This is a genomic window from Fictibacillus enclensis (assembly GCF_001457035.1).
Taxonomy (GTDB): domain Bacteria; phylum Bacillota; class Bacilli; order Bacillales; family Fictibacillaceae; genus Fictibacillus_C; species Fictibacillus_C enclensis.
Map to the genome: position 1 here is coordinate 1770036 of NZ_KQ758617.1, position 56468 is coordinate 1826503.

General features: G+C 46.3%; 64 protein-coding genes and 1 riboswitch (2 of these 65 cut by a window edge). Of the genes, 12 read left to right on the forward strand and 52 right to left on the reverse strand.

The window, feature by feature from the left end; translation table 11 throughout:
- Window positions 1-370: the 3' portion of a DUF309 domain-containing protein gene (locus AS030_RS09100; protein ID WP_061970787.1), read on the forward strand. The gene continues 149 nt to the left of window position 1, outside the view; 370 of the gene's 519 nt are visible here — the last part of the coding sequence; its start codon lies off the left edge, out of view; its stop codon occupies window positions 368-370.
- 51 nt (window positions 371-421) lie between these two features.
- On the opposite strand, the gene AS030_RS09105 is transcribed toward AS030_RS09100, so the two are convergent.
- From AS030_RS09105 to AS030_RS09215, 23 genes are all read right to left on the reverse strand, one after another.
- On the reverse strand, window positions 422-856 hold the full coding sequence (locus AS030_RS09105; protein ID WP_061970789.1) for a peptidylprolyl isomerase: 435 nt from the start codon (window positions 854-856) through the stop codon (window positions 422-424).
- A 72-nt stretch (window positions 857-928) separates the two neighbouring features.
- Entirely contained in the window at window positions 929-2254 is a 1326-nt protein-coding gene (lysA, locus tag AS030_RS09110) for a diaminopimelate decarboxylase (protein ID WP_061970790.1), read from the reverse strand.
- Window positions 2255-2357: 103 nt separating this feature from the next.
- A riboswitch (Lysine riboswitch) is annotated at window positions 2358-2536 on the reverse strand.
- A 69-nt stretch (window positions 2537-2605) separates the two neighbouring features.
- Complete coding sequence (locus AS030_RS09115; protein WP_061970792.1) at window positions 2606-4087, reverse strand: spore germination protein; 1482 nt, start codon at window positions 4085-4087, stop codon at window positions 2606-2608.
- Complete coding sequence (gene spoVAEA / locus AS030_RS09120; protein WP_074440493.1) at window positions 4047-4646, reverse strand: stage V sporulation protein SpoVABEA; 600 nt, start codon at window positions 4644-4646, stop codon at window positions 4047-4049. Before spoVAEA ends, AS030_RS09115 begins: the two co-directional genes overlap by 41 nt.
- Window positions 4647-4651: 5 nt before the next feature.
- A complete protein-coding gene (spoVAE, locus tag AS030_RS09125; protein WP_061970794.1) occupies window positions 4652-5002 on the reverse strand; it encodes a stage V sporulation protein AE in 351 nt (116 codons plus the stop codon).
- Entirely contained in the window at window positions 5002-6021 is a 1020-nt protein-coding gene (gene spoVAD / locus AS030_RS09130) for a stage V sporulation protein AD (protein WP_061970796.1), read from the reverse strand. The genes spoVAE and spoVAD overlap by 1 nt, the downstream gene beginning before the upstream one ends.
- Window positions 6022-6034: 13 nt before the next feature.
- Window positions 6035-6490 carry a stage V sporulation protein AC gene (spoVAC, locus tag AS030_RS09135; RefSeq protein WP_061970798.1) on the reverse strand — a complete coding sequence of 152 codons (456 nt, stop codon included), beginning with the start codon at window positions 6488-6490 and terminating at the stop codon, window positions 6035-6037.
- Between the two features lie 20 nt (window positions 6491-6510).
- Window positions 6511-6933: a stage V sporulation protein AB gene (locus tag AS030_RS09140; protein ID WP_061970800.1), complete on the reverse strand. Its 423-nt coding sequence runs from the start codon at window positions 6931-6933 to the stop codon at window positions 6511-6513.
- A complete protein-coding gene (locus tag AS030_RS09145) occupies window positions 6923-7546 on the reverse strand; it encodes a stage V sporulation protein AA (protein ID WP_061970802.1) in 624 nt (207 codons plus the stop codon). Before AS030_RS09145 ends, AS030_RS09140 begins: the two co-directional genes overlap by 11 nt.
- Before the next feature lie 144 nt (window positions 7547-7690).
- A complete protein-coding gene (gene sigF, locus AS030_RS09150) occupies window positions 7691-8449 on the reverse strand; it encodes an RNA polymerase sporulation sigma factor SigF (protein WP_061970804.1) in 759 nt (252 codons plus the stop codon).
- 12 nt (window positions 8450-8461) lie between these two features.
- A complete protein-coding gene (gene spoIIAB, locus AS030_RS09155; RefSeq protein ID WP_061970806.1) occupies window positions 8462-8902 on the reverse strand; it encodes an anti-sigma F factor in 441 nt (146 codons plus the stop codon).
- Window positions 8903-8904: 2 nt separating this feature from the next.
- Window positions 8905-9255: an anti-sigma F factor antagonist gene (gene spoIIAA / locus AS030_RS09160; RefSeq protein WP_061970808.1), complete on the reverse strand. Its 351-nt coding sequence runs from the start codon at window positions 9253-9255 to the stop codon at window positions 8905-8907.
- Between the two features lie 110 nt (window positions 9256-9365).
- On the reverse strand, window positions 9366-10529 hold the full coding sequence (locus tag AS030_RS09165) for a D-alanyl-D-alanine carboxypeptidase family protein (RefSeq protein ID WP_061970810.1): 1164 nt from the start codon (window positions 10527-10529) through the stop codon (window positions 9366-9368).
- Between the two features lie 139 nt (window positions 10530-10668).
- Window positions 10669-11970, reverse strand: a complete 1302-nt coding sequence (locus AS030_RS09170; protein WP_061970812.1) for a pyrimidine-nucleoside phosphorylase — start codon at window positions 11968-11970, stop codon at window positions 10669-10671.
- An 80-nt stretch (window positions 11971-12050) separates the two neighbouring features.
- Window positions 12051-12881, reverse strand: coding sequence for a purine-nucleoside phosphorylase (locus AS030_RS09175; protein WP_061970814.1), 831 nt, complete (start codon window positions 12879-12881; stop codon window positions 12051-12053).
- A gap of 14 nt (window positions 12882-12895) precedes the next feature.
- On the reverse strand, window positions 12896-13714 hold the full coding sequence (locus AS030_RS09180) for a purine-nucleoside phosphorylase (protein WP_061970816.1): 819 nt from the start codon (window positions 13712-13714) through the stop codon (window positions 12896-12898).
- An 11-nt stretch (window positions 13715-13725) separates the two neighbouring features.
- Window positions 13726-14910, reverse strand: coding sequence for a phosphopentomutase (deoB, locus tag AS030_RS09185; RefSeq protein WP_061970819.1), 1185 nt, complete (start codon window positions 14908-14910; stop codon window positions 13726-13728).
- 115 nt (window positions 14911-15025) lie between these two features.
- Complete coding sequence (xerD, locus tag AS030_RS09190) at window positions 15026-15916, reverse strand: site-specific tyrosine recombinase XerD (protein WP_061970821.1); 891 nt, start codon at window positions 15914-15916, stop codon at window positions 15026-15028.
- A gap of 11 nt (window positions 15917-15927) precedes the next feature.
- Entirely contained in the window at window positions 15928-16167 is a 240-nt protein-coding gene (locus AS030_RS09195) for a YqzK family protein (RefSeq protein ID WP_061970823.1), read from the reverse strand.
- Window positions 16168-16309: 142 nt separating this feature from the next.
- A complete protein-coding gene (fur, locus tag AS030_RS09200) occupies window positions 16310-16774 on the reverse strand; it encodes a ferric iron uptake transcriptional regulator (RefSeq protein WP_061970825.1) in 465 nt (154 codons plus the stop codon).
- Window positions 16775-16892: 118 nt separating this feature from the next.
- Window positions 16893-17531, reverse strand: a complete 639-nt coding sequence (gene spoIIM / locus AS030_RS09205; protein WP_061970827.1) for a stage II sporulation protein M — start codon at window positions 17529-17531, stop codon at window positions 16893-16895.
- A gap of 70 nt (window positions 17532-17601) precedes the next feature.
- Window positions 17602-18789, reverse strand: coding sequence for an endonuclease Q family protein (locus AS030_RS09210; protein WP_061970829.1), 1188 nt, complete (start codon window positions 18787-18789; stop codon window positions 17602-17604).
- Entirely contained in the window at window positions 18782-19336 is a 555-nt protein-coding gene (locus AS030_RS09215) for an NUDIX hydrolase (protein WP_061970831.1), read from the reverse strand. The genes AS030_RS09210 and AS030_RS09215 overlap by 8 nt, the downstream gene beginning before the upstream one ends.
- Window positions 19337-19426: 90 nt before the next feature.
- Between AS030_RS09215 and mciZ the strand changes: the two genes are divergently transcribed.
- Together mciZ and AS030_RS09220 are read left to right on the forward strand one after the other, a co-directional pair.
- Window positions 19427-19564, forward strand: a complete 138-nt coding sequence (gene mciZ / locus AS030_RS22985) for a Z-ring formation inhibitor MciZ (RefSeq protein ID WP_074440495.1) — start codon at window positions 19427-19429, stop codon at window positions 19562-19564.
- 82 nt (window positions 19565-19646) lie between these two features.
- Complete coding sequence (locus tag AS030_RS09220; RefSeq protein WP_061970833.1) at window positions 19647-20564, forward strand: aldo/keto reductase; 918 nt, start codon at window positions 19647-19649, stop codon at window positions 20562-20564.
- Window positions 20565-20758: 194 nt separating this feature from the next.
- On the opposite strand, the gene AS030_RS09225 is transcribed toward AS030_RS09220, so the two are convergent.
- From AS030_RS09225 to AS030_RS09240, 4 genes are read right to left on the reverse strand one after another with little or no spacing between them, the layout of a single operon-like run.
- Window positions 20759-21943 carry a thiolase family protein gene (locus tag AS030_RS09225; RefSeq protein WP_061970835.1) on the reverse strand — a complete coding sequence of 395 codons (1185 nt, stop codon included), beginning with the start codon at window positions 21941-21943 and terminating at the stop codon, window positions 20759-20761.
- A 24-nt stretch (window positions 21944-21967) separates the two neighbouring features.
- Complete coding sequence (locus AS030_RS09230) at window positions 21968-22618, reverse strand: CoA transferase subunit B (protein ID WP_061970837.1); 651 nt, start codon at window positions 22616-22618, stop codon at window positions 21968-21970.
- A 22-nt stretch (window positions 22619-22640) separates the two neighbouring features.
- Window positions 22641-23330 carry a CoA transferase subunit A gene (locus AS030_RS09235; protein ID WP_061970839.1) on the reverse strand — a complete coding sequence of 230 codons (690 nt, stop codon included), beginning with the start codon at window positions 23328-23330 and terminating at the stop codon, window positions 22641-22643.
- A gap of 15 nt (window positions 23331-23345) precedes the next feature.
- Window positions 23346-24542 (reverse strand): acetyl-CoA C-acetyltransferase, encoded by a 1197-nt coding sequence (locus AS030_RS09240; RefSeq protein WP_061970841.1) that lies wholly within the window; start codon window positions 24540-24542, stop codon window positions 23346-23348.
- Window positions 24543-24680: 138 nt separating this feature from the next.
- On the opposite strand from AS030_RS09240, the gene AS030_RS09245 reads away from it, so the two are divergent.
- On the forward strand, window positions 24681-25595 hold the full coding sequence (locus AS030_RS09245) for a hydroxymethylglutaryl-CoA lyase (RefSeq protein WP_061970843.1): 915 nt from the start codon (window positions 24681-24683) through the stop codon (window positions 25593-25595).
- Here the strand turns inward: AS030_RS09245 and AS030_RS09250 are convergent.
- Together AS030_RS09250 and AS030_RS09255 are read right to left on the reverse strand one after the other, a co-directional pair.
- On the reverse strand, window positions 25592-25927 hold the full coding sequence (locus AS030_RS09250) for an iron-sulfur cluster biosynthesis family protein (RefSeq protein WP_061970845.1): 336 nt from the start codon (window positions 25925-25927) through the stop codon (window positions 25592-25594). The genes AS030_RS09245 and AS030_RS09250 overlap by 4 nt on opposite strands.
- Window positions 25924-26484 carry a PadR family transcriptional regulator gene (locus AS030_RS09255; RefSeq protein WP_061970847.1) on the reverse strand — a complete coding sequence of 187 codons (561 nt, stop codon included), beginning with the start codon at window positions 26482-26484 and terminating at the stop codon, window positions 25924-25926. The genes AS030_RS09250 and AS030_RS09255 overlap by 4 nt, the downstream gene beginning before the upstream one ends.
- Before the next feature lie 153 nt (window positions 26485-26637).
- Between AS030_RS09255 and AS030_RS09260 the strand changes: the two genes are divergently transcribed.
- Window positions 26638-29841 carry an efflux RND transporter permease subunit gene (locus AS030_RS09260; protein WP_061970849.1) on the forward strand — a complete coding sequence of 1068 codons (3204 nt, stop codon included), beginning with the start codon at window positions 26638-26640 and terminating at the stop codon, window positions 29839-29841.
- A gap of 109 nt (window positions 29842-29950) precedes the next feature.
- On the opposite strand, the gene AS030_RS09265 is transcribed toward AS030_RS09260, so the two are convergent.
- The gene (locus AS030_RS09265; protein ID WP_240482245.1) at window positions 29951-30535 is read right to left on the reverse strand and encodes a DedA family protein; all 585 of its coding nucleotides are present in this window, start codon (window positions 30533-30535) and stop codon (window positions 29951-29953) included.
- A gap of 145 nt (window positions 30536-30680) precedes the next feature.
- Between AS030_RS09265 and AS030_RS09270 the strand changes: the two genes are divergently transcribed.
- The gene (locus AS030_RS09270; RefSeq protein ID WP_061970853.1) at window positions 30681-30965 is read left to right on the forward strand and encodes an HPr family phosphocarrier protein; all 285 of its coding nucleotides are present in this window, start codon (window positions 30681-30683) and stop codon (window positions 30963-30965) included.
- 47 nt (window positions 30966-31012) lie between these two features.
- Here the strand turns inward: AS030_RS09270 and AS030_RS09275 are convergent, their stop codons facing one another.
- Window positions 31013-31663: a TVP38/TMEM64 family protein gene (locus AS030_RS09275; RefSeq protein WP_082635749.1), complete on the reverse strand. Its 651-nt coding sequence runs from the start codon at window positions 31661-31663 to the stop codon at window positions 31013-31015.
- 147 nt (window positions 31664-31810) lie between these two features.
- On the opposite strand from AS030_RS09275, the gene AS030_RS23935 reads away from it, so the two are divergent.
- On the forward strand, window positions 31811-32056 hold the full coding sequence (locus AS030_RS23935; protein ID WP_061970856.1) for an HPr family phosphocarrier protein: 246 nt from the start codon (window positions 31811-31813) through the stop codon (window positions 32054-32056).
- A gap of 67 nt (window positions 32057-32123) precedes the next feature.
- On the opposite strand, the gene AS030_RS09285 is transcribed toward AS030_RS23935, so the two are convergent.
- Both AS030_RS09285 and AS030_RS09290 read right to left on the reverse strand, forming a co-directional pair.
- Window positions 32124-32459 carry a YolD-like family protein gene (locus AS030_RS09285; RefSeq protein WP_061970858.1) on the reverse strand — a complete coding sequence of 112 codons (336 nt, stop codon included), beginning with the start codon at window positions 32457-32459 and terminating at the stop codon, window positions 32124-32126.
- A gap of 21 nt (window positions 32460-32480) precedes the next feature.
- Window positions 32481-33740, reverse strand: coding sequence for a Y-family DNA polymerase (locus AS030_RS09290; RefSeq protein WP_061970860.1), 1260 nt, complete (start codon window positions 33738-33740; stop codon window positions 32481-32483).
- Window positions 33741-33889: 149 nt separating this feature from the next.
- Here AS030_RS09290 and AS030_RS09295 point away from each other — a divergent pair, with 149 nt between their 5' ends.
- Window positions 33890-34099 (forward strand): YqzH family protein, encoded by a 210-nt coding sequence (locus tag AS030_RS09295; protein WP_162264543.1) that lies wholly within the window; start codon window positions 33890-33892, stop codon window positions 34097-34099.
- A 33-nt stretch (window positions 34100-34132) separates the two neighbouring features.
- Here AS030_RS09295 and AS030_RS09300 read toward each other — a convergent pair whose 3' ends face one another.
- The 4 genes from AS030_RS09300 to AS030_RS09315 form a co-directional block, all read right to left on the reverse strand.
- The gene (locus AS030_RS09300; protein ID WP_061970865.1) at window positions 34133-34879 is read right to left on the reverse strand and encodes an HAD-IIB family hydrolase; all 747 of its coding nucleotides are present in this window, start codon (window positions 34877-34879) and stop codon (window positions 34133-34135) included.
- Complete coding sequence (locus tag AS030_RS09305) at window positions 34842-36086, reverse strand: glycosyltransferase (protein ID WP_061970867.1); 1245 nt, start codon at window positions 36084-36086, stop codon at window positions 34842-34844. Before AS030_RS09305 ends, AS030_RS09300 begins: the two co-directional genes overlap by 38 nt.
- A 209-nt stretch (window positions 36087-36295) precedes the next feature.
- Window positions 36296-37084 carry an SDR family NAD(P)-dependent oxidoreductase gene (locus AS030_RS09310; protein WP_061970870.1) on the reverse strand — a complete coding sequence of 263 codons (789 nt, stop codon included), beginning with the start codon at window positions 37082-37084 and terminating at the stop codon, window positions 36296-36298.
- 11 nt (window positions 37085-37095) lie between these two features.
- On the reverse strand, window positions 37096-38052 hold the full coding sequence (locus tag AS030_RS09315) for an MBL fold metallo-hydrolase (RefSeq protein WP_061970872.1): 957 nt from the start codon (window positions 38050-38052) through the stop codon (window positions 37096-37098).
- Between the two features lie 407 nt (window positions 38053-38459).
- On the opposite strand from AS030_RS09315, the gene proC reads away from it, so the two are divergent.
- From proC to AS030_RS09325, 3 genes are all read left to right on the forward strand, one after another.
- Window positions 38460-39308 carry a pyrroline-5-carboxylate reductase gene (gene proC, locus AS030_RS09320; protein ID WP_141687045.1) on the forward strand — a complete coding sequence of 283 codons (849 nt, stop codon included), beginning with the start codon at window positions 38460-38462 and terminating at the stop codon, window positions 39306-39308.
- A gap of 58 nt (window positions 39309-39366) precedes the next feature.
- The gene (locus AS030_RS23550) at window positions 39367-39525 is read left to right on the forward strand and encodes a hypothetical protein (RefSeq protein ID WP_156412564.1); all 159 of its coding nucleotides are present in this window, start codon (window positions 39367-39369) and stop codon (window positions 39523-39525) included.
- 98 nt (window positions 39526-39623) lie between these two features.
- Complete coding sequence (locus AS030_RS09325; protein WP_061970875.1) at window positions 39624-40382, forward strand: glycerophosphodiester phosphodiesterase; 759 nt, start codon at window positions 39624-39626, stop codon at window positions 40380-40382.
- A 40-nt stretch (window positions 40383-40422) separates the two neighbouring features.
- On the opposite strand, the gene rnz is transcribed toward AS030_RS09325, so the two are convergent.
- From rnz to AS030_RS09365, 8 genes are all read right to left on the reverse strand, one after another.
- A complete protein-coding gene (gene rnz / locus AS030_RS09330) occupies window positions 40423-41373 on the reverse strand; it encodes a ribonuclease Z (protein WP_061970877.1) in 951 nt (316 codons plus the stop codon).
- A 3-nt stretch (window positions 41374-41376) separates the two neighbouring features.
- Window positions 41377-42030 carry a phosphatase PAP2 family protein gene (locus tag AS030_RS09335; RefSeq protein ID WP_061970880.1) on the reverse strand — a complete coding sequence of 218 codons (654 nt, stop codon included), beginning with the start codon at window positions 42028-42030 and terminating at the stop codon, window positions 41377-41379.
- 44 nt (window positions 42031-42074) lie between these two features.
- On the reverse strand, window positions 42075-43265 hold the full coding sequence (locus AS030_RS09340) for a DNA polymerase IV (RefSeq protein WP_061970883.1): 1191 nt from the start codon (window positions 43263-43265) through the stop codon (window positions 42075-42077).
- A 111-nt stretch (window positions 43266-43376) separates the two neighbouring features.
- Window positions 43377-43883 (reverse strand): winged helix DNA-binding protein, encoded by a 507-nt coding sequence (locus tag AS030_RS09345; RefSeq protein WP_061970885.1) that lies wholly within the window; start codon window positions 43881-43883, stop codon window positions 43377-43379.
- 156 nt (window positions 43884-44039) lie between these two features.
- On the reverse strand, window positions 44040-45161 hold the full coding sequence (locus AS030_RS09350) for a tripeptidase T (protein ID WP_061970887.1): 1122 nt from the start codon (window positions 45159-45161) through the stop codon (window positions 44040-44042).
- A 15-nt stretch (window positions 45162-45176) separates the two neighbouring features.
- The gene (locus AS030_RS09355; RefSeq protein ID WP_061970890.1) at window positions 45177-46727 is read right to left on the reverse strand and encodes an acyl-CoA carboxylase subunit beta; all 1551 of its coding nucleotides are present in this window, start codon (window positions 46725-46727) and stop codon (window positions 45177-45179) included.
- Window positions 46728-47576, reverse strand: a complete 849-nt coding sequence (gene mce / locus AS030_RS09360) for a methylmalonyl-CoA epimerase (protein ID WP_061970891.1) — start codon at window positions 47574-47576, stop codon at window positions 46728-46730.
- Window positions 47577-47597: 21 nt separating this feature from the next.
- Window positions 47598-49187 carry an acyl-CoA mutase large subunit family protein gene (locus tag AS030_RS09365; RefSeq protein WP_420889648.1) on the reverse strand — a complete coding sequence of 530 codons (1590 nt, stop codon included), beginning with the start codon at window positions 49185-49187 and terminating at the stop codon, window positions 47598-47600.
- 219 nt (window positions 49188-49406) lie between these two features.
- On the opposite strand from AS030_RS09365, the gene prli42 reads away from it, so the two are divergent.
- Window positions 49407-49499, forward strand: coding sequence for a stressosome-associated protein Prli42 (prli42, locus tag AS030_RS23555; RefSeq protein ID WP_156412565.1), 93 nt, complete (start codon window positions 49407-49409; stop codon window positions 49497-49499).
- 45 nt (window positions 49500-49544) lie between these two features.
- Here prli42 and AS030_RS09370 read toward each other — a convergent pair whose 3' ends face one another.
- The 7 genes from AS030_RS09370 to AS030_RS09400 all read right to left on the reverse strand — a co-directional run.
- On the reverse strand, window positions 49545-50504 hold the full coding sequence (locus AS030_RS09370; protein ID WP_061970893.1) for an aromatic acid exporter family protein: 960 nt from the start codon (window positions 50502-50504) through the stop codon (window positions 49545-49547).
- A 120-nt stretch (window positions 50505-50624) separates the two neighbouring features.
- Window positions 50625-51347, reverse strand: a complete 723-nt coding sequence (locus AS030_RS09375; RefSeq protein WP_061970895.1) for an amino acid ABC transporter ATP-binding protein — start codon at window positions 51345-51347, stop codon at window positions 50625-50627.
- Window positions 51340-52806, reverse strand: a complete 1467-nt coding sequence (locus AS030_RS24550; RefSeq protein ID WP_061970898.1) for an ABC transporter substrate-binding protein/permease — start codon at window positions 52804-52806, stop codon at window positions 51340-51342. The genes AS030_RS09375 and AS030_RS24550 overlap by 8 nt, the downstream gene beginning before the upstream one ends.
- A 221-nt stretch (window positions 52807-53027) precedes the next feature.
- On the reverse strand, window positions 53028-53459 hold the full coding sequence (locus tag AS030_RS09385) for a BrxA/BrxB family bacilliredoxin (protein ID WP_061970900.1): 432 nt from the start codon (window positions 53457-53459) through the stop codon (window positions 53028-53030).
- A 154-nt stretch (window positions 53460-53613) separates the two neighbouring features.
- On the reverse strand, window positions 53614-54945 hold the full coding sequence (locus AS030_RS09390) for a dihydrolipoamide acetyltransferase family protein (protein WP_061970903.1): 1332 nt from the start codon (window positions 54943-54945) through the stop codon (window positions 53614-53616).
- Between the two features lie 26 nt (window positions 54946-54971).
- Window positions 54972-55955, reverse strand: coding sequence for an alpha-ketoacid dehydrogenase subunit beta (locus tag AS030_RS09395; protein ID WP_061970906.1), 984 nt, complete (start codon window positions 55953-55955; stop codon window positions 54972-54974).
- Window positions 55956-55967: 12 nt separating this feature from the next.
- A protein-coding gene (locus AS030_RS09400; RefSeq protein WP_061970908.1) for a thiamine pyrophosphate-dependent dehydrogenase E1 component subunit alpha crosses the window boundary here: on the reverse strand, window positions 55968-56468 show its 3' portion. Its footprint extends 492 nt past the window's final position; the window shows 501 of its 993 coding nt (coding positions 493-993); its start codon lies beyond the right edge, outside the window; it ends in the stop codon at window positions 55968-55970.

The window sequence follows — 56468 nt, forward strand, 5'->3', positions numbered from 1 at the left end:
TTATCATCAACGAAGGAGCAACTATGAAGGGGCGCGCAGAATGATGGAAAGTGCTATTAAACACCTTAACGGCCAAAAAGATAACCTTACAGAACTGGGTCTTGATCATTCCCTGTTGCTTGATCAGTTAAAAAAACGGCTCAGTGATATCTCCACCCGCAGCCCCTACACCGACATGAATCTTCCTGTTACAGACGAGGGTCTTCTTGATGTGTGCTGCCAATCCATAATGAAACATGGTTCCTTATGGGGAGCTGTGAGCGATATGGATAATGACCAGATTATCCACAAACACCGGACCCGGGACCGCAGCGAAATCATTCGTGAGCGGGAAGCACAAAAAAAACGAAAAAACAAAACAGCGGAATAAGAAAATGGAAACAAATAAAAAAGCCTCCTAAAATGGAGGCTTTTTCTGCTATTATTCTTCCCAGACTTTGACTTCTTTCATGACATCGCCTTGCTTGATGCGAAGCACGGTATCCATGCCTTCTGTCACTTGTCCGAAAACGGTATGAACACCGTTCAAATGAGGCTGCGGCTCATGTACAATGAAGAACTGGCTTCCGCCTGTGTCTTTTCCTGCGTGCGCCATGGATAATGAACCAGCGACATGCTTGTGAGGGTTTCCTTCGGTTTCACATTTAATGGTATACCCAGGGCCGCCTGCCCCTGTTCCCGTAGGATCTCCGCCTTGTGCTACAAAGCCGGGAATAACACGGTGGAAAGTTACCCCATTATAAAACCCTTCGTTTGCAAGCTTTTCAAAGTTTGCTACCGTTCCGGGTGCTTCTTCCGGAAACAGCTCGATTGATATTTTTTCTCCGTTTTCAAATTCAATTGAACCTTTTTTCATGTATATTACCTCCTGAATTCAGCATACTTCCTTATTTTATGCTTTTTTTGGCCGAGCGTCCAGTGAGCTTGATTAATTACCGGCCAATACGCCGTTTTTTAACGGCAGGTCCAGCCTTAGCAGGTCTTCATAGGTTTCTCTTTTGACGACGAGCTGTTCTTCTCCATTTTCCGCAAATACAACCGCAGGCCTTGGAATACGATTGTAGTTGTTGGACATGGAATAGCCATAGGCCCCTGTACAGAATACAGCAAGGTAATCACCGGTTTGCGCTTCGGGCAGAAGAATATCCCATATGAGCATATCCCCGGATTCGCAGCATTTCCCTGCAATAGACACCTTTTTTGTTCCTTTTTCTCGCGCCCGGTTGGCAAGTGCCGCTTCATATTGGGCCTGATATAGTGCAGGTCTGATATTATCGCTCATCCCTCCGTCTACTGCCACATAATGCCTGACCGAAGGAATATCCTTTTGTGAGCCGACCGAATAGATGGTGGTTCCTGCGTCACCAACGAGCGAACGGCCGGGTTCAATCCAGATTTCAGGTACTGAAACTGAATTTGAAGCAGATAGTCGTGTCACTTCACCGATCATCGCTTCAATGTATTCTTTGGGCTCGAGCGGTTCATCTGCCTCTGTATAACGAATCCCAAATCCACCACCAAGATTTAACACTTTGGGAAAAAAGGACAATTCATTGTTCCATTTGGCAAGGTAATCATACAGTTTCTGAATGGCCAGAATGAAACCCGCTGTTTCAAAAATTTGCGAACCGATATGAAAATGAACCCCAAGAAGGGTAATCGCATCTGAATCCAGTGCTTCAATCACTGCTTTTTCCGCCTGGCCATTCTGAAGGTCGAAACCAAACTTTGAATCTTCCTGTCCCGTTAGAATATATTCATGCGTATGAGCCTCGATACCAGGAGTGATTCTAAGAAGAATGGACGTTTGTGTATTCATTTTGTCACAGAGCTCATTAAGCATGCGCAGCTCATGAAAATTATCCACAACAAAGCATCCGATTCCGGACTTCAAGGCATATTGTAGCTCATCATAGCTTTTATTGTTGCCATGAAAATGGATGCGTTCTGCAGGAAATCCAGCAGCAAGAGCTGTATAAAGCTCTCCCCCGGAAACAACATCCAGGCTTAAGCCTTCCTCTGCCACCAGCTGGACCTGCGCAAGGCAGGAAAATGCTTTGCTCGCATAAGCCACTTGGGCTTTTATGCCTTGTTCCTCAAACGCTTTTTTAAACGATCTTGCGCGTTGCCTGATCAATTCCACATCGTAAATATAAAGCGGTGTTCCGTATTTTTGTGCCAGCTGAACCGTGTCCAGCCCGCCGATCGTCAAATGATTGTCTTCATTAATCGAGCTTGTGCCATGTAAGTACATCATAATCTCCCCTTTTCTATCCTGCAGAGATTCTTTTCCGACGAAAAAAACAAAGACAGCCCATGTATAAGGTACACTGGCTGTCTACTACCGTACCCCCATTTGCCGGAATAGTTCTCCACTGCAAGCATTGCAGTGACAGTCCGCTGTCTGTTCGGCAGCGGCCCAGCATGAGAATGGATGGATCATTCCCACACTTCGGCAAATTGGCCTTTAAAATGATTTCATCATGTCCATTCACTCCATCATCCTACTCATCCGCTTTGCGCCTCTACCCCATTATTTATAAATGAGGCATATCCAATTGTTATGAACAAATTTATCACAAATTTTGATAATCGGCAACACTTCTTAAGAAGTTGGCTGCTTTTTGCTGTTTTGCGGATGAACGATGCTCGGCCGGACTTTCGATAGAGGCACAGCGAGCCGGATCATGATCTGCACAAACGCCTTGGCGTTGAATGGGATAAAAGGCCACAGATAGGGCGTATTTAAATTTTTCACAAAAGCAAGATACAGAAGCAGCAGAGTGGCGCCTACGACAAGCCCGGGCACATGGAAGATGGCCGTTAGCACCAGAAGGACGAGCCGGAGCATTTTGTTGGCAACACTGAGTTCATAGCTTGGGGTAGAAAACCCTCCGATCGCTGAGACTGATACATATAATATGACTTCCGGAACAAACAGTCCCACATCGATGGCGATCTGGCCAATGAGCACCGCTGCGATCAAGCCCATCGCCGTCGAAAGCGGGCTGGGGGTATGTATCGCGGCTACTCGCAGGATTTCAATCCCGATTTCCGCAAAGACAATTTGCAGGAACAAAGGGATATTCGTCGTTTTGTTTGGTCCGATAAAATCGATATTCGATGGCAGCAGTCCTTCCTGTGTAGCATAAAGGTACCAGAGCGGCAGGAGGAGAAGCGAGGCAATGATGCCGGTAAACCGGACCCAGCGGATAAAAGCCCCGACCATCGGCGTCTGACGGAATTCCTCTGCATGCTGTACATGGTGAAAATAGGTTGTCGGTGTAATGATAACACTTGGGCTCGTATCGGTGATTACGAGAACATGGCCTTCCATTAAATGCTGGGCCGCAACATCCGGCCGTTCGGTATACCGGACAAGCGGAAAAGGATCCCAGCCTTGTTTCACAAGAAATTCTTCAATGGTTTTATCGGCCATGGGGATACCATCGATATCAATACTCTGAAGTTCTTGTTTAACAAGATCGACAAGCCCTGGATCAGCTATATCCTCAATATAAGATATACAAATATCCGTTTTGGAACGCTTTCCGACTTGCATTATTTCATGACGCAGCCGCTCGTCGCGGATACGCCGGCGGGTGAGAGCTGTATTAATGATGATGTTCTCGGTATATCCGTCCCTTGAGCCACGGACCACTTTCTCTGTGTCCGGTTCTTCCGGCTGACGGCCAGGATAGCTTCTTACATCAACGATGAATGCCTGGTCTTCGCCTTCCAAAAATACAGAAATCAGTCCGGAAAGCATTCTGTCTATGGCAATCTCCAGGTTATCCGTCAACTCCACCTGCTGATGGGAAAGGTGATCGTGCAAAATTTCTTTGACATTGGAAGGCGCACGGTGCCCATGATCCATGTCCATGATCTCCCGCATAATTTCAATGATAAAGAGACTGTCGCATAGCCCCGTGCAATAGTAGATCTGAACTTCCTTTTTCAAGACATGAAGCTTTCTGACTCCTACATCAAAACTGACACCAATCCCGAGCCTCGATTTCAGCTCATGTTCGTTTTCCTGGATTTTTTTACTGATTGGTGTCTTCTGTCTTTCCTTTGATTCCTGCATTAAATCCGCTCCTTTCCAGGATGGTCGCCACCGCCAGGCTGGTGACGGGTGCCCCCTTTTCCACCGCATCATGTCCAGCCATTTTTCCGATATCACCGATCCCAATGACGATCGGCAGGTTTAATTCATCAAGAATGTAAACCGTGTCACCGTTAATCCTCCCTGTTTCAAGATCAGGGAGCCCGCTCTTATCAATGCCAAATTCCGTAAAGTTTCCATAGCGGTCAATGGAGAAGTGGACTTTTGTCCATTCGGAATGACGTGTTTTTGAAGCAACTGCTATGGCCCCGAGAACTTCAATTCCCGGATGTCCGCATACTGCGCGCATAGCCAGTTCCCCCGGTCCTTCCCCACGGAATCCGCAGTCATCAAACATGACGAGCACGGGATCATATGGCGTTTTTAAGATCAGGGATACAAGCTGTTGGCCGGTTAACCTTGAAGGATTGCCCCATGAGTGGGAAATACAGCGTCCTCCAATTTCGCGGGCGACATGCTCTACCGCACGCAGTGCATAAAGATCCCCGTCTGTTATCAGAATGACGCGTTTTTTTCCCACCAGATTCACCCCTTCGGCTTAAATATCAAGGCCACAAGAAAACCGAACAAAATCGCGGATGAAATCCCTGCTGAAGTGAGCTCGAATATTCCCATGGCAATTCCGATAAAACCATGATCCTCCGCTGAAGCCATCGCTCCATGAAGGAGGTTATGTCCGAAGCTTGTAATGGGGACAGTTGCCCCGGCTCCGGCAAACTTGATCAAATTATCATAAATGCCAAATGCATCAAGCAATGCACCAAGAACAACAAAGGAGGTTGTTACGTGGGCAGGGGTCAGTTTAAAAATGTCGATCAGCAGCTGGCCCACCACACAAATAGCACCACCCACAAGGAATGCCCATAAATAATCCATCAGTTGCTTCCCCCCTTGGTTCCTTCAAGAGCCACCGCATGAGCAATGGTAGGGATGGATTCTTTTTGCTGGATCATCGTCGGGTTTAAGAGGGCTCCGGTTGCCACTACAAGAATCCGCTTCAGGCTGCCGGAATTCAGTTCTTTTATCAAATGGCCATACGTGACCACCGCTGAGCATCCGCAGCCGCTTCCCCCTGCAAATACTTCCTGGTCCGGTCGGTATACCATCAATCCGCAGTCTCTGTGATTACCCGAGACATCAATTCCTTTTTCCTTCAAGAGCATCTTTACAATGGGGGCTCCCACCCCTGACAGGTCACCCGTCACAATCAGATCATACTCTTCGGGGGCCATGCCGGTCTCTTTCAAATGCGCCATAATTGTGTCTGCTGCCGCTGGAGCCATGGCCGAGCCCATATCAAATGGATCTTTTATGCCAAGATCATGAACCTTTCCGATCGTGGCAGATGTGATTCTGACCGATGAGGGTTCACTGCTGATCAGTGCAGCCCCGGCCCCTGTGACCGTAAATGTGGCGGTATCCGGTTTCTGACCGCCGTATTCCGTCGGATAACGGAATTGCCGCTCAGCCGTTGCATTATGAGAGCTGACAGCCGCCACAACCCTTTGGGCAAACCCGCCATCTACCAATGCCGCACCCACGGCCAGGGATTCCATTGATGTGGAGCAGGCGCCAAAAACGCCCAGAAATGGAATCTCATTGCCGCGCGCCACATAGTTTGCCGTAACTACCTGATTCAAAAGATCACCGGCGAGAAAAAAGTTAATGTCGTCATTCGTCAGTTTGGCCTTGTTAAGGCAACTTGCGATGGAGTCTTCCATCAAACGCCGTTCCGCAAGTTCCCAGTTTTTTTCATTACAGTGCAAATCATTGTATCTTACATCAAATAAAGAACCGAGCGGCCCTTCACTTTCCATCGGGCCAACTGCTGTCCCTGTGGAATTCAGGAAAACCTTATCTCCAAATTTCCACGTCTGTCTTCCTTGCAGCTTCATGTTCCTCACTCCTTTACATTAGCGTTTTGAACGCATATCGTATCATTCCGAAAATATAAGCAGACACAGCTCCGAAGACGATAACAGCACCTGCCAATTTAAATAAGTTGGTTGCGATCCCAAGCACAATGCCTTCACTTTTATGCTCCAGTGCAGCACTAGTTATGGCATTGGCAAAACCGGTGACGGGTACGGCTGATCCCGCTCCTCCAAACTGTCCGATCTTGTCATATACCCCAATGCCCGTCAACAGGGCAGCAATTAAAATCAGTGTGGCCGCGGTCGGATTACCGGCAGTTTCTTCATTAAAATTAAAATAGGTCATGTAAAATTTCATAAGTGCCTCGCCAATGACACAAATCAGCCCGCCGACCAAATACGCCTTCAGGCAATTGATAAAGTATGGGGGTTTAGGCTGAAGAGGTTTGATTTTCTTTGCATATTCTTGTTGTTGTTCTTTATTTGACATTACCTGTTACTCCTTCTTTTTTATTGGTTAACGTAAACCATCCAGTGGAACAAAGAGCCCAGCACTTTTCCTAAAACAATCGCCATGAGGATGACCAGCAGCCTTTCGCCCATTCCAATCCGTTTCGCAAGAATCGGCATGACATTCAAGACCTCAGTCAGCGCTGCTGCCAGCATACCGACAAAGACTCCGCAGAAGGCACCTATCGGCACGAGCAGCAACGGGGAAAGGTGAAAGGATATATCCTTTAAATTTACCCATCCGCCAAGGACAGCACCGAGGATGACACTCCATTCGTACGCCCTGATATAACAAAAGGTTTTACTGAGCTGCATCAGGCGGGGAATAATGCCAAGCACCGTAAGAAAAGCCACAAACCCCGATCCTACCGCAATTCCCCCGCCAAAACCGATAAAGGCCAAAAACACGCTCTTAATCACCATGAATTTTTTTCTCGGTTTCCTTATTTTCATGAATGACGACGTACTGATCCAAATCCTGCTGGTATTTAAACATCTCTACTTCAAGCGGGCTAGGTTCTTCATTCAGTCTCTTCTTAAAGACATGGTTAAAAAAAAGAACCATTCCAATCCCAAGTCCCAAGGAATAGGGGATTTGCAAAATCAACGGCTGGTTATCATAAGTGCCCGTCACCATGTAATAAATTTTTTGGTGGACCACCTGCATACTTACATCCTCATGAAAGTTCATGATGGCCAGTGCGGACCCAATAAATAATAGCAGCCAGACCAGCACAAAATAGACAGGCGCAAGCTTCTTTTTTTGGTACTGGATCTCCAGAATCGATTGAGCGGGACCTACTGTTTGGATTTCAATGCCCGGACATACGTGCTGAATATGCTGAACAGCTTTCATCACATCAAGGACGATTAAATGCTTATCGGCTGGCTTTACCTGGTAAATGACCAGCATTTGCAGCTTTTTTTGCAGGGCCGGAGGAGCCACTATCTGGGCAACCGTTCCAAGTGTCACGGGCTGCTCAAGCACAACCTGAACCTTTTGTCTCATCCTTATGTAAACAGCAGATTCTTTCATGGCTGCACCTCCTGATATTCAACATTCTTGTTTAGTATGGATTTGATAAAGTTATATCATTCTTCTTCCAAGAATTATCCATCAATTACCATAGCAAAAACCTGCATTCACATTTAAGCTTCCACACAAAAAAGCCAGATGGATTCATTCATCCATCTGGCTTTTCATCTGAGCTAAAATTTTCTTTTCAAGCCGGGATACCTGCACCTGCGAGATTCCCAGCCGCTCAGCGACTTCCGATTGTGTCTGGTCCTTATAATAGCGAAGGTAAACAATAAGGCGTTCTCGTTCATCCAACGATTCAATGGCTTCCTGCAAGGTAATTTTGTCAAACCACTTATTTTCGGTGCTGTCTGCAATCTGATCAAGCAGAGTAATCGGGTCTCCGTCATTTTCATATACGGTTTCATGGATGGAAGTCGGTGCCCGTACGGCCTCCTGTGCCAGCACAACATCTTCCACACTGATCTCCAGCTTCTTAGCGACTTCGTTGACCGTCGGGGTTCGACCAAGTACTTTGGACAATTCATCCTTCGCTTTTCTGACTTTGTTTCCCATTTCTTTCAACGACCGGCTGACCTTTACTGTTCCATCATCCCGAATGAATCGCTGGATTTCTCCTATGATCATCGGAACGGCATACGTGGAAAAACGAACATCATAGCTTAAATCGAATTTATCGACCGACTTTAAAAGCCCAATGCTTCCGATTTGGAAGAGGTCATCCGGTTCATAACCGCGGTTGATAAACCGCTGCACGACCGACCAGACCAAACGCATATTTTTTTCTATGATCAAGTCCCGGGCCGACTGATCGCCTTCCTGGCTTCGTTTAATCAAAAGCTTGATTTCCTCATCCTTAAAGTACGATTCGTTTTTACCGCCTTTAACCTCGACATCCATAAGGCATACCCCTTAATTGATAACCGCTTTATTTTTTGCCAAAAATTTTGTCAAGTGGATCGTGGTGCCATAGGAGGGTTCGGAAATCACTTCAACCTCATCCATAAAATTCTCCATAATCGTAAAGCCCATCCCGGACCTTTCGAGCTCCGGCTTTGAGGTGAAGAGAGGCTGCCTTGCTTCATTCAAATCAGATATGCCAACGCCTTTGTCCCGGATGGTCAGCTTTACAGTATCCTCATCAAGCAAGACTTCAATGTAAACAATGCCATCGGACGAGTTTTCATAGCCATGGATAATAGAGTTGGTCACAGCCTCTGAAACCACCGTTTTAATTTCGGTCAATTCATCCACGGTAGGGTCCAGCTGTGCAATAAAGGCTGCAACCGTAACCCGCGCAAATGATTCATTCTGGCTTAGTGCTGAAAACTGAATTTTCATTTCGTTTTTCATGATTAAGCCACCCCCAGGGTTTGTAGGGCATATTCTTCATTTTCTTCCAGTCTGATAATCTTAAACAGACCGGACATGTCGAATAACCTTTTTACTGCAGGAGAAATGGCGCACACCACCATTTCGCCGTTATTGCTCTTGATTTGTTTATACCTCCCAAGGATTACGCCGAGGCCCGAGCTGTCCATGAAGTCCAGCCCTTCAAGGTTCAGCATGATATGTTCAATTTTCTTATTCTTTAAAATATCATCTACCTTTGACCTCAATTCATCAGCCGTGTGATGGTCAAGTTCCCCATCCAGGCGAATACATAATACTGTATGCTTGATCTCCAGCCCGATGTTAAGACTCAAACGTCTCTCCTCCTTCTTCTTGATACGCAACTGTTTCGATAATAAAAGGACGAATTCCTCCACTATTACAAAACTAGTGCGGATTCGTCCCATTTAGTCAAAACATGAGGTTATGACGATTTCGCCATATGTCCAAGCGTACGTTTAAACAAACTCCACCAAGACGCGTTCTTTACATTCTCTGAAGCAAGAAGCGGACTTTTTGTTACGGTCTTTCCGCCTTTCATAATGCTCAGCGTTCCAACTTGCTGCCCTTTTTTAATCGGCATTTTCAAATCGGGATTCACCTGAATGAGCGGTTTCACGTTGTTTTCTTTTTCTCCTCGTTTAGAAAGCAGGGAAATGCTTTCGGATGTCACAACGGCCAGCTGCTGCTTGTTTCCTTTTTGAATCTTTACCTGCTTTACAATCTGATGGCGGTCATATAATTTTTTGGTTGCATATTGAGAAAAGGCATAATCAAACATTTGCGTGACTTGTTGATTGCGCTGTTTTGGGTTGGGTGCACCCATCACCACAGCAATTACCCGCATATCATGTTTTTTGGCAGTAGCAGTAAGACAATACTTGGCTTCTTGTGTAAAGCCGGTTTTCAGGCCATCTGTACCTGGATAAAACTTCACAAGACGGTTGGTATTCACCAGCCAAAATTTATTCGGCGTATTTTGACGGAGATATTCCTCATACAGGCCGGTATATTTAGTGATTTCTTCGTGCTTTAACAGTTCTTTCCCCATAATGGCCATATCATTAGCGGAAGAGTAATGTCCCGCAGCAGGAAGCCCGGTAGGATTTTTAAAAAATGTGTCCTTTAATCCCAGCTGTTTCGCTTTCTTGTTCATCATATCCACAAAGGATGCTTCAGAGCCTCCGATTTTTTCTGCCATCGCCATAGAAGCATCATTTGCGCTTCCAATCGCAATTCCCTTCATCATGTCGTGAACGCTCATTTCTTCACCGGGTTCTAGGAAAATTTGAGATCCTCCCATAGAAGCAGCATATTCACTGACTCTTACAGGATCGGTCAGTTTGATCTTTCCTGTATCAAGGGCTTCCATGATCAGAATCATGGTCATAATTTTGGTCATACTCGCCGGCGGCAATTTTTTATGGCTTTTTTTATCAAAAAGAACAGTTCCCGTATCACGCTCAATCAAAATAGCTGAGGATGCATTTGGAGCAAGACTTTGTGTTTTTTCAGAAGCAAATGTCCGGCCTCCGCCCGTAGTCAGCAGAAGCGCGAGCGCAACAGCAGCCACTATGTATCGTTTCATTCCATTTCCCTCCAATCATGATACCCCTATTTTTTCCATTAATTTTTGGTTTATACAGGAATATCAGCGGGAGAGAAAAAAAGGGAGCTTCTCGCTAAAGAAGCTCCCTTTACGTCATGCTTTTATTCAATTATTTCTTTTATTTAATAATATCGTGAATTAGTTTAGGTGCTTCCACGGATTGATTTGTAAATGTGTAAGCGTTCTTCAATGTTTTCTCTGCTTCACCAATATCCTCAAAATTAGCATGGAATACAGCAAGTGTTTCTCCTTTGGCAACTATATCCCCTACTTTTTTCTTCAAGGTAATACCAACTGCATAATCAATGTTGTCTTCTTTCGTCTTTCTTCCTGCGCCTAATAGCATCGCAGCAATTCCAACCGATTCAGCATCAATGGTTTGAACATTGCCTTCTTCATCTGACTTGATTTCCATGTGATATTTAGCTTGAGGCAATGTTTCAGGATTTGTAATTTGATTACCGTTTCCACCTTGGGATTCAACAAATTCTCTCATCTTTTCTACAGCTTTGCCACTTTCCAATATCTTCTGCAACTCACGTTTTGCTTCATCAAAGTCAGAATAAGCCCCGCCTAATACAGCCATATTACCTGCGAGTGTCAAGCAAACCTCTGTTAAATCCTTATCACCTTTACCACTTAAAACGGCAATTGCCTCTTGAACTTCATTTGCATTCCCAATTTCATGTCCTAAAGGCTGGTCCATATCTGTAATAATGGCAACTGTTTGACGGCCTAGTTCGTTACCGATTCCAACCATCGCACTTGCCAAAGCTTTGGCATCTTCCAACGTCTTCATGAACGCACCGGAACCAAACTTAACATCCAATACAATAGCGTTGGATCCTGAAGCAATCTTCTTGGACATGATGGATGATGCAATCAACGGAATAGAGTCCACGGTGCCTGTAACGTCTCTTAACGCATAAAGTTTTTTATCCGCAGGAGTTAAGTTGCCACTTTGGCCAACAACCGCAATCTTGTGTCTATTAACATTCTCAATAAATTGCTGAGTCGTTAATTCTACCTGAAAGCCTTCGATGGATTCTAATTTGTCAACAGTACCTCCAGTATGACCTAAGCCCCGCCCGCTCATTTTCGCCACAGGAACGCCTACTGAAGCAACAAGAGGAGCAATAATCAGGCTTGTCTTATCGCCCACTCCTCCAGTAGAGTGTTTATCGACTTTAATACCTTCAATTTTGGAGAGATCAATCTCGTCTCCAGACTTAACCATAGCGTTAGTTAAGTGAGCCGTTTCTTCTTTTGTCATGCCTTTAAAGTACACGGCCATTAGGAAAGCGGATACCTGGTAATCAGGAATGTCACCGTTTGTATAGCCTTTGATGAAGGTATCAATTTCTTCTTTTGTTAATTCTTTTCCGTGTCGTTTCTTTAAGATAATATCGACAGCCCTCATTTATGTCCACCTCATTGAGCTTTCTATTTCTTTATTTTGTTCAAGTAACCAGAAGCGGTCTACTTCTGAAAATCTGTCCATTACAGAGTTACATTTTTTACGATTTCTTTTACCAGGTTGATGAATTTTGGCTTTGTGCGGTTCGCCACTGCCACTACTTGTTCGTGAGTAAGCGGCTCAAGCTCGTCCGCGATCGCCATGTCTGTGATACAGGAAATTCCGATCACTTTCAGGCTCATATGGCTTGCCACGATAACTTCCGGCACAGTTGACATCCCGATTGCATCTCCGCCTACTGTACGAAGCATGCGAAGCTCTGCTTTCGTCATATAGGTTGGCCCGGTAATACCTGCGTATACACCCTCTTGAACATTAATTCCCAGAGAAGCTGCTGTTTCTTTTGTAAATTGAACAAGTTCTGGTGTATAAGCTGTGCTCATATCAGGAAAACGCGGCCCGAGTTCTGCATCGTTCGGTCCGATCAGCGGATTGGCACCCGTCATATTCAGGTGATCGTTAATAATCATAAGGTCTCCCGCTGAAAATCCCGGGTTCATTCCACCGCATGCGTTAGTCACAACCAGCAGCTTAACTCCCAGACCTTTCATGACACGCACGGGAAACGTTACATCCTGCATGCTGTAACCTTCGTAATAATGAAAACGGCCCTGCATGGCTAAAACGGTCTTTCCGTTCAATGTGCCAATGACCAGTTTACCTGCATGTCCTTCTACCGTTGAGACGGGGAAATGTGGGATCTCACTGTAATCGATTTGAACGGCATTTTCAATTTCATCAGCCAGTTCACCAAGGCCTGAGCCAAGGATTAAACCAATTTCAGGTTGAATTCCTTCTATTTTGGATTGAATCAGCGTTGCTGCTTCATTCATATTTGATAAAAGTGTAGCCATCTTTTCTTCCTCCCTTAAATGGTTTTAACAATGCCTTTGACCAGGCCAAGAAAATTCGATTTTACCCGTTCAGTGGTTTCCATCACTTCATCATGGGTTAGCGGCTGATCCAGAATCCCTGCAGCCATATTTGAGATGCACGACAATCCCAGCACCTTCATACCGGAATGACGCGCCACAATGACTTCGGGAACAGTGGACATGCCAACTGCATCTCCGCCAAGAATACGGAGCATGCGGATCTCAGCCGGCGTTTCATAACTTGGGCCAGAGTTCGCCACATAGACTCCTTCTTTGAGGGAAATACCGATCGAGGATGCAGCCTGGCGGGCTGTCTCCTGCAGCTCTGGCGTGTATGCATCCGACATATCCGGGAAACGTACGCCGAACGAGCTGTCGTTTGGCCCGATGAGCGGATTGTCACCCAAGTTGTTGATATGGTCGGTAAGCAACATAAGGTCCCCTGCCTGAAACGACGTGTTAATTCCGCCTGCAGCATTCGTTACGATAACACTGCTTACGCCTAGTTCCTTCATCACGCGCACCGGAAAAGTAACCTTCTCCAAAGAATATCCTTCATAATAATGAAAGCGTCCCTGCATCGCGATCACTTGCTTGCCCTCAAGTTCCCCGATGACAAGCTGTCCGGCATGACCCTCAACCGTTGAGACCGGAAATTCAGGAATATCACTGTACGGAAGAACCACAGCGTTTTGAATTTCATCGGCAAGAATTCCAAGACCAGAGCCCAAAATCAAACCGATTTCAGGTTGGGAAGAAAGTTTGTTTTGTATAAAATTTGCAGCCGTTTGAATCGGTTTCAATTCTCCCATTTCATTTCCCCCTAGTTTAATTGATCTAAAAAGCTTTCGCCGTGCTCCGGCAGCTTCACATGATAATTATCGGCTACTGTAGCTCCGATGTCAGCAAAAGTTTTGCTCACTTTCAGCGGTTTTCCTGATTCGATGCCCTTGTAATAAACAAGAAGAGGCACGTATTCGCGTGTATGGTCAGTACCATGGTGAACCGGATCGTTTCCATGGTCAGCAGTGATGATTAAAACGTCATCGTCATTTAGCTTTTCAAACACTTCCGGTAGCCGGGCATCAAACTCCTGAAGGGCTTCTCCATAACCTTTTGGATCGCGTCGGTGTCCAAATAACGCATCGAAATCAACCAGATTTAAGAAGTTAAGCCCTGTAAACGACTGGTCCATGGACTTTACAAGCTGATCCATGCCATCCATATTGGATTTCGTACGGATCGCCTGAGTCACTCCCTCACCATCATAGATATCAGAAATTTTCCCCAGCGCAATCACATCATAGCCACCGTCCTTCAGCTCGTTCATCACAGTTCTACCAAACGGTTTAAGCGCATAATCATGGCGGTTTGAAGTCCGCTGGAAATCTCCAGGTTTACCGACGAATGGGCGGGCAATTATCCGGCCGATCATGTATTTGTCGTTCATCGTCATTTTTCTGGCCATTTCACAGATGTTGTACAACTCTTCAAGCGGAACAACGTCTTCATGGGCAGCAATCTGAAGAACAGAGTCAGCGGATGTATAAACAATAAGCGCACCGGTGTTCACATGTTCCTCGCCAAGCTCTTTCATAATTTCCGTTCCTGATGCCGGCTTGTTTCCGATGATTTTGCGGCCAGATTTCTCCTCAAGCTGCTGAATCAGGTCGTCCGGAAATCCTTCCGGGAACGTCTGAAAGGGCTGGTCAATAAAGAGACCCATGATTTCCCAGTGGCCGGTCATCGTGTCTTTTCCGTTCGACGCTTCCTGAAGCTTTGCATAATGGGCTTTCGGCGCTTTTGCCGCTTGAACTCCCTGGATTTCACGAATGTTGCCAAGACCCAGTGCTTCCATGTTCGGCATTTGAAGTCCATTCATTTCCCGTGCGATATGGCCAAGCGTATCTGAACCTTTATCGTCAAATTTTTCGGCATCAGGTGCTTCCCCGATCCCGACGGAATCCATCACAATTAAAAATGTGCGTTTGAACCGTTTATATTCCATTCCTAATGACCTCCAGTACAAAATAATTCATCTTTAGATACTATATCCTACCATCACTGACAGCAAACTAAGATTGAATGATGTCAGAAGTCAGACCTCTCAATTTAAAAAAGGCTTACGCCCTTGGATGATAGGCAGCATAAATATCTTTCAATCTCGTTTTTGACACATGGGTATAAATCTGTGTGGTTGAAATATCCGCATGGCCCAACATTTCCTGAACCGCCCTTAAATCTGCTCCATTCTCCAACAAGTGAGTGGCGAATGAATGCCTCAAAGTATGAGGTGTCAGTTCTTTTTCAATATTTGCTTTTTGCGCAAGGTGTTTCAGGATTTTCCAGAATCCCTGCCGTGACAAACGGTTGCCATGATGGTTCAAGAACAGAGCATTGCCGCTTTTCCCTTTTTGGAGAGCCGGTCTGCCGGACTCCAAATACACCTGAATGGCACTTGCCGCCATCTTGCCGAGAGGAATGATCCGTTCTTTGTTTCCCTTTCCGAGGCAGCGCAAAAATCCCATGGACAGATGAACATCGGACTGATCCAGGCTCACCAGTTCTGTCACCCTGATTCCAGTAGCATACAGAAGTTCAAGCATAGCCTTGTCCCTCATACCAAAAGGATGGTATGAATCCGGAACATCTAAAAGCGCTTCCACTTCCTTCATCGAGAGGACCTTGGGCAGCTTGCGTTCGGTTTTTGGTGTTTCGATATGTACTGACGGATCGGCGTCGCTGATCTTTTCCCGAAGCAGGTACTGATGGAACGACCGGATCGATGCAATGTTTCTGGCTATGGTGGTCGCCGCTTTCCCATTTTCCTTCAAATGGAGCAGATAGCCTACAATGTTGGCACGCTGAATCTTGCCGATCGCATCGATACGTTCGACCTTTTCCATATACAGCGCATACTGTTCAAGATCGCGGCGGTAAGAATCAACGGTATTTTTCGAGAGACCACGTTCGACGATCAAGTAATGTATAAAATCCTGGACATGATCTTTCATATCTGCACTCCTTATTCACTGGATTCGTAAAAAAACAGCAGTCGGATGAGCCAATTGCTCTCGTCCACACTTTCAGCGGCAGAATCGTTTTGGAATACCTTCACTGCTTTTCCTTTTGGCACGTCGTATCTATGATAATTCTGATATTCCTGATTGATCCAAAGCAAGCCAAAATAGAATAATAATGTGCAGGCCGTAAATGAAAAAAATATTTTGAATGCACTCCAGCATAATTTTAGCCAAGATCCCATGTCTTTAAGCCTCCCCGTACACTTATTAGTACAGGTTATGCCAAAGAATTAAAGGATTATACACATTTTCTATTTTCACTGTAACTTTACGTTAACTTATTCCTTTGAATTTGTAAATAAATAAAAAAATGATGAGCATCATTCATTCGGATGTCTCATCATTTTTTTCCTTTACGTGACAGCGGTGGCAGATCCCGTGAAAGGTCAGGCGATGGTCTTTAATTTTAAAATTCCATCCTTCTTCCACTACTTTTTCTACATCTTCCAGAAGATCCTCCTGAATTTCATCAACGGCTCCGCATTCGAGGCAGACGAGGTGATGATGAAAGTGAGCGGCTCCTTCTGTTCGGAGATCATAGCGGGAAACCCCATCTCCAAAATTTATTTTATCGACCACTTTCAATTCGGTTAATAATTCCAATGTACGGTATACGGTTGCGAGACCTATCTCCGGCGCTTTTTCCTTCACGAGCAAATATACGTCTTCTGCACTTAAATGATCTTCCTCATTCTCCAGGAGGACTCTAACGGTTGCTTCTCGCTGGGGAGTAAGCTTGTAGCTCTGGGAATGCAGCTGTTTTTTGATACGGTCAATACGGCTTTCCATACCTGATCCTCCCTTATGTTTCACATCCATATTATAAGTCATGAGAAGAAAAGGTGTCAATTTAAAATGATTATAATATACAGTTTAAAATAATTATTATCTGATAATTTATAGGGGTTTATTTTTTGGTCAAACTCATCACGCCTTCCATTAAATGGGGAGAGAGATACGCTTCAAACAAAGACGCAAGCCCCAGAAACAACCCCACAGCAAGAATAAGCGCCGAGTACTTGAAGAACTTTGGAAAAAAAGGATCGCTCGATTTTTTTAGAAACTGCTGCCTGATCATTTTGATTGAAAATAGAATGGAAGCGGCAGCGGCAATAATGATGCCGGGAACCAAAATAATGTTTTGTGGCAGCACCGATACAAAAGCAAGCAGAAACCCATGCCATCCCATTTGGTTCACCAGGAATCCGACCGTAAACCCAATCACCACACCTTTAATAAACAGCATGATCAAAATGACCGGCAGACCGATGACGGACAGGCCTAGAATCCACATGAGCATAATGTATTTAATATAGTGGCTGTAGCTTTGCGAAAACATATCCTGTGAATTGGCAAAACTTCCATTGGAGACTTCACCAAAGAACCGCGACAGGTAATTCAGCAGATCTTGTTTTTGCCCAAGGGTCAGACTGTTTACAATTACAGCGCCAAAAATGACTCCCATCAGCAGCAGGACGGAAACAAATACATAAAGCGAATAGTGTTCCTGCAAATGGAACCAAACAAATCTTTTAATTGAAGCCATCTCTTTTTCCTCCCTTACTCTCTTAATTCATTCTATGAATCAAAAAGGGAGGTATGTCTATTTTTATATACTAGATTTGCTGTTGGGCAACCTTTCCGTATGTTCCTCCCCCTCCGGCCTTTAGAGACAGTTTCCCCTCTCTTGCCAGAAGGATATGGCGGACGACAGCTTGCGGAGCTACGGTTCTTAAATCCTTTTCTTCAATATCATGAAGCACCGCCATGTCCGTCCCAAAATGATCCCTAAGTTTCTGCAGCGTTTTCGGGCCCAGAGCCGGAATAAATTCCAGCGGCACTTGATGGATATAAGGCGGTCTTTCTCCCCTGTCAGTCGGAGTCACCGGTTTGGCTGACAGTTCGTTGATTCTGTTTCGTACACCACGGATGACTGCGGTGCTCTTGCACTCGGCACATTTCATTCCTTTTTCTTCATAAATAAATGCAGAGCATTTGGCACAGGTGGTTTCGTAATATTTTCCAAGCCTCGGATCGAGCCCGTAATTGGCTGTTATCCTTCGTCCTTCTTTATTTATCAGCGCCAGTTTAAACTCTGCAAATGTCGGTTTTTCCATTTGTATCGTCTGGTATTCCCGCCCGATTTTCTCCAGTGAATGGGCATCCGAATTCGAGAGGAACGGAAATTGCCGAAGCTCCTCGATCCCGTCCGCCATATTCGTATCCGAGCTTAAACCAAGCTCGATTGCATCGATGAGTTCAGGCAGGAATATTTCAGAAAGCGAGCTCTTTACACCTTTTCCGTACACACTTTTATGAGGCGTAAACACATGGGCAGGGATGAACAGGCCACCCAGCTCTTTGGTGACACGCTGCAGGTTGTGTGCCGATTCATAGATTCGCTGGGAGCTCAATGTCACGTTTTTCATTCTTCCGCGCAAATACAGGCTGAAATGCTTCATCTTTTCCACGGTAGGAAAAAATGAAAGAACATGTACGGGTCCCTTGCAGTTTTCATCGTAAATTTCGATTTCGGACCCGGGAAGAAGACAAACATTCTGATACCACAATCCGCCTTCCGGATGTTCTATCATTTCGCCCGCCGCCAGCATTTCTTCCATCTCATCAATGACTTCCGGCACATGGCAATCTATGATTCCCAGAAGATTGATGCCCTTAACCGAGGACGCCATCTCGAGAATATTGGATAAAGTCAGCGTTCTTGCTCCAGTAATTTTCACCGGTTTCCCTGAACGGGATCTGCCGATATGTACGTGAAGATCGGCATAATAGGTGTTAAGCATGATTCTCCATCTTCCTTTTTAGTTGTTCATATTGCACCGCATAGGCTGTTTTTGCATCATGAATCTGCTGGTCGTTTACAAGCTCAAGCGCTTCTTCAAGCGTTACTTCCATCACATCCAGAAATTCATCTTCATCCGGCTGCTGTTCTCTGCATTCTTTCAGAGAGTCTGTATAAAACAAATGAATCAATTCATCAGCAAATCCCGGTGACGTGTAAAACGAGGTGAGGTATTCCAAGTTTTCACACTCATATCCGGTTTCTTCAAGCAGCTCACGCTCTGCACACTTTTTCGGATCCTCATCTTTTTCAAGCTTTCCTGCGGGAATTTCCACAATAATTTTATCCAGCGCTTTGCGGAACTGCCGGACAAAGAGAAGTTTATTTTCCGGGGTGATGGCAATAATAGCTACTGCACCCGGATGTCTGATGATTTCGCGCTTGCTTTTATTTCCGTTTGGGAGCTCTACTTCCTGAATTTCCAAATCTATAATTTTCCCTTCATAGACGGATTCAGTAGAAAGGGTCTTTTCATTTAAATGTTCCATACTGATCTCACTCCTGGTTCTAAATCTTGTTTGGCTACATAAGTCTACCATAAGGAAAAGCGTAACACACATTTAAAAGGAGCTGTTCAAGTGAAGATCTATATTAAGCCCAAAAGCGTGACCCTGGTGGGAAAAGCGTGGCAAATTCGGTACATGCTCAAGCGTTATATGAAAGAACATACCACAGTGCAAGAGTGGATCTCTTCCGCCCCGGGGCCAAAACAGTGACCCTGCAGGCTGGAAGTTTTTTTTTTGCCCGTTTTCATGCTACCCTTTTTTTAAACCTATCAAATAAAGGAGCTGGTACGTAATGAAGCGCAACCAACTTGGATCGTCAGAGCTGCGAGTCAGTGAAATTGGACTGGGCTGCATGTCCCTTGTGCCGGAAAATGAGGCGGAAGGAAAAGAAATTTTAAAGCGTGCGTATGAAGAAGGCATTACTTACTTTGACACAGCCGATCTCTATCAATTCGGTTGGAATGAGAAATTCGTAGGAAAAAGCATTCGTCCCTTCAGAGATAAAGTCGTTCTGGCCACGAAGGTTGGAAATCGCTGGACAGCAGATAAAAAAAGCTGGGACTGGGATCCTTCGAAAACATACATAAAACAAGCCATAAAGGACAGCCTGCACCGATTGGGAACCGATTATATCGATCTATACCAGCTTCACGGAGGAACGATTGAAGACAACATGGATGAAACGATTTCAGCGTTCAACGAATTAAAACAGGAGGGCTTGGTTCGTGAATATGGCATTTCGTCCATCCGGCCAAACGTGATTTCATATTACGCTGAGCATTCAGAGATTGTCAGCGTCATGATGCAGTACAGCATCCTTGACCGGCGACCGGAAGAAGAAATGCTTGACTTCCTTCATAACAAAAAGATCAGCGTGATTGCCCGTGGGCCTGTTGCCAAAGGCTGGCTTTCCGAGCGGGCGTTGAATCGCAGCGAAAGTGATCAGTATCTTGAATATGAAGGAAAAGAAATCCATGAACTTGTGAAAGGGCTGCAGGACAAATTGGCCAGTGAACGGACATTGAGCCAGACGGCCATCCGTTATTGCCTGCATCATCCTGCGGTCGCAGCCGTTATTCCAGGAGCAAGCTCCGTTGATCAGCTGCTGTCGAATGTAGGAGCTGCTCACACACCTGAACTTTCGGCAGATGAAGTTGCCGTGATCCAGTCCCTTTCAAAAGCTTCTGTCTACAATCAGCACCGGCGTTAAGATAAGCTTTGTTGCTCTGGAGTGGTTGATTTCCGTTCCAGGTTGCTCGCTTTTACCGGCGTAAACGCCTCCTTAGTCTCACCTGTCACGCACCTTGCACTTCAATCAACGTTTCTTCCGAAGCCACAACTTCCAGAAAGAACTAAGTTAAAAAAGCTGCCATCGCCTGAAAATGGCGTTTGGCAGCTTTTTGGTTATGAAGTTGCATTTTCGATAATCATGGCAATCCCCTGGCCGCCACCGATGCAAAGGCTGGCCAATCCATAGCGCAAGCCTCTGTTTCGGAGTTCGTACGCAAGGGTAAGGAGCAAACGGGATCCGCTGGCACCGACCGGATGGCCGAGCGCGATGGCACCCCCGTTCACGTTCGTCTTTTCACGATCCAGACTCAATTCTTTTTCAACCGCCAGGTATTGGGAGGCAAACGCTTCGTTAATTTCTACAAGATCCATGTCTTCAATGGAAAGGGTCGCTTTAGCAAGGGCTTTTTGGGAAGCTGGAACCGGCCCGATTCCCATGATATTAGGATCAACGCCGCTGATTCCCCAGGATACGATCCGTGCCAGCGGTTTGACTTGCTTGCTTTTAACGGAGTCCTCACCTGCGAGCACCAAAGATACCGCACCATCATTAATTCCGCTTGCATTTCCCGCCGTTACGGTTCCGTCTTTTTTGAAGGACGGGCGCAGGGCGGAAAGCTGCTGAAGGGTGGATTCAGGCTTTACCAGTTCATCCACCGTGAAGGTAAGGCTCTTTTTTTCCTCAATGACAACTGGTATTGTTTCCTGTGTGAATCTTCCTTCACGATTCGCTTTAGCCGCTCTTTGATGGCTAAGAAGGGCGTATTCATCTTGTTCTTCCCGTTTGATACTGTACTTCTCTGCAAGATTTTCTGCGGTAATTCCCATTCCGCAGCCGATATACTGATCGGTCAGCGTATGAAGAAGCATATCCTCGAACTCAAGGTTCCCAAACTTTTGGCCTTGAAACCGCTGATTAAAGGTAGAATGCGGACTTTTGGACATGTTTTCAACCCCGCCACATAATGCCAGATCCGCATCACCTGTTTGAATGGCAAGTGCACTGCTTATGACCGCCTGAAGCCCAGAACCACATAAACGGTTTACCAGCATGGCCGGAACGGTCTCGGGAACCCCTGCTTTTAAAGCGACATGCCTCGCCGTATAGGCAGCGTCTATGCTGGAATGAATGACATTTCCGTATACTACATCCCCGATTTGCGCCGGGTCGATATTCGCCCTCTTCATCGCTTCCAGCGCAGTCAGGGTGCCCATTTGGATCGGCGAAACATTTTTCAATGATTTCCCAAAGCTTCCAAACGGCGTTCGCGCCCCTTCTACCACATATACTTCCGTCATGTTTCCTCCCCCGCTCTCTTTGCCTTAATAAACGCCCAGCGTTACTTCATCGGTGATCAAATCCGGCTCGGTGCAGTTTTTAATATCCTCAATACTGTACCCATTAGCTACTTCAATCAGCTTCAGTCCCTGATCCGTTACATCAATAACCGCTCGGTCCGTAATGATCCGGTCCACTACTCCCTTTCCTGTCAGCGGCAGACTGCAATTTTTCAGGATTTTGCTCTGTCCGCTCTTGTTGACATGCTCCATAATGACAATGATTTTTTGCGCGCCATGAACAAGATCCATGGCACCGCCCATTCCTTTGATCATTTTCCCCGGAATCATCCAGTTGGCCAAATCACCGGTTTCTGATACTTCCATACCACCCAGGATGGCGATATTCACATGTCCTCCCCGAATCATGGCAAATGATTCTGCGCTGTCAAAATAGGAGGCTCCCTTGATGGCAGTCACGGTCTCTTTTCCGGCATTGATCAAGTCGGGATCCACTTCCGTTTCTTTAGGATAAGGGCCAATTCCAAGCAGCCCGTTTTCCGACTGCAGCACCACACTCTTATTCTCGCTTATGTAGTTCGCGACCATAGTCGGCATACCGATGCCGAGATTTACATAAAAGCCATCCTCTATTTCTTTTTCTGCTCTTCTGGCAATTTTCTCTCTGCTATTCATAGCCCATCCCCACTTTCTCTCTTTATGATTGAACAGTCATTCGCTCAATGCGCTTTTCCTGAGGCGCAACAATCATTCTCTGAACATAGATTCCAGGCGTGTGGATGCAGTCTGGATCCAGCTCACCAATCTCGTGCAATTCTTCGACCTCTGCAATGGTCACCTTGCCCGCTGCAGCCATCATTGGATTAAAGTTTCGCGCTGTTTTATTAAAAACGAGGTTGCCTGCTTTGTCGCCATGTGCTGCCCGAACGAGGCTGAAGTCCGCCGTCATCCCATGTTCCAGCACGTATTCCTTCCCATCAAATGTACGCACTTCTTTGCCTTCAGCAATCGGCGTACCTACGCCGGCCGGGGTATAAAAAGCGGGAATGCCCGCACCGCCTGCCCGGATGCGCTCAGCCAATGTGCCCTGGGGGGTGAGTTCAACCTCCAGTTCACCGGAAAGCACCTGGCGCTCAAACTCTTTGTTTTCTCCCACATAGGAACCCACCATTTTCTTAATCTGTTTATTCCGCAAGAGAAGGCCGAGCCCCCAGTCATCGATACCGCAGTTGTTAGAGATGACCGTCAGATCTTTTGTACCTGTTTCCACAAGAGCCAAAATCAATTTCTCCGGAATTCCTACCAGGCCGAATCCACCGACCATCAGTGTCGCACCATCCGGAATATCCTTCACTGCATTCAATGCACTGCTTTCCACCATTTTCATAATATGCCGTCCCCCTTATTTCCAATTTTCATTTTCAACAATGGTGGCTACACCCTGTCCGCCCCCGATACAAAGCGTGGCAAGCCCCAAACGGTTATTTCTTTTTTTCATCTCGTGAAGCAAGGTGACAAGAATCCTTGCGCCGCTTGCCCCGATTGGATGTCCAAGGGCGATGGCTCCTCCGTTCACGTTTAATTTTTCTGTTGAAAATTGAAGTTCCCTGCCTACAGCCAGAGCTTGTGCGGCGAACGCTTCGTTCGCTTCAATCAAATCAATGTCTTTTAGGGTGACTCCGGATTTTTCAAGCACTTTTTTCGTGGCATCTACCGGCCCGATTCCCATGATGCTTGGATCCACTCCCGCGCTGGCATTTGCAACGATTTTGGCAAGCGGTATCAGACCGAGCTCCTCGGCTTTTTTCCGCGATACCACCACAAGAGCAGCCGCTCCATCATTGATTCCCGATGCGTTCCCGGCTGTTACTGTGCCATCCTTCTTAAACGCTGGTCTTAACTTGGCAAGCCCCTCAGCCGTGGTTCCCTTTTTCGGATATTCATCTTCTGAGAATTGAAGCGGCTCTCCTTTTCGCTGGGGGATTTCAACAGATACAATTTCGTCTTTGAACTTTCCTTCATTGATCGCTTTTTCGCATTTTTGCTGGCTATCTGCTGCGAACTCATCCATTTCCTCGCGGCTGAGTCCATACGCGTCACACAGGTTTTCCGCTGTCATCCCCATATGGTAATCGTTAAACGCACACCAGAGACCGTCATGGATCATGGAATCTGTCATTTTTCCATCTCCCATGCGCAGTCCTGTTCTTGCGTTATCCAAAAGGTACGGTGCTCTGCTCATGTTCTCCATCCCGCCGCAGACGACGATGTCCGCCTCTTCAAGCATGATCGCCTGGCTTGCCAGGTGCAGCGCCTTTAAACCCGATCCGCATACCTTGTTAATCGTCATTGCTGAAACAGAATTCGGGAGCCCTGCCTTAATCGCAGCCTGCCGCGCGGGGTTTTGCCCCAAACCGGCCTGAAGAACATTACCCATGATCACTTCGCTCACATCATCAGGAGAAACATTGGCGCGCTCCAATGCCTCTTTAATTACAATCGCCCCAAGTTCGGTGGCTGGTATATTTTTCAAAGCGCCCAAAAAGCTGCCAATCGGTGTTCTGACAGCGCTTACAATCACTGCTTCCTGTATGGCCATAAATTTCTTCTCACTCCCGTATTTTTTTCTGAATTTTCCCTTTTATCATATCATATTTCCTCTCCCTGTATTGCATCTTAACTGGCCAAAACGTAAAATAAAGAAGAATCAATGACAGATATATACATAGGAGGAAGCATGGAATTACCCCAAAGAGTCTCGATCATTGAGGTTGGACCGCGCGACGGGCTTCAAAATGAAAAACAGCTTGTTCCTGCCCAGGAAAAGATTAAATTCATTCAAAAACTGAAAGCCTCGGGAATTCAGGAAATGGAACTCACCTCTTTTGTTTCACCAAAATGGGTTCCGCAAATGAGTGATGCAGAACAGATCATCGAGCACTGCCTGGATGACAGCACGCGCAATCTTGTTCTCGTCCCCAATGAAAAAGGCGTTTCCCGCCTGCTTTCTTCCGGCTGCAAAAATGCCGCATTTTTTGTCGGTGTAAGCCACACCTTCAACCAAAAGAACATAAACAAAAGCACCAGAGACAGCATGGAAGAGCTTGCTCCGCTGATTAAAGATTTGAAACGAAACGGCTTCTTTGTCCGCGCTTGCCTTTCCACCGCTTTTTATTGTCCGTATGAAGGAAAAGTGGATGAACAGGAGGTTCTTGCTCTTTCTGAGGAATTTGCGGCGCTTGGCGTGGATGAATTAAGCGTGGCAGATACCATTGGCCTTGCCAATCCGCAGGAAGTGTTCGAACTGTTCAGCCTTCTTAAGCATCATCTTCCTTCCACACTTTTGATTGCTGCCCATTTCCACGATACAAGAGGAATGGCCCTCGCGAATATCTTCTCCGCACTCCAGGCCGGTATCGACCGTTTTGATACATCTGCCGGCGGACTTGGCGGATGCCCGTTTGCTCCGGGTGCAACTGGAAACGTCGCAACTGAGGATGCTGTTTTCATGCTTAATCGCATGGGGATCAGCACCGGAATTCAGCTGGAGCCCCTGCTGGAGGCTGTGGAATTTATAGCTCCCTTCGTTTCCCGCGGCCTTCAAAGCCGGCAATTTTTGCTATCCAAAACAGGAAAGAGCGCTTTAAGTTAAGCGCCCTTTCCTGTTTCTATTTTATTTTCAAACCGAAGATTCGGATTAAGCATCTGGTTTGGACTTTTTAGTTGAAATGTATTTTGTTCTTCTTTGTAATCAATCGTCATCTTTTCATCAAAAAATACCAGTTTGCTTTTTTCCATATATACGGGAAGAAAATTGGTATCCATCCTCACTGTCCCATCTGGCTGCTCATCGACCAGCCAGAGTGCAGACACACCACTTACCACGCAGCCGCAGCCATCCGTATCGTATTTCAAAAACAACTGTCCCCCCTGCACCTTGTGCTCTATTTTCTCTATTGCTTTTTCTGTCCATTCCAGAATCATTCTTCATCACTGCCCTTCTCTTTTGTACGCTTGATCACATGAATTGCCCAGTCGCACCAGTCAATCCAATGCTGCATATAACGTTTTCCAAATTCAGATGTTAAGTATTCTCCTAAATCTCCCTGGTTAAACTGCCCTTCTGGAAAATGACTGTCTCTCCATTTTTCCATTAAGCCATGGCCAAACATATGCTGTTCCTTTGCCCGCTCTAAAAAGGCGATTGCTTCATCGGGCGGGATTAACTGAAACAGCGATACCCGGAGCAGCAGATCGTTCTTTAAATTGGACGGGAGAATCTCCTTGCTCAGCAGCCACTGAAGCAGCGTATCATAGCCTTTATCTTCAAGCCGGTATATTTTTTTATCTGGATAATCCACCTGATGAACCACCTGCGAGGAGACCAGTCCTTCTTCCTCCATCTTAACAAGCTGACGGTAAATCTGCGTATGATGGGCACTCCAGAAATGAATCATGGTTTCTTTAAACTGCTGATTCAGTTCGTATCCGGTTGCTTCATTTTTGGTCAATAAGCCAAGAAGCGCATATTTCAACGCCATCTTTTCATTCCTTCTTTCCGTATCTGTATGTCATTTTAACACATTCTTCACAATTAACTATGGTTAATGCTTGATATATTTATAGTACTTTTATTATACTAACCTTGAACATATGTGAAAATACACATATAAACTACTGAAGGAGAGTGAAACATGAACTGGCTAACGAAATTCAGCTTAAAGAACCCCGTCGCTATTTTTATTTTTTCTTTCTTGCTTATCCTGGGCGGCTTGTTTTCTTTTAGCTCCCTGAAAGTTGACCTGCTTCCAAATGTGGATTTCCCGCAAATCACCGTGCAGACCACCTACCCGGGCGCGTCTCCACAGGATGTCAACAAGCAGGTAACGGATGAGCTTGAAGAAAAATTAAAAAGCCTTAACAACGTAAAGTCGGTAAAAAGCACTTCACTTGAAAGTGTCTCAATCATAAACCTTGAATTTCCTTTTTCCGTAATCATGGATGATATAGAGGATCAAATTAACACGATCACTAAAGAAGCCGACCTTCCCGATACGGCTAGTGTTGAAGTGAACCGCTTTTCATTCGGAACCATCCCCATCTACAATATCTCTCTATTCCCTAAAGAAGAAGAGAACATTCAGCCCTTTGTTGAGGATGAGCTGGTGCCTGAACTGAAAAAAATTCAGGGAATCAATAACGTCTCAGTTGGCGGTGTGAAAGAAGATTTCGTATCCATTAAGGTCGACCAGAAAAAGGCGCAGCAGCTAGGATTATCATTGAGCACCATCAAAGACGAGATCAATTATAAATTTCTCTCCTTCCCTGCAGGCAATGTGACCTCAGGTGACATCTCCGTGCCAGTGCGTGTCGAGGAACAACTAAAAACAATCAAGGAATTAAAATCCCTTGATCTGACTCCTTCGTCTCAAGGAACAGCCCAAAAATCATCTGGTCAAGGATCAGGAAGCAGAGCCCCTTCTGCCGGAGGACCACCGGCCGGAGCTTCACAAAGCGGTGGAGGCACAGGTGCACCTTCCGGCCAAAGCGCACAGCAAGTTGGTGCAGGTGGTGGTGCTCCATCGGGTGCTGCAGCTCCACAAAGTGTTCAGCTTGGGGACATTGCCACCATTAAGCAGTCCGAAGATGTGAACGAAATTACCCGTTATAACCAAAAACGTTCCTTATCCATGGCGGTTACCAAAAAACAGGATGCCAATACCGTCGATGTCGCCGATAACGTCATGTCTGTTCTAAACAAAGACAAATACAAAGACAAAATGGACTATGCCATCGGTTTCGACCAGGCAAGCGGGATTAAGGAATCCGTGAATTCCCTGATCAAGGAAGGATTGTTCGGTGCACTCTTTGCTTCGTTAGCCGTTCTCTTGTTCTTGAGAAACATTCGTGCAACGATTATTGCGATTGTTTCCATTCCACTTTCGATTCTCATATCCGCGATTTTCCTGAATCAGCTCGATATCACGCTTAATATCATGACGCTAGGCGGAATGGCTGTAGCAGTGGGCCGGGTCGTGGATGACAGCATCGTCGTCATTGAGAACATCTTCCGAAAGATCCGCAAAAGCAGCGGAGAATACGGCAAAAACGAATTGGTCATCGATTCGACCAAGGAGATCCTCCGTGCGATTGTATCCTCCACATTGACGACCGTGGTAGTGTTTCTGCCGCTCGGGTTTGTCGGGGGTATTACCGGAGAATTCTTCCTGCCGTTCGCTTTAACCGTCGTCTTTGCCCTTTTGGCTTCCTTACTTGTAGCCATTACGATCGTGCCGATCCTGGCCAAGTTCGCGTTCAAAAAAGTGAAACCGGAAAACAACGATGGTCCTCTTCAGCGGGCGTACGCGAAAGTGATCCGCTCGTCCCTGAACCATAAATTCATCGTCTTGTTCGTTTCCATCGTTCTTCTCGCAAGCTCTCTGTTCCTGTCTACAAAGCTTGGAGCTGTCTTCCTGCCGAATGAAGAACAAAAGACCATTACGGCAAACATTGAACTTCCTGCCTCCACCACTGTCGAAAAAACAAATGACGTGTCACTGAAGGTGGAGAAGATGCTCGATCAGCGGGATACCGTAAAAGAGGTAACCGCCGGCATTGGCAGCCGTGACTTCCAGTCCGGGTTAAAACGCGAGAATGTAGCCAACTATTTTATTAACCTTAAAAAGCATACCAATGTGGATAAAGAGATCAAATCTCTCAAAAAAGAAATCCAGACCATTGTGGACGAGGACAGCAAAGATGCTGTGGTCAGCCTGCAGGAAGCGCAGTCGGGCGGGCCGCCGTCTAACAATGAAGTGAACATCGATTTGTATTCCAACAATCTCGATGACCTGCAAAAAGGTGCTGCATCCGTTGAAAAATACATGAAATCACGTAACGACCTTAAATATGTATCCAATAACTTCAAAGATACCCAGCGTCAGTGGATCGTAAAAATTGATACGAAAAAAGCCGCAGATGCCGGAGTCTCAGGCTATACGGTGCTCGGCATTATCAATGATGCCACCAAGCCTGTCTCTGTCGGTAACCTTGAACTGAACGGAAAAGAAAGTGATGTCCGGCTTGCCTATAATAAAGCGCCCAAATCCCTTGATGAAGTTAAGGACCTTAAAGTTTACGGCACCAAAGGCCCGGTTGCCCTTTCAGAAGTGACAGACATTAAGGATGTAGAGGCTGTAACCGCGATTCAGAAACTCGATGGAAAGGTTTATGCTCAAGTGTCTGCACAGATTCCGGGCAATGACGTCCAAGGTGTCACACAGGATGTCATCAAGAGCATAAATCATAAAGTGGACCTTCCAAAAGATGTGTCGACTGAAGGTGGTGGCGGAAGTGAAGAAACCACCCAAACCTTTAAAGAGCTTGGCCTGGCCATTGCTGTAGCCATCGGCCTTGTCTACTTGACGATGCTCATCACCTTCGGCCGTGCACGGATCCCATTTATTATTCTGTCATCTCTTATTTTCGTTCCGGTGGGTGCAATAGGCGGTCTGTACCTGGCGGATGAGCCGCTTTCAGTCAGTGCGATGATCGGCATTCTCATGCTGATCGGAATCGTAACCACCAATGCCATCGTTCTCGTCGACCGGATCGGACAAAACCGCGATCTGAAAGGCATGACAATCCGAGAAGCATTGCTTGAAGCCGGAAAAACACGACTTCGACCAATTTTGATGACGGCATTTGCCACAATTGCTGCCCTCTTTCCGCTGGCCCTGACCTCTTCATCGGGTACGTTGATTTCAAAAGGGCTCGCCGTGGTGGTAATCGGCGGTTTGACGACCTCCACCCTGCTCACATTACTTATTGTTCCTGTACTATATGAACTCTTTTTCAGGAAGCAGGCGAAAAGAGAACAACGGGAATCCAAAGCCTGATCTCCAAAATAAAACGGCGGAACCTGTTGGTTCCGCCGTTTTTCCTATATGAAGAACGCGTTCAGCCGGTCAGGTAGGCGTTCAGCCGGTCAGGTAGGCGTCCAGCCGGTCAGCCGGCAGCCCTCCGTTTCCGTTTTTTGTACAAAAACTTGTAGAGCAGGTAACAAAGTAGTAAAGTGCCTGCACCAATCAGAATGTATGTCTGTGACGCTTCGAGAATGGAGTTGACGGTTTTTATTTCACCCAGCCTGCCCAAAAAAAGCATGGCAATCGCCAGGGGGAAAACACCAATAAAGGTTAATATTCCAAACTTCCAGCGGTTTACCTTGCTCATTCCTGCCGCATACGAAACATAGTTTCCTATACCAAACGGGCGCGAAAGCGCGATGCTCCACTCACCGTATTTTTTGAATACCCTTTTGGTTTTCTCTACCTTTTTCTCATCAAACTTCTCTCTCATCTTGCTTTCCAGCTTATAGCCGATCATGTACGGCACATAACTGAACAATGTATAAACAGCACTTACCGCTAATGCCAGCAGCACCGTCTCCATTGGACTTGGCTTCAGCAGAAACCCATAGATTAAAATAACGAGCGCTCCGGGAAAGGGAACGGAGGAAGCTTCCAGTGCCGTTCCAATAAACAGGCCTGCAGCCCCCAGCTCTCGTAAAAAATGAAAAATGATTTCAAACACAACATTCATTCTCCTTTCCTGTCTTATCCTCCTCTTTATTCCCTTTCCCGCCAATTTCAATCTCTTTGGTTTAATCGCCTCGGGTATGGGGTAGATACGTTTTAAGTCGACGATTTATACAATCCACTTCAGGAGGATAACATACATGAAAAAGATTTGTTCAAAAACCGTTTCCATGACACAGGATGCTTCTAAATTTACCATTCAAAAGATAACGAATTTCGTTAATATATCACGTTCTTATCAATCCAACGTGTTTCTTTGCAAAAACGGCATTACCCTTCAAGCAAAAAAATTATCTTGCCTGGTTACTTTCTTTATGATGCTTCGCAAGGATGAATCCTTTGTCCTTATTACTGAAGGCGCTGATGCAGACTCCGCGATCCAGCAGCTGCTTCAACAGCTTACACCATCACAAGCGACTACATAAAAAAAAAGCGCTGAATTGTGTCAGCGCTTTTTTCTTTGGTTTTTGCCTTAAAGGCCAAGCTTTTTTTGCCATCTTTTTCTTGTGACCACCGGCAGGACAATCAATATGATCAGAATGATCGATGAGATTAAGATTTCCTTCATGCCGGTATGAGCCACCGAAGATCCGATATAGGTATACGCCAGCGTTCCCGGTATGATGCCAATGGCCGTTGCTGCCGCATAATCTCTGAATTTCACATTTGCCGCTGCTGTAAGATAACTGACAAGGTCGTAATTCAGGATGGGCAGTAACCGGAGAATCAGCACATATATGAAGCCTTTCTCTTTGATGCCCTCCTGCACTTTCTGATACTTGCCCTTCCATTCTTTTTTCATCGCTTTTTTTCCAATCCACCTGACCGCCAGATAGGTCATCAGCCCTCCGGAAAGCGACCCTATGTAGGTATACAGACAGCCATAGTATAATCCGAAGGCCAATCCACTTGTAATCGCAAACACAGAGGACGGAAACAGCACAAAGGGTCTCAGGCCGTACAGCACAATAAAAACAATGGGTGCCCATACGCCCCAGGAAAGAATCCACTCCCTTAATACTTCCGGTGTTAAATTCAAATACTTGTGGTTGAAATACCATAGCAGTGCCACGCTTATAGCGATTATTAAAATTTTCATCCGATTTTTTTTGCTGCGAATCAATCGATGTTTCACCTCTCTCCTGTCTTACCTTTATATTTTCCATTACTTTCCGATAGAAGTCACTTTTATTTTCATTATATTTATGACATTTCCTCCTTACCTCTTCATAAGCTGTATAAAAAAGGAGATACAAGGGAGAGAAACGATTTGAAAGTCATTGCGAAAAAACCCATCTATTCCAAAAATGCCGGCCAATTTGTGCAGTTTACCAGTCGTTTTGAGGAACCAGTGTATGTAAAAAAAGGAGAGAAAACGGCTGACGGCAAAAGCCTTCTCGGATTGATTGCATTATCCATCCAGCCGGGACAGGAGATCGAAATAACAAGCAGTGCCGATTTATCTGGTCTGCAGAACCAGCTGTTCCAATCCGATCTGTTTGAAAATGCCGAATAAGCCAGCCGGTAATGACTGTCCCCTGAATGTCAGTGGGGCAGTTTTTTCATACCGGCCGGCATTGTCCTTATAAATGGGTAATGGCGAGGATTGTCTGCAGGTAAACGTCCTGCCGCCCTCCCGCTTCATGCACCATCCTGAGCATACGGCGGCAGGGATCGTAATAATGGATGCGTCCCCTCACTCGTTTGCTCGTGAGAGCACCGGCCCGGCACATAATCTCCACCTGGCTTGCCTCTTCCATAGCCAGAAGAATCTGCTGATTCATCTCCTCCAGCAGCTGCTCATCCCATTCATGGTCTTCAGCTGCATCTCTGTCTTCCTGTTCCCATTCCCTTAAGTGCTTCACATGCTCCGGCAGCATCATGGAGGTCCATTTCAGGCTTCCTCGGTCTTTGATCATAGGTGAGGCGTCCTCCTTTCTCTATGCCTTATGGCCGCCCAGGAGGGTACTGCGGTGCAGTGCTGTCCCCCCGCTCGTATACGAGACGGCCCGAAGAAGAGCAGTTGATCCGTACTTTTTGCGGATATCATCCATCACATACCCAAGCTTTCGTTTTTTGGGATGCTCCAGCGTAAAGATGCTTAATTGAGTCTCATTGTCCTCGCACACATTGGAAAGGCAAATCGAAATCTTTCGGACGGTCTTTCCTTCATAAAACGTATGAAACAACTCCAGGCAGATCTCATAGATCTCCATTGTAATATTGGTCGGTTCCGGAACGGTTTTTGAGCGGTAAAACCCTCCTCCCCATTCCTCCTTGCTGTAGCCGATTCCAAGGCTGACCGTTCTCCCTGCCTTTTTGGCTGTCCGGGCCCTCCTTGCCACCTCTTCGCACATTTCGAGAATGACATGCTGTACCTCCTTCGGGTCCGTATAATCCCTCAGCAGAATCTGGCTTTTGCCATAGCTGATCTGTCCCTGCATAATGGGCGCCCCGACCTCCGAGAGGTCCACACCCCAGGCATGATAATACAGCTGGTTTCCCATAATGCCGAACTTTTTTTCCAAAAGCGCCAAAGGATAGTGGGCGAGATCCCCGACCGTCGTGATCCCCATCAGGTTGAGCGTCCGTTCCACCCGTGACCCAATGCCCCACATCTTGCTCAGGGGCGAAAGGATCCATAGTTTTTTCGGAATATCCTCATACGTCCACGTGGCCACCCCTTCCTTTTTCGCCTCCAAATCAAGACAGAGTTTCGCCATCAGCATATTGGGGCCGATGCCGATCGCGCAGGGCAGGCCGAACTCTTCCTTGATGGCGGTGCGAATGGCTGTTGCCAGCTGCATCGGCCCTCCCCATAACCGTTCGGTGCCGTCCGCCTGTATGAAGCTTTCGTCCACACTGTACGTATGAATGGCTTCCTTCGGGACGAATCGGTTAAGCAGACGTGTGATCTCCATGGAGCGCTTTAAAAAGAAGGACATTTGGGCGTCCACAATATGAATGCGGCTGTCTTTGGGAATTTCAAAAAGCCGGTTTCCCGTCCGGATACCAAAGTCCCTTTTTAAACAGGGAGAAGCAGCCAGGACCACGCTTCCCTGCCTTTCGGTGTTCCCGACCACGGCAAGGTAACAGTCCAGCGGATCCAGCCCTAAACGCACAGCCGCACAGCTGGCGTAAAAACTCTTCATGTCCATGCACAAAATTGAACGATTTTGAACCTTGGAATAATCGATCAACTTCCTCACTCCTTCAAAATGCAAACGTTCGTTCTCTTTATTATGTATACCCATTTTAACCGAATATATGTTCTGTTCTCAATGGAAATTTTTTCAGGTACTTTCCCACCCTTAAAAATCCTTGACCACGGATGGCAGGTAAGCTAATTGTGTACAAGAGGATGGAAGAGCATCTGCTGCGCAAATGGCTGGAAAAAGCCTTGTTAACCTATTTTGACGATAAAGAAACCATCCCGTATACGGAAAAGGAATATGCCTTGCTTTTGGAGCACATCCAAAAGGAATGGCAAACCGCAGAAGGATCGGACCCTTACCTCGCCGTGCAGGATGTCGTATATGATTTTGTGACCCAACAATAAAAACCCTCTCTTGTCTTTAAGAGAGGGTTTGCGTTATCCGTTGCTTTCCACCGTTTCCTTTTCAAAAAAATGTTCCCATGCTTCCCGGATCCCCCCGGCGCAGTGGTTTTCTGCCCGGAAAATAAGCGGATGTTCAGGAAGCTTTTTCAGTTCATCCTGGCAGTTCCCCACCACAACGGCAGGATAGCCCATTGTAATCATGTCACGATCATTTCCGGAGTCGCCGGCTATAAGAACATTGGCTTTCTCCCACCCTTTTTCACGAAGCAGAAAGGAAAGGGCTTCACCCTTGCCAGCATTTGGCGGAAGAATGTCCACATCTCTGCCCGAGCTAAAAATCAGCTTGTGCGGCACTCCGTTTTCTTCCAGTTTTTGTTTTACTTCTTCAAATGCTCCTGCATCCTCGGCAAAGTAAGAAAGACGGTGTGTAGAGGGAATGGATTGAGGCGTAAGCCCGCTGCACTGGGCGGCAATCTGGGAAATTTCCTCAGGCCACCACTGCTCCTCCAATGTTTTCTTCCATCGCTCATGAAGCTCCGGATCATCAAAATCATACATTTCTGTCCCAACATCGGAAATGAGGATGGATGGCATAGGGAGGTTTTCCGCCTTGATCAGTTCCATCGTCGAATCATGATGCCGTCCGGTCACATAGACGAGTTCAACCTCATAGGTTCGTTCCCCGTAATATTCAAATAAGGCAGAAGTCAGTTCCTTTTCTCCTACAAGCGTTCCATCAAGATCAGTAGCTAAAAGATGTGTAACGTTTTTTTGTTTCACCTTTCAGAACCTCCTCATATACCTGCTCGACTCTCGCTGCCACATTTGGCCAGCGATAATCGCGTTCTGCTAGAGAGGACGCCTGTTTGCCAAGCCTTTGTGCGATAATGTCATTGTTTAAAATAATTTCAAGGGTCAAAGCCAGATCCTGCGGGTCTTTTGGTGTAACAAGCAAGCCGGTTTCCCCTTCAACGACCACGTTTTGCAGTCCGCCGACACGCGATGCAATCACAGGGCAACCGCAGGCCTGGGCTTCTGCCGCCACCATACCGAACGATTCATAATAGGACGGCACAACCGCCACATTCGCAGCATTAAAGTAGGCTGCCAGTTCTTCCTGGCTTTTTGGCCCGACAAAACGGACATAACGCTCGATTCCTTTTACCCATGAGCGCTGTTTCTCCGCCACCGGAAGCTGGTCGTCGTCGATCTCTTCCTTTTGTCCTCCGGCCAGAACCAGTTTGGTGTCGGACGGCACATCGCCCCATTGGATTAAATACCTGAAAGCTTGAAGCAAGGTTTCAACGCCTTTCGTTTCTTCGAGCCTTCCTGCATAAAATACCAAAGGTCCATGGACGCCAAGCTTTTGTTTGGTAGCTGATCGCTGGTTATATGGATAAAATGTAGGAGATACACCAATTGGAATAACATCTACAGGCGCAGGCTGTTTAGCCACTTCATGAATCAGGCTTTTTTCGCTGTTGGTGGTGGCGATCACACGGTTGGCGGAACGGAGAATGGTTCGTTCATACTGATATCTGCGCTCATCCCTTTCTCCTGTAGCCCGTTCTTTTGCAGCGCCAAGGGAATGTGATGTATGAACAAACGGTATGTTGTATTTTCTGCGGAGCTGGCGTCCGAGGATCCCGGAAAGCCAGTAATGAGTATGAATAATGTCATATTGGTCAAGAGGTGCAACCTCTTCAATTTCTTTAAAAAATGCCGGCAAGATTTGAAACATCTCATTTTTTGATACAAACCCTTTAATTCCGGCTTTGATGCGGATGACTTTTGCACGTTTTCCAAAGTTCTCTATCTGCGGGGCATCTTTATCAGCCCAATGGGTTATTACATCAACATCCCATCCCCTGTTTTCCATTGCCAGGGCCAGGTGGTATACATAATTATTTTGTCCTCCGGCTTGCTTTCCACCGAGTTTTGCAAGCGGATCCCCATGATCTGAAATAAATAAAACTTTTTTATTCATTGTCGTTACCCCTCTTTCTATTGTTGCGGTCGATAGCCTGTACTAGATATACCCCAGTTTTGGCCCGAACAAACCACATTCAGTACTTAAGCCCCAGTGAATTAAGACTTTTTACCTTTTATTGAGAAGTATGGAAATAAGGAACCCGAATAAATAATGAAAAATCATCATTTTTTTACAAAACTTTGTTTACATAATAATATTATCATTCACTTTTGTTTAAAGGCATTACCGCCCAGTTTTTCAACAAGCCTTGGAAACATTTGATACAGTTTACTTCCGGCATTCATCCAGCCGGGAAGATTGATTTCCCGGACCGGACGTCCCACGGCCGAGAGAATTTTCTTTGAGACATATTCCGGTGACAGCATCCACTTTTTAATATTGGCTTCATAGGATCCGGATTTATCCGCGATTGAAAAAAAGTTGGTTTCAATCGGCCCAGGATTTACCGTGGTCACATGAATCCCGCTTTCGGCAATCTCCATCCTCAATCCGTTTGAAAAACCAAGCACCGCATGCTTTGACGCCGCATAACCGCTGGATTTCGGGGTAGAAATTTTACCCGCCTGGGAAGCGATGTTAATGATATGACCCGATCCGCGCGATATCATTTGCGGCAGCACCGCCTGCGTGCAGGCCATAAGCCCAATCACGTTCGTCTGCATCATGCCTGAGAGGTCTTTAAGGTCGGCATCGACAAAATAGTCAAAAATTCCGAAGCCGGCATTGTTAATCAGCACATCAATCTGTAAATCAGAAGTGATTTCGTGAAACACTCTGCTGACGTCTTCGGTAATCCCGACATCCAGTTGATGGATGACCGGCTCACGATTTCCTTCCGCCTTTATTTTTTCCTTTATGTGTTCAAGCTTCTCTTTATTGCGGGCAATCAGTACAAGATATGCTCCCATGCGGGCCGCGTCCAAAGCCACCTGAGCCCCCAGACCGCCGGAAGCCCCTGTAATCACAATCACTTTGTCTTTTACCTGGTTCATCGTTTTTACTCCTATTCTGCTTTCCTATAATATAGAACATCCTGAATGTGCTCAATCCGCACTTTTCCCTCTGCCTCAAGCAGATCCAGATGCCCTACCGTTTCTGACAATGTGAGTCCGGGCTCTTTTTTATACACCCGAGGGAACAGCTGCCGGCTGAGTTCATAGGCAGTCATTTTTTCCGCAAGCATTGATCGAAGCACTTCTGCTCTGTTGTTCTGTTCCTCCAGCCTTTCCTGGATCAGCTCCCGGCAATTGGTAATGTCATCGCCATGTCCCGGCAGAATCCGCTTGACCGGAAGAACAGCAGCTTTTCGCAGCGATTGCCTGTATTGCAAGAGGGGTCTGGGCCGGCCGGTTTCTCCGGGCTCGGGAGGTTCTATGAGCGCATTGGAGGAAACACGCTGGAGGAGAAAGTCCCCGCCGACCATCATTCCGCTTTCTTGGTGAAACAGGGAGAGATGGTCCGGAGAATGCCCGGGAGTTTTGATCATCATCCATCCCGGCAGGCCGGGAATCTCCTTCCCCTCTGATATCATTTTGTCCGGATGAACCACAGCAGAATACCCGAGATATCGCTGCAGCTTGTATTCCTCCAGCTGGGAAGCCTCTGCAGGCATCCCTGATTTACTATAAAATGACTCGTAAAATTGGTTTCTATGTAAAAAGTATGCCGGGTCCTGGCTGAGATACGGAATTTGCTCCTTGCTTGCCAGAACCGGCGGCGGGGATGTAAAGTACGCATATAATCCAACATGATCGGGATGATAATGAGTAAAAATAATCTGCTCAATATCGTTTACAGTAACGCCCCAATCGCGAAGCTTTTCCTGAAAAACCGACCAGGCCTCCGGCGTTTTCGGGCCGCAATCGACAAGAGTCAGCTTCTCTCCCGGAATAAGATACACATTGACATTTCCTACTGGAAAAGGGGTGGGAAGCTCGATGGCCATCATTTTTTCTTTCAAGGGTTCACCAGACCTCCTTACGTTGCATAGTATAATCAGTATAGCAAAACTTCTACTCTTTAAATAAATGAAAATTCCAAAAAAAAGATGGAATAGCCTTGACATACTAGGGGTGTCCATTGCATAATATCTTTTAATAACTAAACGTTGAAACGGCGCTGAAAGGGACCAGTACTTCATAGAGCGGCTAAAAGAGAGCGGAATCCACCGGCTGAAAGATTCTGCAAGCACGTGATGAACGAACCTATCCCCCGAGCCATCAGGGATTGAACCTGATCGTATGCCTTCGATACAGGCAACAAGCTGGGCTTTATTATCAAGCCAATTAAGGTGGTACCGCGGATCGCACTCCTCCGTCCTTTTTCAAGGATGAAGGAGTGCGTTTTTAGTTTACCTAAATTGGAGGGATAGCCGTGAATAAAAAAATTGCCTTTATTGGAGCAGGCGCGATGGCTGAAGCCATGATTTCGGGTATGATTGCCAAAAAACTGGCTGACCCAAAAAATATTATTGTCACAAACCGAATCAATGCCAAAAGGCTGCAAGAGCTTCAAGAAAACTATAAAATTACCGTTTCGAAATCTGCTGGTGATGCCGCACACCACGCTGATATACTCATTCTGGCAATGAAACCGAAAGATGCAGAACAGGCCCTGCGGTCATTAAATAAAGCCGTTCATGCGGATCATATCATCATCTCGGTTCTCGCAGGTATTTCAACTGGCCTGATTTCGTCACTGCTTGATGCCCCGGTCCCTGTCATCCGGGCCATGCCAAACACTTCTGCAGCCATTGGGTATTCGGCAACAGGCATCGCCGGCGGGAAATTTGCCGAAGTTAAACACATGCAGCTCGCCGAAGAATTATTCAGCTGTATCGGCACCACAACCTGCCTTCGGGAAGAGAGTCTGCATGCCGTAACCGGTTTATCGGGCAGCGGCCCCGCGTATGTTTACTATCTGGTAGAAGCCATGCAGCAGGCTGCTTCTTCCATGGATATCCGTGAGGAGGAAGCGCGAGACCTCATCGCCCAGACACTTCTTGGGGCTGCACACATGGTGAAGATGAGCGGGGACCATCCCCAAAAGCTTCGCCAAAATGTGACCAGCCCGGGAGGCACAACCGAAGCCGGCATTCAGATGCTTGACCATTTCCAAGTGAAAAAAGCGATTGAGCAATGCGTCAAACGGGCGGCCGAACGATCAGAAGAACTTGGTAAAATGTACAGCCGGCCATCAACCCAAGAAATAGTTTGACAATTCTGTTATTTAGTTTTATAATAAAAGACCAAACGTCAGCAACGGGAGGTATAATATGCTTGATCAAGAAGAAGTCAAGCGGTACAATCTGTTGTTTAAAGAATTTCAGCAGTTCCTCACCCGGCCATTGACAAAAAAGGAAAAAGATTTTATAAAATGGATTGTAAAAAATGATATGAGCATCGAACACCGTTCTTCGGCGAATGCAACATAACAAGCCTCCCGCCAGGAGGCTTTTTTTCTTGTAAGGCAGGCGGTTTATTCCCCGAGCGTTCTGGTAATGGTATAGGACAGAAAGGAGTTTTTCCAGATATGACAAAAATCTATGGACACCGGGGCGCAAGCAAAGTATGCCCGGAAAACACCATGGCGGCCTACATAAAGGCGTTGGAATTGGGGGCAGAAGGCCTGGAAATTGATGTTCATTTGACGAAAGACGGCATCCCGGTTGTCATCCATGACGAAACAGTAAAACGGACAACCAACGGAAAAGGGTATGTAAAAAACATCAGCCTTTCAGAAATTAAACTGCTGGATGCGGGCAGTTGGTTTTCTCCAGAATTTCAAAACGAACGAATTCCGACACTTGAGGAGTTTCTTCAGTGGATCCGCACGACTCCTCTTTTGCTTAATATCGAATTGAAGAACAACAAGGTGTATTACAAGGATTTGGAACAAAAGGTATACAACCTTGTGAATGCATATGGCATGAAAGAAAGGACCATTTATTCCTCTTTTAATCATTACAGCCTGGTTCTGTTAAGAAACATGGATCCTTCCATCGATATCGCTCCTCTTTATACGTCGAACCTGTATGAGCCTTGGAATTATGCAAAACGGCTTGGTGCCTGGAGCGTGCACCCTCCCTTTAAAAGCCTTCATCCCCCTATCCTCGAAGGGCTCCGCCAGCATAACGTCTCGGTCAGGCCATACACGGTCAACCAGGAAAAATGGCTCTATTATTTCTTTCAATACGAAGTGGATGCGGTGATTACCGACCAGCCCGATTTGGCGCGTGCCGTCCGAAATGGAGAAGTCACCGTGAAAAAAAGCTTTATGAAAAAAAAATGACCGCAAAGAAGTGATCCAAATGTGGGTCACTTCTCTTCGCTCATTTTTCCATATCAGCTGCTATGGGCTTTTCCAGCGGAAATACGGAAAAGTCATTTGCCATTGATGTATTGGGAAATACCTCCCGCGCTTCCTCCAACAGCAGATGTTTTTGTTCTTTATGATACCTGGAACTGATATGATTGATGATCAATGAGGAAGCATTCGCCTTCCTGGCGGTCAAGGCTGCGATTTTTGCAGAAGAATGGCCAAATTCGGCAGCCTGTTCAGCCAATTCATGAAGAAACGTCGCTTCATGCACAAGCACCGTAGCGTCTTTCCCAAGCTTTATGGCGTTGTCGCAAGCTTTGGTATCACCCAGGATCGTAATAATTCTTCCCGGAACGGGAGCGGAAAGAAAATCCTTGCTTTTAAGAACGGTTCCGTCTGGCAGTGTCAAATCTTTGCCTTTTTTCAGCTCCTGATACAAGGGGCCGGGAGACACTCCGCTTTTTTGCAGCAGCTCCGCTTTCAGTTTGCCGGGCTGTGTGGATTCTTCCACGCGGTACCCAAAACAGGGAATCACGTGATCGAGCAGACTGCTGTAAACGAAACGGCCATTTTCCTCACAAACCAGTCCTTCCGAGATTTCAACCACTTCAAAGGGATAGGTGAGGTAGGTTGAGCTTACCTTCAGGCAGATTTCCAAGTACTCTTTGATTCCCGGAGGGCCATATACCGTAAGCGGGCTATCTTCACCGCTTTGAAATGACCTGCTGCCAAGCAGCCCGGGAAGCCCAAAAATGTGGTCCCCATGAAGATGAGTAATGAAAATCTTAGTGATTTTACGCGGCTTAATGGCCGAAGTATGCAAAATTTGATGCTGCGTAGCTTCCCCGCAGTCAAAAAGCCAAACCTCTCCACCTCGTTGAAGAAATTTCAGCGCAACGGATGAAACATTCCTCTCTTTCGATGGCATTCCGGCTCCTGTGCCCAAAAAATGAAGTTCCATATCTCAACTCTTCCTTTCATGCCATAAAATAAAAACCGCCAGCAGCTGGTAGAGAATGATAAAAAGTAAAAGCAAACTTCCGCCGGCCAAAAAACCAGCCACCACATCGCTCGGATAATGCACGCCAAGATAGATCCGGCTCATACCCACAAGTAAAATATACAAAGAACCCAAGGCAGCCACCAGGCGCCTTGCCCACGTCCGCTTTATGTGGACCGCCAAAAAATAAAAAAGCAATCCGAAAAATCCGGCTGAAATCATGGCGTGTCCACTTGGAAAGCTGTACCCGCCAATCTCCACGAGCTGATGAAAGGATGGCCGTTCTCTTTCATACACATCTTTCAGAAAAAAATTCCCATAGCGGGTTGTAAATAGACAAATCGTTAAAACGAGGGGTTCCAGCCACTGCCGGCGCCAGATAATAAAAAAAACAGAGAAGACCAGCAACGAAAGCCATTCATTCGTTTTTGCGGCGCTGTTGGTAATCCAGATAAAAAGCCGGGTCAACTCCCCGGGCTGATAAGCGGTCAAAGCAGAAATAATCATGTGGTCCATTTTTTCCACTTCCGAACCGCTATACCCCAGGGCAAGCAGAACAAAAAAAGCCGCTAATCCTACCATTCCAATCAAGAGCCAGAGCTTGACGACTTTTCCCAAAATATGATCACCACCCGGGATTAAAAAGCTTCTATCTATAAAGGTTATGATGGACCTGCCTTCCATTTGCCTCTGATGATGGATTGCTGCCCAAACTTTTTTTGAAGGTCACTGACCAACCGGTTAACATCTTCTTGCTTTTTTTCCTGTTCGAACGTAAAAAGATCCATTTGTTTATAGGCATTTTCCCGGGGGATAACATCTGCTGCTGTAATGCCAAGAAGCCGAATGGGATCTCCATTCCAATGCTTTTTAAATAAATTCCATGCCATTTTAAGGATGATGTTCTTATCATGAAATGGGTTTTCAAGGGATTTACTCCGCGTCACCGTCTTTCTGTCTGAATACCTTATGACAATCTGCAGATTTTGCCCCACCACTTTCTTTTGCTTCATCCTCCGTTCAACCGACTCTGCAAGGCTTTCAAAGACCCTTTTAATTTCCGGTTCATGATCCAGGTCTTCTGCGAGTGTGGTGGAATTTCCAACGGACTGAAACTCAGAAGCACGCTCGGGATTAACGGGCCGGTCATCAATGCCGTTGGCACGCTCCCACATCTTTATCCCATTGATTCCAAAACGGTGCTTCAGGCTGTACGCATCTTCTTTTGCGAGGTCACCGATGGTATGAATGTTGAATGTTTTCAACTTCTCTTCCGTTGCTTGGCCAATGCCATGCATCTCCCCTACGCCTAGCGGCCAAAGGATGGTACTCATTTCCCTTTTTCTTAAAACCGTAATACCCATGGGTTTTTTCATGTCAGATGCCATTTTGGCAAGAAACTTATTGGGTGCGATTCCTATGCTGCAGGGCAATCCAAGCTCATGATAGATCCTGTTTTGTATTTCACCTGCGAGTTCAACAGGGTTCATGGATGAAGCTGTGACATCCAAATAGCCTTCATCAATGGATACAGGTTCCACGAGATTAGTGTACTCCTTCAGAAGTTGAAACATCCGGTTCGACATCATTCTGTATTTTGGAAAATCAGGCCTGCGTACAATCAGGGAAGGACACAGTCTTTTTGCCTGCCAGAGGGTCATGGTGGTTTTAACACCAAACTTCCTCGCTTCATAGCTGCATGTGACAATGATGCCCCTGCGTTCTTCGGGATTTCCTGCAATCGCAAGCGGCTTGCCTTTTAATGCGGGATCCATCATGCTTTCCACAGAAGCATAAAAGCTATTCATGTCCACATGCAGAATGAATCTGCGTTTATGAGTTGAACGATCCATGTGCTTCCCTCTCCTTTTCATGGATTCCATCATTATTATATGAAAAGAGAAACGAGAATAAAAGGCAAAAGCCGTTGAGACTCGGACACCGTCAAAAAAGACAAGGCGTATTTACCTTGTCTTCACCTCGCTCCTCAGCTGCTTCCCGGTGGCTTCAACCCACTCCACATACTCCGAGCCATGGAAATGCTGATTTATTTCTTTATGTAACCGGCCCAGCTGAAGCAGGAACTCCGCTTGATCTTCCTGCTGCCCCCATGTCCGCAAATATTCATAAATTGAATTTTTTCCTTCGGCGGACATCTCCTGTTTTTTAGCCCCTTCTTCAGTGAGACTAACATACGAAATTCTCCGGTCATGATCCTTTTTCAGCATCTGCACCAACCCTTTTTCTTTCAATCGTTTAATCACCTGCATTACGGTTGAAACATCCCATAATCCGAGTTGGGCAATACGTGATATGGTGGCTTCCTGTTCAAAGGATACAATCCACAAAATATGCTGCTCCGCTTGTGTCAGGCCAAGCGCCTTAGCAGACTTTTGCCAATCTTCCTCCAAAACTTTATAGACTCCCCGCACATAATTCATCATCATATGCATGTCCGCAACTTCACTCATCCTATCCCTCCGGCTCTTCATCCAATTTAAACATAATTTTCCACAATTAAACTACCACCAAATATACTAACAGCTGAGGTTCCTGTCAATTCAAACGTACAGCCTGCAATCAAGAAAAAAAGAGGGCCAACACAATTTCGTGGCTGGCCCTTTTTATTATTCTCCTGCAACCTCTTGAATAACTGCAACCACAATTTCAGCTGTTTTTACCAGTTCTTCAATTGGCATTTTTTCATTTTTGGTGTGAATGTCCTCATAGCCTACCGCCAGATTCACGGTTGGAATGCCATGTCCTGCGATCACGTTCGCATCACTTCCACCACCACTTTGCAGCAGGCGGTGAGGGCGGTTAACCCGTGCGGCCGCTTTTTTCGCAACTTCCACGACATGGTCGCCATCTCCGAATTTAAACCCTGGATACATCACTTTTACAGCAACATCTGCACGGCCGCCAAGGCTTTCTGCCGTGTTTTCAAACGCTTCTTTCATCTTTGCAACCTGCTGTTCCATTTTTTCTGCGATGAGAGAACGTGCCTCTGCCAGAATGGAAACATGGTCGCATACAATGTTGGTTTGCGATCCGCCTTCAAACCTTCCAATATTAGCTGTTGTTTCTTCATCAATGCGGCCAAGCGGCATTTTTGAGACCGCCTTGGCTGCAATGGTAATTGCAGACACACCTTTTTCCGGTGCTACACCGGCATGTGCGGTTTTTCCATAAATATCAACAATCAGTTTGGCCTGAGTAGGAGCAGCCACAATGATGTCACCCACCTTGCCATCACTGTCGAGTGCAAAACCGAATTTGGCGGTAAGCTTGGAAGGATCAAGTTCTTTTGCTCCTACGAGGCCGGATTCCTCACCCACGGTAATGATAAATTGAATATCACCGTGCTTAATATTTTTTTCTTTTAAAATTCTCACGGCTTCAAACATTGCCGACAGGCCAGCCTTGTCATCCGCTCCGAGAATGGTGGTTCCGTCTGTAACAACATATCCGTCCTTAATTGAAGGCTTGACGCCTACACCTGGCACCACTGTATCCATGTGTGATGTGAAATAAATCGGATCGATTCCCTCTTTATTCCCTTTCAGTGTGCAAATCAAATTGCCTGCTCCGTGTTCTGTTGTTGATTCGGCGTCATCCTCAAAAACTTCCACGCCCAAATCAGTGAATTTTTTAGTTAATACTTTGGAAATCTCTTTTTCAAATTTTGTTTCAGAATCGATCTGAACCAATTCCAAAAATTCATCCAGCAATCGTTGTTCATTTACCATTATGTCTTTCCTCCATTATAACGGGATATTGCCATGTTTTTTCCAGGGCCGTTCTTCCTGTTTTGTGCGCAGCATTTCAAGAGCCTGGATGCACTTGATCCTAGTGTCACGCGGATCGATTACATCATCAACCATGCCCCTTGCCGCCGCAACATAAGGATTGGCAAACTTCGTGCGGTATTCATCGATTTTAGCCTGTCTGGTCGCTTCTGGATTCTCACTTTGCTCAATTTCTCTTGCAAAAATAATATTGGCAGCTCCCTGAGGCCCCATCACGGCAATCTCCGCATTAGGCCAGGCAAAAACCAGATCCGCCCCGATCGATTTGCTGTTTAATGCCACATAGGCACCGCCATATGCCTTACGGGTGATTACGGTGATTTTCGGAACAGTGGCTTCGGAATAGGCATAAAGAATTTTGGCTCCGTGTCTTATGATTCCGCCATGCTCCTGTTTAATTCCTGGAAAAAACCCGGTGACGTCCTCAAAGGTGATGATCGGAATATTGAAAGCGTCACAAAACCGAATAAAGCGCGATGCCTTATCCGAAGAATCAATATCAAGGCCGCCAGCCATCACTTTTGGCTGATTACATACTAATCCTACCACTTCTCCCTTGATCCTTGCAAAACCAACGACTATATTTCTCGCAAAATGAGCGTGCACCTCCAAAAACGTATCGGAGTCAACCACCTGCTCGATTACTTTTCGTACATCGTATGGTTTGGTTGCATCAACAGGAACCACGTCAGCAATTTCAGGAAGGTCATCGCTTGCTTGCGGATTTCCTTCCTTGATGTCCGATTTTTCTTTATTATTCTGAGGAAGCAGTTCCACCAAAGCTCTCACCTGTTCGAGAACCTCAGCCTCCGTTTCGCCCATAAAATGAGCATTTCCACTTTTCGTGCTGTGAACTTTTGCCCCTCCAAGATCTTCAGAAGAAATCTTTTCACCCGTCACGGTCTCAATTACTTTTGGCCCCGTAATGAACATCTGGCTCGTTTTTTCCACCATGAACACAAAGTCGGTAATCGCCGGTGAATAAACCGCGCCGCCTGCACACGGTCCCAGGATCACCGAGATTTGTGGGATTACCCCCGAGTAGATGGAGTTTCTGTAGAAAATTTGCCCATAGCCATCGAGCGACACAACCCCTTCCTGGATGCGTGCTCCACCTGAATCATTCAATCCGATGAAAGGTGTACCGTTCTTGGCTGCAAGGTCCATGACATTGGCGATCTTATGGGCATGCATCTCGCCAAGCGCACCGCCAAAAACGGTAAAGTCCTGAGCAAACAAATATACCGGACGGCCGTGAATTTTTCCATACCCCGTGACCACACCTTCCCCGGGAGCTTTCATATTTTCCAGGCCAAAGTCGGTACACCGGTGTTCAATAAAGGGGTTCAGCTCAATGAAGCTGCCTTCATCAAGCAACAGGTCAATCCGTTCCCTGGCCGTTAATTTTCCCCGCTCATGCTGCTTGTCGATTTTATCATCTCCACCGCCAAGCTCGATTTCACGTTTTCTGTCATATAATTCATCCATTTTATCGTACATATCCATTTAGGAAGCGCCTCCTTCAATTTCTGTTTTGTCACACAGTTCGAACAGCACCTTGTGTGCGGAAGAAGGATGAATAAACGCAATGGAAGCACCGCCGGCACCTTTTACCGGTTCTTCCTGAATCATTTTGATGCCTGCATTTTTAAGCTCACCGATCCGCTCTGAAATTCCTTCCACGCCAAGGGCGACATGATGAACCCCCTGCCCCCGTTTTGTGATGAATTGCCTGATCGGGCTCTCTTCACTTAACGGTTCAAGCAGCTCGAGGCGGCTCTCACCAATTTTGATAAAAGCCACCTTTACGTTTTGTGAAGGCACTTCTTCAATAGCTTCAAGTTTCAAACCAAGCGTGTTCACGTAAAACGGAAGTACTTCGTCCAAGGATTCAACTGCTATTCCAATATGATCGATTTTTTTGGGAGGCTCCATGCCGATTGAAGCGGGATAGCCGTCCCGGGCACGAACCGCGGCTTCAATGAACTTTGCCGTTTCAATAGTGGGTGTGCCAGGAGTAAATATTTTTTGGACGCCTGCCGATTCTAGAAACGGGATATCCTCCCATGGAATCACACCTCCGCCAACGACGATGATATCACCCGCTCCGCGTTCCTTTAAAAGAGCCATCACTTCCGGAAACAGTTCATTATGGGCACCTGAAAGACATGATAATCCAATGGCATCCACATCCTCCTGCACGGCGGCTGCCACGATTTGCTGCGGCGTCTGACGAAGCCCTGTATAGATAACCTCCATGCCATAATCGCGAAGAGCCTGAGAAATAACCAGCGCTCCCCGGTCATGCCCATCCAGGCCTGGTTTCGCAACCAGCACACGTATTTTCTTATTCATTGTTCATCCACTCCTGTCTGTCTATACTCCCGTATACTCTCCAAACTCTTCCCGAAGAATGCCGCAGATTTCTCCAATTGTGCAATAATCACGAACACAGTCCACAATAAGCGGCATCAGGTTTTCTGTCCCCTTTGCTCCTAGACGCAACGCTTCCAACCGAGCGCTCGCTCGGTCTTGGTCCCTTGAGTTCCGCAATCGCGTCAGTTTTTCCTTCTGCTTTTCACCGAGGGTCGGGTCTACACGTAAGAGTTCCGGCCTCACTTCATTCTCAAGGGTGTACGAGTTCATCCCGACAATGATTTCTTCACCTTTTTCGATCGCCTTTTGAGTTTCATAGGCTGTATGATGAATCTCCCGCTGCATGTATCCTTGCTCGACCGCGGCCACTGCTCCGCCAAGGGATTCAATTTTCTCGAGATATTTTCCAACCTCTTCTTCCATGACATCGGTCAAGTGTTCCACAAAGTACGAGCCGGCAAGTGGGTCCACCGTGTCTGCCACGCCACTTTCATGAGCGATGATCTGCTGCGTCCTGAGCGCAATTCTCGCAGAATCTTCGGTAGGAAGGGCGAGTGCCTCATCCCTGGAATTGGTATGCAAACTTTGTGTTCCTCCCATAACCGCAGCCAGCGCCTGCAGGGTAACCCGAACAATATTATTGTCAGGCTGCTGTGCAGTCAAGGTGGATCCCCCCGTCTGGGTATGAAAGCGAAGCTGCCAGCTTTTCGGATTTCGGGCGCCATATGTATCCTTCATCAATTTTGCCCAGATTCTCCTGGCAGCACGGAATTTGGCAACCTCTTCAAAAAACTGGTTATGAGCGTTAAAGAAAAAGGCCAGTCTCGGCGCAAAATCATCAATGTTCAAACCGGCTTCAATCGCGGCATCCACATAGGCTTTGCCATTGGCAATGGTAAAGGCAAGCTCCTGAACTGCATTAGCTCCTGCTTCCCGAATATGGTAGCCTGATATGCTGATCGTATTCCATTTCGGCACCTGTTCTTTACAATATGCAAAAATATCGGTAATCAGCCTCATGGAAGGCTTTGGCGGAAAAATATACGTTCCTCTTGCAATATATTCTTTTAAAATATCATTTTGAATAGTACCAGATATCGTTTCCGGCGAAATTCCCTGCTTTTCAGCCACCACGATATACATGGCAAGGAGCACGGATGCCGGAGCATTGATCGTCATCGACGTGCTCACCTGGTCAAGGGGGATCTCCCGTAAAAGCGCTTCCATATCTTCGAGCGAATCAATGGCAACTCCTACTTTCCCCACTTCTCCCTTGGACATGGAGTGGTCGGAATCGTAGCCAATCTGTGTTGGCAAATCAAAAGCCACGGAAAGACCGGTTTGCCCTTGCTGCAAAAGGTAACGAAACCGCTTGTTCGTCTCTTCGGCTGATCCGAACCCGGCATACTGCCTCATGGTCCAGTAGCGAGCCCGGTACATGGTCGGCTGTATTCCCCGCGTATATGGATATTCGCCAGGAAGTCCGAGTTTTTCTATATCATAGTTTTCCTGTTCTGCACCGTAAAGTCGGCTGATTTCAAATTTGGAACTGGTCTCGAATCGTTCCTTTCTCTCTGGAAACCGCTGCATGCTTTTCTCTGTGGCCAGCTTCCACTTTTTCACTCGCTCCTGATGTTTTATCATATGGTTGCCTCCTGTCACCTATCATTCGACATTATCTTCCCTATGATTACTTTCTTTTTGAAAACGCTTTTTCCTTCTTTTTCTCTCAAAATAATGAGAAAACGCAGGAATCCTTGTAACATGGTTCAAATCTTTGTACAATAACAGTGGATAAGGAGGGTTGGTATGTCCCAAAAAGTAATCAAGACCGTCGTTTTTATCATGCTGGCATCCTTGCTGCTGACAACCTTGATGGCCGGAATCAGCGCTTTCTTTTAATAGTAGAGATAAAAAAAAAATAAGCCTTGTCGGCTTATTTTTTTATTATATGTCGCTTTTCTTGAAAGCTTTTTTGATCAGAAGGTAGCGTTCGATTTCGTTCAGGAGATGATGAAGCTTGGAGCGGGTTTCAAATTCCGCCCGGTCTTTTGGCAGATCCATCTCACGGAATTTATCTCTCATCTTTTCAATGCTGTCCAGGTAAATGACCGCCGTATTTCCGGGATGAACCGCTTCGCTCAGTTCACCAAAGAAGTCTCCGAGAATATAGCCCTGTATATACCGCTCATCAATGGATGACAAAATGGGGATCATCCGTTCAATCAGCTCCAGTTGTTTTTCCCTCATTTTGAAATAATGATAATACTCATTTTCATAACGAACTGTATGATTCTCCACGTCACGGAACGCAAGGTCTTTCCCTTCATCAATCAGCTGTGCCGATCTCGTGATCTCTTTTCCGTCCCACAAATGCTCATGATCATACAAATAGGCACGAAATTCAAGAAAGATGGCTTTAAACTGATCCTCAAGGTCCCCTTGAATCTTTTTGAGTGTAAGCTCCATGCTTGGCATATAGAGGTTAACCAGCAGTGCCATACCGATTCCGATGGTGATCAGCGCCACTTCATTTCCGGCCGCCTTCCAGCTGATATATTCAAGGGTATACAAATGAAGGATGATAACCGAGCTTGTAATGATCCCCTCTTTTAAATTCAACCAGACAAGCACGGGAAAAAACAGCAGGATCAAAAGTCCAATGCTCCAGGGATGGTAACCAAGTACGGTGAAAAAAATGGCCGCGAACACAATGCCGATGAGACAGGCGGCAAAACGCTCCCAGGAGGTGATCAGCGATCTCTTCTGGGTAACTTTAACGCATAGAATCGTCAGAATTCCTGCCGAGCTGTAAAACTCAAGACCGAGCCATTGAGCGATTCCGATCGCCAGTGCCGTTCCAATTGCTGTTTTTATTGTTCTGTAGCCGACTTTAATGGCTGGCATAGCTGTCTTCCTTTCTTACATTCTCCGTTACACAATACTTATTATCTTGCAGGACAAACATAAAAAGCGCAAGTTTCTTTGAGGCCTAAACATAAAAAAGAAGAGACCCTTTAAGGTCTCTTACAGTACTTTTTCAAGAAAAGCTTGTGCTCTTTCGCTTTTGGGCTTAGCGAAAAATTCTGCCGGTACGGCATCTTCCACGAGGATACCGCCATCAAGAAACAATACCCGGTCTGCCACTTCCTTCGCAAATCCCATTTCATGGGTCACGATAGCCATGGTCATTCCGCTTTGGGCGAGTGATTTCATGACATCGAGCACCTCTTTTACCATTTCGGGATCTAGTGCAGAAGTAGGTTCATCAAACAGCATCACTTCAGGGTTCATGGCCAGCGCCCGGGCGATGGCCACACGCTGTTTTTGTCCTCCGGAAAGGCGGCCAGGATATTCTCCTTCTTTGTCCGCCAGTCCCACTCTTTTCAGCAATTCGCGGGCCGCAGCTTCCGCTTCTCGCTTTGCCGTTTTGTTCACAGTAACCGGCGCATATGTCAGATTATCCAGAACGGTCATGTGCGGAAACAGATGAAAATGCTGAAAGACCATACCAATCTTCTTGCGCACCTGCTGGATTTTGGATGCCTGGGTTGTAACCTCTTGGTCTTTGAACAGAATCGTTCCTTCTGTTGGTTCCTCCAGCATATTAATGCAGCGGAGAAAAGTAGATTTACCGGATCCCGATGGCCCGATCACAGCCACGACTTCTCCCTGTCCGATTTCAGTCGAAATGCCTTTAAGGACTTCGTTTTTTCCAAATGTTTTATGAAGGTTTTCTATTTTAATCACCGCGGCTCATTCTCCTTTCAAGCATGCGTCCAAGAACCGTTAAGGCCATCACCATTAAATAGTAAATGATCCCCGCCGTAATCAGCGGCTCAAAGTAACGATAGGTGTCTGCACCTACGATTTGCGCACGTCTCATAATATCCGTCGTACCAATTACGGCAATAATGGCCGATTCTTTGGTCAGCGTAATAAACTCATTCATCAGCGCCGGCAGTATATTTTTTAATGCCTGCGGTAAAATGATCTGGCGCATCATGGAGCCGTATGAAACACCGAGCGCCATGGAAGCCTCGCGCTGTCCTTTATCCACCCCGTTGATTCCTGCACGGATAATCTCTGAAACATAAGCTGCAGAATTCAGTCCGAACGTCAGCACACCGGCCAGGAATGGCTCGATTTTATAGCCGGTCAGCTGAGGAGTGGCATTGTAAATAATCAAAAGCTGAAGAATGAGCGGTGTTCCCCGGAAAATCGAAGTATAAGCATCGGCTCCCCAGCGGAGAACATTCACTTTGCTGATTTTAAACAGCGCAAGGATTGTTCCGAGTACAAACCCCAATAGAATGGACACGACCACAAATTTAAGTGTGGTCAGAATTCCTTTTAAGATGTAGGGAATAGAAGGCATGATGGTTGAAAAATCGACGATTGATTTCTTTTCTGCCTTTTTCTCTGTTTTAGGTTCAAACCATTTCTTCGCGTATTGATCGAGCTCCCCGTTCTTCTTCATGGCTGCAATTTCTTTGTTGAACTTCTCCGTCAGGCCGCTGCCTTTTTGGAGGGCTACCGCCGAACCCGCAGAAGCAGATCCGGGGATGACAAACGAACTGAGATCGGGGTTTTTGTTCAAATATTCAATGGCGACTCCGTCTTCGATGACAGCGGCATTAAATCGTTTAGACATAATTTCCTGTACTAGATCTGGAACTTTATTTCTTTTTTCAATGGATACATTGTCCACTTTGTCCGCGATTTTCTTTGCTTCTTTTTCCTGTATGGAACCGAGCTGCACACCAATCGCTTTTCCTTTGAGGTCCTCAATCTTCTTGATTTTCGGATCGTTGGTAACGATTAGTTGTTTCGCTTTATAATAGGTATCGGAAAAATCCACTTTCTGCTTACGTTCGGCATTGGGCGTCATTCCCGCCATGACGAAATCAACCCGCTTTGCATCTAAAGCAGGCACCAGACCGTTAAAATCCATATCTTTAATCACGAGATTATAGCCGAGCTTGTCCGCAATATGTCTGGCCACATCGACGTCAAAACCAATAATTTTGTTGCCTTTCACCGTATCGATATACTCATATGGCGCGTAATCAGCAGATGTTCCCATGACCAGCGTTTTATTGTGTTTCTCCTTAGCTGCCGCCTGATGCTGTCCTGGCAGTACGTTCCCAGCCAGACTGAAAATGAGCAGCAACGCCAGCGTCAGCAGCACGTGCGTTTTTTTTAACATTCGTTATCCCCCTACTCTCTGATTGATCTCTATTTGAAATTTATACATTCATATTTATTCAATATAATGCATTTTAACACAAAAAGTGAGGAAAGTAAGTTTTTTGATAATTCCGAATGTATTTCTATACATTGCTATGTATAATTTTTGCATAAAAACGCCCCCGTGGTTTTTCCAAAAAAACCCCTGTCCCGGAAGTTCGGGACAGAGGTTTTTTTATCTTATTTACAGTAGGTGTTAAATGCATCAATCAGCTTGTTGACGACTTCCATTGGTTCATGGCCTTCAATCTCGTGGCGCTGCACCATCATTTGAATCTCTCCGTCTTTCATAAGTGCGAACGAAGGAGAGGAAGGAGGGTAACCTGTAAAATAAGATCTTGCATGCTCTGTTGCTTCTTTATCCTGTCCGGCGAATACGGTAACCAGCTGATCCGGACGTGCACCTTGCTTTACGGAATAGGAAGCAGCAGGACGCGCAATACCGCCGGCGCAGCCGCATACTGAGTTGATCATCACAAGAGTAGTTCCTGATGTGGCAAACGCCTTATCAACATCGTCAGGTGTCGTTAACTGGATATATCCAGCTTCCACGATTTCCTGGCGGGCAGCTTCCACAGCATCATTCATGAAAAAGTTAAAGTTTAAGTTCATTGAAGACTCCCCTTTCTGTTTTTATTTTACCCGTTTTCTTCCGGAATACAAAGAAAAGACGCTTATCCGAAGCGTCTTTTCTTTAGGGGGTTATGGGGTATGGAGGTGTTGATAGTTATTACATACCCTTTTACCCTTTCCATAAACCCCTATTTTAATAAATCGATGTATTGTCCGGTGTAATGCTCTCCAGCCGTTTCTTGAGGGAGGCGAGGAATCTGCCGCACACTAAACCGTCAAGTACACGGTGATCGAGAGACAGGCAAAGATTAACCATGTCCCGTACCGCGATCATTCCGTTGTTCATGACAACAGGGCGCTTGACAATCGATTCTACTGAAAGGATGGCAGCCTGAGGATAATTTATGATTGGTGTAGACATGACAGAACCAAAGGAACCTGTGTTATTCACCGTAAAGGTTCCGCCTTTCATATCGTCAGCACCCAACCGGTTGCTGCGGACCTTATCCGCCATTTCTTTCACTTCCCGGGCAACGCCTTTAATGCTTTTTTCATCCGCATTCTTAATAACCGGAACGTAAAGAGCTGTTTCGGTTGCTACAGCAATGGAAATGTTGATGTCTTTCTTCTGGATGATTTTATCCCCTGCCCACATGGAATTCAGCTGAGGGTATTCTTTGAGGGATTCTACCACAGCTTTGATAAAGAAAGGAAGAAAGGTCAGATTGTATCCTTCTTTCGATTTAAACTCGTTCTTAACACTATTGCGGTATTCAACCAGATTTGTGACATCCACTTCAACCATCGTCCAGGCATGCGGTGCTTCATGCTTGCTTCTCACCATATTGGCCGCGATCGCTTTTCTGACGCCTGTGACCGGAATTTCTATATCACCAGGCAAACTTTCAATAGATGGTGCAGATTTAGGAGCCTGCTGTTGAGGAGCAGGTGTTTGTGCTTCAGGGGCCTTGACATTTGCCGCTTCCTGAATTGGTGCTTCAGCTGCCGGAGCCGACCCAGGTACTGGAATCGATCCTGATTCAATCAGTTTTAACAGATCTTTGCGGGTAATGCGTCCGCCCATTCCTGTCCCTTCCACCTGGTTCAGGTCAATGTTATGTTCGTCTGCGAGTCGGAGCACGGCAGGAGAAAAACGGCTTCCTGATTTTTCGCGTTTCGGACGGCTTTTTTCCTCAGCGTCCGCACCCTTTTCAGGGTGGGTAACCTCTTGTTGAACAGGTGCAGCTGCTGTTTCCTCTTTCGGTTCAGCCTGGGCATTTCCGCCTTCTGTATCGATATAACAGATCAGCTCACCTACTGCCAGAGTTTCCCCTTCCTGCGCAACCAATTCTTTTATGGTTCCGGTAAAGGAAGAAGGTACTTCGGCATTCACTTTATCTGTCATCACTTCAGCCAGCGGGTCATACTTTTTCACCTGATCGCCTGGCTGAACAAGCCATTTGCTGATGGTGCCTTCTGTTACGCTCTCCCCGAGCTGGGGCATTACAATTTTTTCAGTAGCCATGTGTTCACCCTCCTTGGCGCTGCTGTTTAAAATTCAGCAAGTTCCCTCATTGCTTTTTCTACCTTTTCAGGATTCATCATGAAGTATTTTTCCATAGTTGGCGCATAAGGCATCGCTGGCACATCCGGCCCCGCAAGCCGTTTGATTGGCGCATCAAGCTCAAACAAACAGTGCTCTCCAATAATGGCTGCTACTTCACTCATAATGCTTCCTTCTTTATTGTCTTCGGTAACGAGCAATACTTTCCCTGTTTTGGAAGCTGCTTCAATGATCGCTTCCTTATCCAGCGGGTATACAGTACGCAAATCAAGAACATGCGCTGAAATACCGTCTTTTTCCAGTTTTTCGGCAGCTTGCAATGCAAAATGTACACATAATCCATATGTAATAACGGTGATATCATCACCTTCACGCTTTACATCCGCTTTTCCGATTGGCAGTGTATATTCTTCCTCTGGCACTTCTCCTTTAATCAGCCGGTACGCTCTTTTATGTTCAAAGAAAAGAACCGGATCCTCATCGCGGATAGCAGATTTAAGGAGACCCTTTACATCATATGGCGTAGAAGGCATTACAATTTTCAGGCCAGGAACATTGGCAAATAAGGCTTCTACGGATTGAGAATGATAAAGTGCTCCATGCACGCCGCCGCCATAAGGAGCACGAATGGTAATGGGGCACGTCCAGTCATTGTTGGACCGGTATCTGATTTTTGCCGCTTCCGAAACGATCTGGTTCACGGCAGGCATGATAAAGTCAGCAAACTGCATTTCTGCAATCGGCCGCATTCCGTACATGGCAGCTCCTATTCCTACTCCTGCAATTGCGGATTCAGCAAGCGGCGCATCAATCACGCGGTCCTCGCCAAATTCTTCAATAAGCCCGGCGGTAGCACGGAATACGCCTCCGCGCACACCAACGTCTTCTCCAACAACAAATACTTTATTATCACGCTGCATCTCTTCGCGGATGGCCTGTGTTACGGCATCGATATAAGAAATAATCGGCATAACTTCTCCCCCCTACTCTGCAAAAACATGGCGCATGGCAGATTCAGGATCTGCATAAGGCGCTGCTTCTGCATAGTCAGTTGCTTCATCAATAATGGCTGCAATTTCCTCATGACACAGTTTTTCATATTCATCGGAAAGAATGCCAGCTTCTTTTAAATATTTAGCGAAAGTAAAGATTGAATCCTTTGCCTTTGCTTCTTCCACTTCTTCTCTTTTGCGGTAAGCCCGGTCATCGTCATCACTGGAGTGAGGAGTCAGCCGGTAAGATACAGCCTCGATCAACGTAGGTCCTTCCCCACGGCGGCCCCGGTCTGCAGCAGCCTTCACTGCTTCGTATACGGCAAGGGGATCGTTTCCATCCACGGTTACACCAGGAATTCCGTAACCGACGGCCCGGTCGGACACATTTTCGCAAGCGAGCTGTTTTTGAATCGGGATAGAAATCGCATACTTGTTGTTTTCGCACATAAAGATGACCGGAAGCTTATGTACACTCGCAAAGTTAATACC

What these genes read in the sequence shown, in the direction of transcription:
- AS030_RS09105 (WP_061970789.1), bottom strand. Translation starts at nt 856, where the DNA reads ATGAAAAAAGGTTCAATTGAATTTGAAAACGGAGAAAAAATATCAATC.
- lysA (WP_061970790.1), bottom strand. Translation starts at nt 2,254, where the DNA reads ATGTACTTACATGGCACAAGCTCGATTAATGAAGACAATCATTTGACG.
- AS030_RS09115 (WP_061970792.1), bottom strand. Translation starts at nt 4,087, where the DNA reads ATGCAGGAATCAAAGGAAAGACAGAAGACACCAATCAGTAAAAAAATC.
- spoVAE (WP_061970794.1), bottom strand. Translation starts at nt 5,002, where the DNA reads ATGGATTATTTATGGGCATTCCTTGTGGGTGGTGCTATTTGTGTGGTG.
- spoVAD (WP_061970796.1), bottom strand. Translation starts at nt 6,021, where the DNA reads ATGAAGCTGCAAGGAAGACAGACGTGGAAATTTGGAGATAAGGTTTTC.
- spoVAC (WP_061970798.1), bottom strand. Translation starts at nt 6,490, where the DNA reads ATGTCAAATAAAGAACAACAACAAGAATATGCAAAGAAAATCAAACCT.
- AS030_RS09140 (WP_061970800.1), bottom strand. Translation starts at nt 6,933, where the DNA reads ATGGTGATTAAGAGCGTGTTTTTGGCCTTTATCGGTTTTGGCGGGGGA.
- AS030_RS09145 (WP_061970802.1), bottom strand. Translation starts at nt 7,546, where the DNA reads ATGAAAGAATCTGCTGTTTACATAAGGATGAGACAAAAGGTTCAGGTT.
- sigF (WP_061970804.1), bottom strand. Translation starts at nt 8,449, where the DNA reads ATGGATGTCGAGGTTAAAGGCGGTAAAAACGAATCGTACTTTAAGGAT.
- spoIIAB (WP_061970806.1), bottom strand. Translation starts at nt 8,902, where the DNA reads ATGAAAAACGAAATGAAAATTCAGTTTTCAGCACTAAGCCAGAATGAA.
- AS030_RS09165 (WP_061970810.1), bottom strand. Translation starts at nt 10,529, where the DNA reads ATGAAACGATACATAGTGGCTGCTGTTGCGCTCGCGCTTCTGCTGACT.
- AS030_RS09170 (WP_061970812.1), bottom strand. Translation starts at nt 11,970, where the DNA reads ATGAGGGCTGTCGATATTATCTTAAAGAAACGACACGGAAAAGAATTA.
- AS030_RS09175 (WP_061970814.1), bottom strand. Translation starts at nt 12,881, where the DNA reads ATGGCTACACTTTTATCAAATATGAATGAAGCAGCAACGCTGATTCAA.
- AS030_RS09180 (WP_061970816.1), bottom strand. Translation starts at nt 13,714, where the DNA reads ATGGGAGAATTGAAACCGATTCAAACGGCTGCAAATTTTATACAAAAC.
- deoB (WP_061970819.1), bottom strand. Translation starts at nt 14,910, where the DNA reads ATGGAATATAAACGGTTCAAACGCACATTTTTAATTGTGATGGATTCC.
- xerD (WP_061970821.1), bottom strand. Translation starts at nt 15,916, where the DNA reads ATGAAAGATCATGTCCAGGATTTTATACATTACTTGATCGTCGAACGT.
- AS030_RS09195 (WP_061970823.1), bottom strand. Translation starts at nt 16,167, where the DNA reads ATGGGATCTTGGCTAAAATTATGCTGGAGTGCATTCAAAATATTTTTT.
- fur (WP_061970825.1), bottom strand. Translation starts at nt 16,774, where the DNA reads ATGGAAAGCCGTATTGACCGTATCAAAAAACAGCTGCATTCCCAGAGC.
- spoIIM (WP_061970827.1), bottom strand. Translation starts at nt 17,531, where the DNA reads ATGGCTTCAATTAAAAGATTTGTTTGGTTCCATTTGCAGGAACACTAT.
- AS030_RS09210 (WP_061970829.1), bottom strand. Translation starts at nt 18,789, where the DNA reads ATGCTTAACACCTATTATGCCGATCTTCACGTACATATCGGCAGATCC.
- AS030_RS09215 (WP_061970831.1), bottom strand. Translation starts at nt 19,336, where the DNA reads ATGGAACATTTAAATGAAAAGACCCTTTCTACTGAATCCGTCTATGAA.
- AS030_RS09220 (WP_061970833.1), top strand. Translation starts at nt 19,647, where the DNA reads ATGAAGCGCAACCAACTTGGATCGTCAGAGCTGCGAGTCAGTGAAATT.
- AS030_RS09225 (WP_061970835.1), bottom strand. Translation starts at nt 21,943, where the DNA reads ATGACGGAAGTATATGTGGTAGAAGGGGCGCGAACGCCGTTTGGAAGC.
- AS030_RS09230 (WP_061970837.1), bottom strand. Translation starts at nt 22,618, where the DNA reads ATGAATAGCAGAGAGAAAATTGCCAGAAGAGCAGAAAAAGAAATAGAG.
- AS030_RS09235 (WP_061970839.1), bottom strand. Translation starts at nt 23,330, where the DNA reads ATGAAAATGGTGGAAAGCAGTGCATTGAATGCAGTGAAGGATATTCCG.
- AS030_RS09240 (WP_061970841.1), bottom strand. Translation starts at nt 24,542, where the DNA reads ATGGCCATACAGGAAGCAGTGATTGTAAGCGCTGTCAGAACACCGATT.
- AS030_RS09245 (WP_061970843.1), top strand. Translation starts at nt 24,681, where the DNA reads ATGGAATTACCCCAAAGAGTCTCGATCATTGAGGTTGGACCGCGCGAC.
- AS030_RS09250 (WP_061970845.1), bottom strand. Translation starts at nt 25,927, where the DNA reads ATGATTCTGGAATGGACAGAAAAAGCAATAGAGAAAATAGAGCACAAG.
- AS030_RS09255 (WP_061970847.1), bottom strand. Translation starts at nt 26,484, where the DNA reads ATGGCGTTGAAATATGCGCTTCTTGGCTTATTGACCAAAAATGAAGCA.
- AS030_RS09260 (WP_061970849.1), top strand. Translation starts at nt 26,638, where the DNA reads ATGAACTGGCTAACGAAATTCAGCTTAAAGAACCCCGTCGCTATTTTT.
- AS030_RS09270 (WP_061970853.1), top strand. Translation starts at nt 30,681, where the DNA reads ATGAAAAAGATTTGTTCAAAAACCGTTTCCATGACACAGGATGCTTCT.
- AS030_RS09285 (WP_061970858.1), bottom strand. Translation starts at nt 32,459, where the DNA reads ATGATCAAAGACCGAGGAAGCCTGAAATGGACCTCCATGATGCTGCCG.
- AS030_RS09305 (WP_061970867.1), bottom strand. Translation starts at nt 36,086, where the DNA reads ATGAATAAAAAAGTTTTATTTATTTCAGATCATGGGGATCCGCTTGCA.
- AS030_RS09310 (WP_061970870.1), bottom strand. Translation starts at nt 37,084, where the DNA reads ATGAACCAGGTAAAAGACAAAGTGATTGTGATTACAGGGGCTTCCGGC.
- AS030_RS23550 (WP_156412564.1), top strand. Translation starts at nt 39,367, where the DNA reads ATGCTTGATCAAGAAGAAGTCAAGCGGTACAATCTGTTGTTTAAAGAA.
- AS030_RS09325 (WP_061970875.1), top strand. Translation starts at nt 39,624, where the DNA reads ATGACAAAAATCTATGGACACCGGGGCGCAAGCAAAGTATGCCCGGAA.
- rnz (WP_061970877.1), bottom strand. Translation starts at nt 41,373, where the DNA reads ATGGAACTTCATTTTTTGGGCACAGGAGCCGGAATGCCATCGAAAGAG.
- AS030_RS09340 (WP_061970883.1), bottom strand. Translation starts at nt 43,265, where the DNA reads ATGGATCGTTCAACTCATAAACGCAGATTCATTCTGCATGTGGACATG.
- AS030_RS09345 (WP_061970885.1), bottom strand. Translation starts at nt 43,883, where the DNA reads ATGAGTGAAGTTGCGGACATGCATATGATGATGAATTATGTGCGGGGA.
- AS030_RS09350 (WP_061970887.1), bottom strand. Translation starts at nt 45,161, where the DNA reads ATGGTAAATGAACAACGATTGCTGGATGAATTTTTGGAATTGGTTCAG.
- AS030_RS09355 (WP_061970890.1), bottom strand. Translation starts at nt 46,727, where the DNA reads ATGGATATGTACGATAAAATGGATGAATTATATGACAGAAAACGTGAA.
- mce (WP_061970891.1), bottom strand. Translation starts at nt 47,576, where the DNA reads ATGAATAAGAAAATACGTGTGCTGGTTGCGAAACCAGGCCTGGATGGG.
- AS030_RS09365 (WP_420889648.1), bottom strand. Translation starts at nt 49,187, where the DNA reads ATGCAGCGGTTTCCAGAGAGAAAGGAACGATTCGAGACCAGTTCCAAA.
- prli42 (WP_156412565.1), top strand. Translation starts at nt 49,407, where the DNA reads ATGTCCCAAAAAGTAATCAAGACCGTCGTTTTTATCATGCTGGCATCC.
- AS030_RS09370 (WP_061970893.1), bottom strand. Translation starts at nt 50,504, where the DNA reads ATGCCAGCCATTAAAGTCGGCTACAGAACAATAAAAACAGCAATTGGA.
- AS030_RS24550 (WP_061970898.1), bottom strand. Translation starts at nt 52,806, where the DNA reads ATGTTAAAAAAAACGCACGTGCTGCTGACGCTGGCGTTGCTGCTCATT.
- AS030_RS09385 (WP_061970900.1), bottom strand. Translation starts at nt 53,459, where the DNA reads ATGAACTTAAACTTTAACTTTTTCATGAATGATGCTGTGGAAGCTGCC.
- AS030_RS09390 (WP_061970903.1), bottom strand. Translation starts at nt 54,945, where the DNA reads ATGGCTACTGAAAAAATTGTAATGCCCCAGCTCGGGGAGAGCGTAACA.
- AS030_RS09395 (WP_061970906.1), bottom strand. Translation starts at nt 55,955, where the DNA reads ATGCCGATTATTTCTTATATCGATGCCGTAACACAGGCCATCCGCGAA.